51 protein-coding genes and 4 tRNA genes are annotated in these 51,687 nt (G+C 71.5%); 21 read left to right on the plus strand and 34 right to left on the minus strand.

The genetic code is table 11. The annotated features are described in order from the left end of the window. Window positions 1-132 precede the first annotated feature (132 nt). The 7 genes from DEJ17_RS13395 (at window position 133) to DEJ17_RS13425 (ending at window position 7,317) form a co-directional block, all read left to right on the plus strand. On the plus strand, window positions 133-1,809 hold the full coding sequence (locus DEJ17_RS13395) for an ABC transporter ATP-binding protein (RefSeq protein ID WP_110894645.1): 1,677 nt from the start codon (window positions 133-135) through the stop codon (window positions 1,807-1,809). Window positions 1,810-1,915: 106 nt separating this feature from the next. Next, window positions 1,916-2,599: a flavin reductase family protein gene (locus DEJ17_RS13400; protein ID WP_110894647.1), complete on the plus strand. Its 684-nt coding sequence runs from the start codon at window positions 1,916-1,918 to the stop codon at window positions 2,597-2,599. 131 nt (window positions 2,600-2,730) lie between these two features. Beyond that, window positions 2,731-4,047, plus strand: coding sequence for an NtaA/DmoA family FMN-dependent monooxygenase (locus DEJ17_RS13405; protein WP_110894649.1), 1,317 nt, complete (start codon window positions 2,731-2,733; stop codon window positions 4,045-4,047). A gap of 46 nt (window positions 4,048-4,093) precedes the next feature. Continuing rightward, window positions 4,094-5,407 (plus strand): NtaA/DmoA family FMN-dependent monooxygenase, encoded by a 1,314-nt coding sequence (locus tag DEJ17_RS13410; RefSeq protein WP_110894651.1) that lies wholly within the window; start codon window positions 4,094-4,096, stop codon window positions 5,405-5,407. 21 nt (window positions 5,408-5,428) lie between these two features. Further along, window positions 5,429-6,262 (plus strand): alpha/beta fold hydrolase, encoded by an 834-nt coding sequence (locus DEJ17_RS13415; RefSeq protein ID WP_110894653.1) that lies wholly within the window; start codon window positions 5,429-5,431, stop codon window positions 6,260-6,262. Between the two features lie 45 nt (window positions 6,263-6,307). Next, complete coding sequence (locus DEJ17_RS13420; RefSeq protein WP_110894655.1) at window positions 6,308-6,805, plus strand: flavin reductase family protein; 498 nt, start codon at window positions 6,308-6,310, stop codon at window positions 6,803-6,805. Beyond that, window positions 6,802-7,317: an NADPH-dependent FMN reductase gene (locus DEJ17_RS13425; protein ID WP_110894657.1), complete on the plus strand. Its 516-nt coding sequence runs from the start codon at window positions 6,802-6,804 to the stop codon at window positions 7,315-7,317. The genes DEJ17_RS13420 and DEJ17_RS13425 overlap by 4 nt, the downstream gene beginning before the upstream one ends. Before the next feature lie 279 nt (window positions 7,318-7,596). Here the strand turns inward: DEJ17_RS13425 and DEJ17_RS13430 are convergent. The 3 genes from DEJ17_RS13430 to DEJ17_RS13440 form a co-directional block, all read right to left on the minus strand. Next, window positions 7,597-7,671: transfer RNA gene (locus tag DEJ17_RS13430), tRNA-Val, on the minus strand. Between the two features lie 48 nt (window positions 7,672-7,719). Beyond that, window positions 7,720-7,793, minus strand: a tRNA-Cys gene (locus DEJ17_RS13435). Window positions 7,794-7,875: 82 nt separating this feature from the next. Further along, window positions 7,876-7,947, minus strand: a tRNA-Gly gene (locus tag DEJ17_RS13440). 215 nt (window positions 7,948-8,162) lie between these two features. Between DEJ17_RS13440 and DEJ17_RS13445 the strand changes: the two genes are divergently transcribed. The 5 genes from DEJ17_RS13445 (at window position 8,163) to DEJ17_RS13465 (ending at window position 14,750) form a co-directional block, all read left to right on the plus strand. After that, window positions 8,163-8,235: transfer RNA gene (locus DEJ17_RS13445), tRNA-Val, on the plus strand. A 115-nt stretch (window positions 8,236-8,350) separates the two neighbouring features. After that, on the plus strand, window positions 8,351-9,901 hold the full coding sequence (locus DEJ17_RS13450; protein ID WP_110894659.1) for a DUF3375 family protein: 1,551 nt from the start codon (window positions 8,351-8,353) through the stop codon (window positions 9,899-9,901). Continuing rightward, entirely contained in the window at window positions 9,898-10,689 is a 792-nt protein-coding gene (locus DEJ17_RS13455; protein ID WP_220033655.1) for a DUF4194 domain-containing protein, read from the plus strand. The genes DEJ17_RS13450 and DEJ17_RS13455 overlap by 4 nt, the downstream gene beginning before the upstream one ends. After that, window positions 10,686-14,054, plus strand: coding sequence for an ATP-binding protein (locus DEJ17_RS13460; protein ID WP_110894661.1), 3,369 nt, complete (start codon window positions 10,686-10,688; stop codon window positions 14,052-14,054). The genes DEJ17_RS13455 and DEJ17_RS13460 overlap by 4 nt, the downstream gene beginning before the upstream one ends. A gap of 381 nt (window positions 14,055-14,435) precedes the next feature. Continuing rightward, window positions 14,436-14,750 carry a hypothetical protein gene (locus tag DEJ17_RS13465; protein WP_051596716.1) on the plus strand — a complete coding sequence of 105 codons (315 nt, stop codon included), beginning with the start codon at window positions 14,436-14,438 and terminating at the stop codon, window positions 14,748-14,750. 166 nt (window positions 14,751-14,916) lie between these two features. Here DEJ17_RS13465 and DEJ17_RS13470 read toward each other — a convergent pair whose 3' ends face one another. Then, on the minus strand, window positions 14,917-16,383 hold the full coding sequence (locus DEJ17_RS13470; protein ID WP_181421194.1) for a peptide MFS transporter: 1,467 nt from the start codon (window positions 16,381-16,383) through the stop codon (window positions 14,917-14,919). A 198-nt stretch (window positions 16,384-16,581) separates the two neighbouring features. On the opposite strand from DEJ17_RS13470, the gene DEJ17_RS13475 reads away from it, so the two are divergent. Next, the gene (locus tag DEJ17_RS13475) at window positions 16,582-18,720 is read left to right on the plus strand and encodes an acyl-CoA dehydrogenase (RefSeq protein ID WP_110894663.1); all 2,139 of its coding nucleotides are present in this window, start codon (window positions 16,582-16,584) and stop codon (window positions 18,718-18,720) included. A gap of 90 nt (window positions 18,721-18,810) precedes the next feature. Here DEJ17_RS13475 and csrA read toward each other — a convergent pair whose 3' ends face one another. The 13 genes from csrA to DEJ17_RS13540 form a co-directional block, all read right to left on the minus strand. After that, complete coding sequence (gene csrA, locus DEJ17_RS13480; protein ID WP_110894665.1) at window positions 18,811-19,089, minus strand: carbon storage regulator CsrA; 279 nt, start codon at window positions 19,087-19,089, stop codon at window positions 18,811-18,813. A 4-nt stretch (window positions 19,090-19,093) separates the two neighbouring features. Then, window positions 19,094-20,059, minus strand: coding sequence for a hypothetical protein (locus DEJ17_RS13485; protein ID WP_110894667.1), 966 nt, complete (start codon window positions 20,057-20,059; stop codon window positions 19,094-19,096). Beyond that, complete coding sequence (locus tag DEJ17_RS13490) at window positions 20,034-22,088, minus strand: flagellar biosynthesis protein FlhA (RefSeq protein ID WP_110894669.1); 2,055 nt, start codon at window positions 22,086-22,088, stop codon at window positions 20,034-20,036. Before DEJ17_RS13490 ends, DEJ17_RS13485 begins: the two co-directional genes overlap by 26 nt. After that, a complete protein-coding gene (locus DEJ17_RS13495; RefSeq protein WP_110894671.1) occupies window positions 22,085-23,278 on the minus strand; it encodes a flagellar biosynthesis protein FlhB in 1,194 nt (397 codons plus the stop codon). Before DEJ17_RS13495 ends, DEJ17_RS13490 begins: the two co-directional genes overlap by 4 nt. A gap of 4 nt (window positions 23,279-23,282) precedes the next feature. Then, window positions 23,283-24,041 (minus strand): flagellar biosynthetic protein FliR, encoded by a 759-nt coding sequence (locus DEJ17_RS13500; protein WP_110894673.1) that lies wholly within the window; start codon window positions 24,039-24,041, stop codon window positions 23,283-23,285. Then, window positions 24,041-24,316 (minus strand): flagellar biosynthesis protein FliQ, encoded by a 276-nt coding sequence (gene fliQ, locus DEJ17_RS13505; RefSeq protein ID WP_110894675.1) that lies wholly within the window; start codon window positions 24,314-24,316, stop codon window positions 24,041-24,043. Before fliQ ends, DEJ17_RS13500 begins: the two co-directional genes overlap by 1 nt. A 9-nt stretch (window positions 24,317-24,325) precedes the next feature. After that, window positions 24,326-25,162 (minus strand): flagellar type III secretion system pore protein FliP, encoded by an 837-nt coding sequence (fliP, locus tag DEJ17_RS13510; RefSeq protein WP_071244631.1) that lies wholly within the window; start codon window positions 25,160-25,162, stop codon window positions 24,326-24,328. Next, complete coding sequence (locus DEJ17_RS13515) at window positions 25,159-25,719, minus strand: flagellar biosynthetic protein FliO (RefSeq protein ID WP_110894677.1); 561 nt, start codon at window positions 25,717-25,719, stop codon at window positions 25,159-25,161. The genes fliP and DEJ17_RS13515 overlap by 4 nt, the downstream gene beginning before the upstream one ends. Window positions 25,720-25,726: 7 nt before the next feature. After that, window positions 25,727-26,431 carry a flagellar motor switch protein FliN gene (fliN, locus tag DEJ17_RS13520; protein ID WP_110859876.1) on the minus strand — a complete coding sequence of 235 codons (705 nt, stop codon included), beginning with the start codon at window positions 26,429-26,431 and terminating at the stop codon, window positions 25,727-25,729. Next, complete coding sequence (locus DEJ17_RS13525; protein WP_110894679.1) at window positions 26,431-27,309, minus strand: flagellar motor switch protein FliM; 879 nt, start codon at window positions 27,307-27,309, stop codon at window positions 26,431-26,433. Before DEJ17_RS13525 ends, fliN begins: the two co-directional genes overlap by 1 nt. A 97-nt stretch (window positions 27,310-27,406) precedes the next feature. Beyond that, window positions 27,407-28,336: a flagellar motor protein MotB gene (locus tag DEJ17_RS13530; RefSeq protein ID WP_110894681.1), complete on the minus strand. Its 930-nt coding sequence runs from the start codon at window positions 28,334-28,336 to the stop codon at window positions 27,407-27,409. 2 nt (window positions 28,337-28,338) lie between these two features. Then, entirely contained in the window at window positions 28,339-29,160 is an 822-nt protein-coding gene (locus DEJ17_RS13535) for a motility protein A (protein WP_110894683.1), read from the minus strand. Window position 29,161: 1 nt separating this feature from the next. Continuing rightward, entirely contained in the window at window positions 29,162-29,425 is a 264-nt protein-coding gene (locus tag DEJ17_RS13540) for a flagellar FlbD family protein (protein ID WP_375342575.1), read from the minus strand. Window positions 29,426-29,706: 281 nt separating this feature from the next. On the opposite strand from DEJ17_RS13540, the gene DEJ17_RS13545 reads away from it, so the two are divergent. The 7 genes from DEJ17_RS13545 (at window position 29,707) to DEJ17_RS13575 (ending at window position 37,382) form a co-directional block, all read left to right on the plus strand. Then, a complete protein-coding gene (locus tag DEJ17_RS13545) occupies window positions 29,707-30,552 on the plus strand; it encodes a DUF4397 domain-containing protein (protein WP_110894687.1) in 846 nt (281 codons plus the stop codon). A 14-nt stretch (window positions 30,553-30,566) separates the two neighbouring features. Continuing rightward, window positions 30,567-31,199 (plus strand): class F sortase, encoded by a 633-nt coding sequence (locus DEJ17_RS13550; protein ID WP_181421196.1) that lies wholly within the window; start codon window positions 30,567-30,569, stop codon window positions 31,197-31,199. Between the two features lie 67 nt (window positions 31,200-31,266). Continuing rightward, window positions 31,267-31,812, plus strand: coding sequence for an RNA polymerase sigma factor (locus DEJ17_RS13555; protein WP_110894691.1), 546 nt, complete (start codon window positions 31,267-31,269; stop codon window positions 31,810-31,812). Then, entirely contained in the window at window positions 31,809-32,618 is an 810-nt protein-coding gene (locus tag DEJ17_RS13560) for an anti-sigma factor domain-containing protein (protein ID WP_110894693.1), read from the plus strand. The genes DEJ17_RS13555 and DEJ17_RS13560 overlap by 4 nt, the downstream gene beginning before the upstream one ends. Window positions 32,619-32,728: 110 nt before the next feature. After that, entirely contained in the window at window positions 32,729-34,297 is a 1,569-nt protein-coding gene (locus DEJ17_RS13565) for a UDP-N-acetylglucosamine 1-carboxyvinyltransferase (RefSeq protein ID WP_181421198.1), read from the plus strand. A 212-nt stretch (window positions 34,298-34,509) separates the two neighbouring features. Next, a complete protein-coding gene (locus DEJ17_RS13570; RefSeq protein ID WP_110894696.1) occupies window positions 34,510-35,643 on the plus strand; it encodes a DUF475 domain-containing protein in 1,134 nt (377 codons plus the stop codon). 137 nt (window positions 35,644-35,780) lie between these two features. After that, window positions 35,781-37,382: a Na+/H+ antiporter gene (locus DEJ17_RS13575; RefSeq protein WP_110894734.1), complete on the plus strand. Its 1,602-nt coding sequence runs from the start codon at window positions 35,781-35,783 to the stop codon at window positions 37,380-37,382. 121 nt (window positions 37,383-37,503) lie between these two features. Here DEJ17_RS13575 and DEJ17_RS13580 read toward each other — a convergent pair whose 3' ends face one another. Continuing rightward, window positions 37,504-38,451, minus strand: a complete 948-nt coding sequence (locus tag DEJ17_RS13580) for a GlxA family transcriptional regulator (protein WP_110894698.1) — start codon at window positions 38,449-38,451, stop codon at window positions 37,504-37,506. A gap of 115 nt (window positions 38,452-38,566) precedes the next feature. Here DEJ17_RS13580 and DEJ17_RS13585 point away from each other — a divergent pair, with 115 nt between their 5' ends. Beyond that, window positions 38,567-39,202 carry an isochorismatase family protein gene (locus DEJ17_RS13585; RefSeq protein WP_110894700.1) on the plus strand — a complete coding sequence of 212 codons (636 nt, stop codon included), beginning with the start codon at window positions 38,567-38,569 and terminating at the stop codon, window positions 39,200-39,202. Between the two features lie 60 nt (window positions 39,203-39,262). On the opposite strand, the gene DEJ17_RS13590 is transcribed toward DEJ17_RS13585, so the two are convergent. The 16 genes from DEJ17_RS13590 to fliS all read right to left on the minus strand — a co-directional run. After that, window positions 39,263-39,937, minus strand: coding sequence for a cation diffusion facilitator family transporter (locus DEJ17_RS13590; protein ID WP_375342576.1), 675 nt, complete (start codon window positions 39,935-39,937; stop codon window positions 39,263-39,265). Next, complete coding sequence (locus DEJ17_RS13595) at window positions 39,934-40,260, minus strand: helix-turn-helix transcriptional regulator (RefSeq protein ID WP_110894704.1); 327 nt, start codon at window positions 40,258-40,260, stop codon at window positions 39,934-39,936. The genes DEJ17_RS13590 and DEJ17_RS13595 overlap by 4 nt, the downstream gene beginning before the upstream one ends. Before the next feature lie 408 nt (window positions 40,261-40,668). Further along, window positions 40,669-41,844, minus strand: a complete 1,176-nt coding sequence (locus DEJ17_RS13600; protein ID WP_110894706.1) for a flagellar hook protein FlgE — start codon at window positions 41,842-41,844, stop codon at window positions 40,669-40,671. Between the two features lie 69 nt (window positions 41,845-41,913). Then, a complete protein-coding gene (locus DEJ17_RS13605; RefSeq protein ID WP_027465521.1) occupies window positions 41,914-42,357 on the minus strand; it encodes a flagellar hook assembly protein FlgD in 444 nt (147 codons plus the stop codon). A gap of 25 nt (window positions 42,358-42,382) precedes the next feature. Next, on the minus strand, window positions 42,383-43,798 hold the full coding sequence (locus DEJ17_RS17845) for a flagellar hook-length control protein FliK (RefSeq protein WP_181421202.1): 1,416 nt from the start codon (window positions 43,796-43,798) through the stop codon (window positions 42,383-42,385). Beyond that, complete coding sequence (locus tag DEJ17_RS13620) at window positions 43,795-44,532, minus strand: C40 family peptidase (RefSeq protein WP_110894712.1); 738 nt, start codon at window positions 44,530-44,532, stop codon at window positions 43,795-43,797. The genes DEJ17_RS17845 and DEJ17_RS13620 overlap by 4 nt, the downstream gene beginning before the upstream one ends. Continuing rightward, window positions 44,529-44,960: a flagellar FliJ family protein gene (locus DEJ17_RS13625; protein ID WP_110894714.1), complete on the minus strand. Its 432-nt coding sequence runs from the start codon at window positions 44,958-44,960 to the stop codon at window positions 44,529-44,531. Before DEJ17_RS13625 ends, DEJ17_RS13620 begins: the two co-directional genes overlap by 4 nt. Further along, window positions 44,960-46,303 (minus strand): FliI/YscN family ATPase, encoded by a 1,344-nt coding sequence (locus tag DEJ17_RS13630; protein WP_110894716.1) that lies wholly within the window; start codon window positions 46,301-46,303, stop codon window positions 44,960-44,962. Before DEJ17_RS13630 ends, DEJ17_RS13625 begins: the two co-directional genes overlap by 1 nt. Continuing rightward, window positions 46,300-46,974 (minus strand): hypothetical protein, encoded by a 675-nt coding sequence (locus DEJ17_RS13635; protein ID WP_110894718.1) that lies wholly within the window; start codon window positions 46,972-46,974, stop codon window positions 46,300-46,302. The genes DEJ17_RS13630 and DEJ17_RS13635 overlap by 4 nt, the downstream gene beginning before the upstream one ends. Continuing rightward, window positions 46,967-48,007: a flagellar motor switch protein FliG gene (gene fliG / locus DEJ17_RS13640; RefSeq protein WP_110894736.1), complete on the minus strand. Its 1,041-nt coding sequence runs from the start codon at window positions 48,005-48,007 to the stop codon at window positions 46,967-46,969. The genes DEJ17_RS13635 and fliG overlap by 8 nt, the downstream gene beginning before the upstream one ends. 8 nt (window positions 48,008-48,015) lie before the next feature. Then, window positions 48,016-49,686 carry a flagellar basal-body MS-ring/collar protein FliF gene (gene fliF / locus DEJ17_RS13645; protein ID WP_110894720.1) on the minus strand — a complete coding sequence of 557 codons (1,671 nt, stop codon included), beginning with the start codon at window positions 49,684-49,686 and terminating at the stop codon, window positions 48,016-48,018. Continuing rightward, window positions 49,686-50,027 carry a flagellar hook-basal body complex protein FliE gene (fliE, locus tag DEJ17_RS13650; protein WP_110894722.1) on the minus strand — a complete coding sequence of 114 codons (342 nt, stop codon included), beginning with the start codon at window positions 50,025-50,027 and terminating at the stop codon, window positions 49,686-49,688. Before fliE ends, fliF begins: the two co-directional genes overlap by 1 nt. Next, window positions 50,027-50,422: a flagellar basal body rod protein FlgC gene (locus DEJ17_RS13655; protein ID WP_071244596.1), complete on the minus strand. Its 396-nt coding sequence runs from the start codon at window positions 50,420-50,422 to the stop codon at window positions 50,027-50,029. The genes fliE and DEJ17_RS13655 overlap by 1 nt, the downstream gene beginning before the upstream one ends. Beyond that, a complete protein-coding gene (locus tag DEJ17_RS13660) occupies window positions 50,419-50,763 on the minus strand; it encodes a flagellar basal body protein (RefSeq protein ID WP_017886135.1) in 345 nt (114 codons plus the stop codon). The genes DEJ17_RS13655 and DEJ17_RS13660 overlap by 4 nt, the downstream gene beginning before the upstream one ends. A 241-nt stretch (window positions 50,764-51,004) precedes the next feature. Continuing rightward, on the minus strand, window positions 51,005-51,307 hold the full coding sequence (locus tag DEJ17_RS13665) for a hypothetical protein (RefSeq protein ID WP_110894724.1): 303 nt from the start codon (window positions 51,305-51,307) through the stop codon (window positions 51,005-51,007). Then, the coding region (gene fliS / locus DEJ17_RS13670) for a flagellar export chaperone FliS (protein ID WP_110894726.1) at window positions 51,297-51,687 on the minus strand (391 nt) is incomplete at its 5' end. The genes DEJ17_RS13665 and fliS, both read right to left, overlap by 11 nt.

The raw sequence follows: 51,687 nt of genomic DNA on the forward strand, positions 1-51,687 counted from the left end.
GGTACTCCTTGCGGACGTCGGTGAGCCGGACGAGCGGCTCGGCAGCCGCCACCGCGATGTCGGGGCCGGTCGATCGGCCGGCCCGTGCGCCCCTCGCCCCGCACCCTCCGCTCCCGTCCCGAAGGCAGCCCCATGACGCAGCAGCCGCTCCTGTCCGTCCGCGACCTGGCCGTGACGTTCACGACACCGTCCGGTGACTTCGAGGCGATCCGCCGGGTGTCGTTCGACCTGGCCGCCGGGGAGACCCTGGCGATCGTCGGCGAGTCCGGCTCGGGCAAGTCGACGACCGCCGCCAGCGTCAACCGCCTGCTCGCCGACAACGGCCGGATCTCGGACGGCAGCATCACCTTCGACGGCGTTCCGGTCCACGACGCCCCCGAGCGCACCATGACCGGCATCCGCGGCAAGGGCATCGGCCTGGTGCCGCAGGACCCGATGTCGAACCTCGACCCGATCCACCGCGTCGGCACCCAGATCCGCGAGGCGCTCGAGGTGCACGGCATCGCCAAGGGCGCGGCCGCACGGACCCGGGTCGTCGAGTTGCTCGAGATGGTCGGCATCCCCGAGCCGGAGCGCCGCGCCCGCCAGTACCCGCACGAGCTCTCCGGTGGCATGCGGCAGCGCGTGCTCATCGCGATGGGGCTCGCCTGCCGCCCGAAGCTCCTCATCGCCGACGAGCCGACGAGTGCCCTCGACGTCACCGTGCAGCGGACCATCCTCGACGAGCTCGACCGGTTGACGAGCGAGCTCGGCACCGCCGTGCTCCTGATCACCCACGACCTGCCGCTCGCCGCCGAACGTGCCGACACGATCCTCGTGATGTACCGCGGGGAGGTCGTCGAGCAGGGCCGTGCCGCCGGGATACTCGCACGACCGGAACACGATTACACCCAGCGGCTCCTCGCGGCCGCCCCGGACTTCGGTTCCGTGCGGCTCGTCGGCGACGGCCCCGTCACGACGGCTACACGCTCGACCGGCCCCGACATCGCGGTGGCGGCTGCCGAGCCGCTCGTCCGGCTCACCGACGTCCGCAAGGAGTACCCGATCCGCTCCGGCGGCTGGCGACGGCAGGACCCCTTCGTCGCCGTGGCCGGCTCGACCTTCGACATCGCCCGCGGCGAGACCGTCGCGGTCGTCGGCGGCTCCGGGTCCGGCAAGTCGACGACCGCGAAGATGGTCCTGGCGCTCGAACAGCAGACGAGCGGCTCGATCACGTTCGCCGGCGCCGAGGTCTCCGGGCTGCGCGGAGCGGACCTGATGCGGTTCCGCAGTCGCGTGCAGCCGGTGTTCCAAAACCCGTACGGCTCGCTCGACGCCCGTTGGACCGTCCGTCGGAGCATCGAGGAACCGATGGTCCTGCACGGCATCGGCGACGCAGCGAGCCGGAGGTCCCGCGCGCTCGACCTGCTCGACCGGGTCGCCCTGCCGGCGGCGACGGCCGACAAGCTCCCGAACGAGATGTCCGGAGGGCAGCTCCAGCGCGTCGCCATCGCCCGCGCCCTCGCACTCCAGACCGACCTCGTGGTCCTCGACGAGGCCGTCTCCGCGCTCGACGTCGTGGTGCAGGAACAGATCCTCGAGCTGCTCGTCGAACTGCAGCGGGAGCTCGGGCTGGCGTACCTGTTCATCAGTCACGACCTGGCCGTCGTCCGGATGGTGTCGCACCGTGTGCATGTCATGGACCACGGCCACGTCGTCGAGTCGGGCACACCCGACGAGATCTTCGGCGCCCCGCAACACGAGTACACGCGGACACTGCTCCGAGCGATCCCCGGAGCACGCGTGCTGGACGACGACCGCGCGGCCTGAGCCGGGCACTGTGACCGGCTGCCCCCGGGAGGCGCACCGACCCACCGGACCCACACCGAGCCTCCCGGCCGACCCGTCCCACGAACGCACCCCAGGAGGCCACCGCATGTACCTCGACACCTCGTCCGAGCACGTCGACTTCATCTGGATGATCAAGAACGCGGTCGTGCCGCGGCCGATCGCCTGGATCGGGTCGGTTGCACCCGACGGCGGGTACAACCTCGCCCCGTACAGCTACTTCCAGCTCGTCACGATGGACCCGCCGATGCTCATGGTGTCCTTCACGGGCAGCAAGGACACGCTCGACAACATCCGGCACACCGGGGACTTCGTCGTGAACCTGGTCACGGAGGGCTTCGAGGCGGACCAGACGGACACCGCCGCGCTGTTCGACGCCGACGTCGACGAAGCGGCCCTGCTCGGACTCGACACCACCCCGAGCACAGTCGTCACCCCGCAGCGCCTGGCCGGTGCGAAGGTCGCCCTGGAGTGCCGGGCGACCGAGGAGAAGGAGATGCCCGGCGCGACGCTCGTGTTCGCCGAGGTGGTCGGCGTGCACACCGACGACGGCGTCCTCGACGACCGAGGGCGGATCGACATCGAGCGCTACCGCCCCGTCGGCCGGCTCGGCGGCGCGCTCTACACGACCATCACCTCGGCCTACCGGATCCCGGTGCCGTCGGCCGAAGCGGTGCTCGCCGGACACCGCTCCGGCGTATTGGCGGGAACGGTGGCGGACCGGACCACCAGTACGCCCGAGCCGCAGGCGGAAATCCCCACCACCACCTGAAACCCCTGTTCAAGCCGCGGTACCGGCGACCGATTGCACGCGTAATCGAATCCTCACGGAGCAGTGGTCGCGGCGAAATCGCGCCCTGCTCGAATGGTCACACCACCACCTCAGTCCCCTCTGGAGCACGAATGGCAGCCGACCCCTTCCACCTCGCGTGGTTCACCCCGTTCAAGACGCCCGCGTGGAAGTCCCCCTGGGCCGCCGACACCCCGCTCACCTGGCTCAACGGTGAGTACTACATGGACATGGCCCGCTCGCTCGAGCGCGCCGGTTTCGACTTCATGATGTTCGAGGACTCCACGCTCGTCAGCGACACCTACGGCGGCAGCACCGAGAACGACCTGAAGCACGGGCTGCACTCCCCCAAGGGCGACCCGGTACCGCTCCTGCCGATGCTCGCGCAGGTCACCCAGCACATGGGGTTCATCGCGACGATGTCGACGTCGTTCTACCCGCCGTTCCTCGTCGCCCGCGTGATGGCGACCATGGACCACCTCACGAGGGGGCGAGTCGGCTGGAACGTCGTCACCAGCTCGGAGGACCTCGCCGGGCAGAACTACGGCCTCGATCACCTGCTCCCGCACGACGAGCGCTACGAGATGGCGGACGAGTTCATCACCGTGGTCAAGGAGCTCTGGGACTCCTGGGAGCCGGGCGCGATCGTCGCCGACCGCGAGACCGGGTACCTCGCCGACCACACGAAGGTCCACCCGATCCACCACGACGGGAAGTACTTCAAGGTCCGCGGACCACTCAACCTGCCGGCCGGACCGCAGGGCCACCCCGTCATCTGCCAGGCCGGCGGCTCACCCAAGGGCCGCGACTTCGCATCCCGGCACGCCAACGTGCTGCTCTCGGCCCCGAAGGGCGTCGACCAGATGCGGGAGTACCGCGACGACATCCGCGCCCGGGCCGTCGGGCACGGCCGGGACGCCGACGACGTCAAGGTGATGTTCATCGTCCAGCCCGTCCTCGGCGAGACGCAGGCGGACGCCGAGGAGATCGCTCGGCGCCGGAACGAGCTCACCCAGGACCAGATCGAGACGATCCTCGGCATCATGTCGATCACCACGGAGGTCGACTTCAAGCAGTTCGACCTCGACGCCCCGCTTCCGGACGACGTCACCACCAACGGGCACCAGTCCGGACTTGAGCAGTTCCGGAAGCGCACCAAGGGCAAGACGATCCGCGAGGCCCTGATGGGGCAGCAGACCGAAGCCGTCGAGCTCGTCGGGACGCCGGCATCGGTCGCGGCGCAGATGGACGAGGTCATGGAAGCCGTCGGCGGCGACGGGTTCCTGATCCGCGGTGAACCGGTGCGCACCCACTCCCGCCGGTACATCGACGAGATCGCGTCCGGCCTGGCGCCGGAGCTCCGCAGGCGGGGACTGATCCGGAGCGACTACCCCGAGTCCACGTTCAAGGCGAACCTCGCCGCGTTCTGATCCGGACCAGATCCGCGGACGACGTCCGCGGACGACAGGAGTATTCATGACCGCTTCACCCTTCCACCTCGGGTGGTTCTGCAACGGCACCTCGGTGCCCGCATGGGCACAACCGTTCTCCGGCTCGATCGGCGACGACTGGCAGGACGCCCAGATCTTCGTCGACCTGGCCAGGGCGATGGAGCGCGCGAAGTTCGACTACGTCCTCATCGAGGACAACACCTTCGTCGGCGACCGCTACGGCGACTCGATGGAGGTCTACTTGAAGTACGCGATGCAAGCGCCGCGGCAGGACCCGATGATCGTCGCGACGCTGCTCGCCCAGGCGACCGAACGGCTCGGGATCATCGCCACCGCCGGCACGTTCGCGTACCACCCCTACCTGCTCGCTCGCATGGCAGGCACGCTCGACCAGTTGTCAAAGGGCCGGTTCGGCGTCAACGTGGTGACCGGAACGAGCGACCGCGCGCTGCAGAACTACGGACACGACGGGATGGACGAGCACGATTCCCGGTACGACGTGGCCGAGGACTTCGTCCGGGCGATGACCGCGCTCTTCGACACGTGGGAGCCGAGAGCCGTGGTCGCGGACCGCAGGACGTCGACCTTCGCCGACCACACCAAGGTCCGGTACGCCGACCACCGTGGCTCCCACTTCTCGACCCGCGGGCCGCTGAACTCCGGGCCCTCGCCCCAGGGCCGCCCGGTCATCTCGCAGGCCGGCGGGTCGTCGCGCGGCATCGCGTTCGCCGCGCAGCACGCCGACACGATCGTCGCGATCCACTCGTCGCCGGAGAAGGCGCGCGACTACCGGGACCGCGTGCGGGACGCTGCCGCCGCCGCCGGACGGGATCCGGACGAGGTGAAGGTGCTCTTCGGCGTCTGGCCGATCGTCGGGTCGAGCGAGGCCGAGGCCAGGCAGCGCGCGGACGAGCGGGTGCGACTGGCGATGGACAACATCGACATCCCGCTCGCGACCATGTCGAAGTCCACGGACATCGACTTCTCGACCGTGCCCCTCGACACCCCGCTCGGCGAGCTCGACCTGGCCACGAACGGCACCCAGAACTTCGCGCTCTACCGGGACCGCAACGCCACGCTGACGCTCCGAGAGGCGGTCGCGAAGGAGGCCGGCGGTGCCGGTCCGTCGCTCGTCGGCTCGGTCGAGCAGGTCGCCGACCAGCTCGAGGCGTTCGCGGACGTCTCCGGTGGGGACGGCTTCCTGATCGGCACGAACGGCGTCACCCGGCGGTTCATCGCCGAGGTCTGCGACGGGCTCGTCCCCGAACTCCAGGCACGCGGGCTGACCCGCACCGAGTACGACCACGAGCACCTTCGGGACAACCTGCGGGCATTCTGACTCCTCTTGGAAGGAACCAACATGCGCGGATACATCCACACCGACTGGGGCCAAGTGCACTACCGGGCCGGGGGCCTCGCTCCCGAGGCGGCTGCGAGCGTGATCGCGATGTACCACGAGTCGCCGCGCACCTCGGCGGTCTACGACCCCGTGCTCGAGGCCTTCCCTGAGGACGTCGCCGTGCTCGCGTTCGACACCCCGGGGTTCGGGCAGTCCGACGACGCACCGGCCGACCGACCCCTCGGCGACTACGCGACCGTGCTGCTGCAGGCACTCGACGGGCTCGGTGTCGGACCGTTCCTGCCGGTCGGCATGAAGACCGGCTCGGCCCTCGTCACGGCGATGGCCGTCGCGGCCGGAGCGGACCGGGTGCCCGGGGCCGTGCTCTACGCGCAGGAGGAGCCGGACGATGCCGCGTTCGAACACTGGGCGAACGACTGGGCGCCGCCGATCGCGTTCCCGGCGGACCGGTCGACCCTGACGAAGCTCTACGCGAAGAACGTCGGCCTGTACGGCACCGACAACCCACGGGTGCTCTACGAGGCCGTCGCGGACACGATCGCGAACGCCGACCGCTACGCCTCGGTCTACCCGGCGGTGTTCCGCGGCCACCGGCAGACGTGGGAGGACATGCACGCGCTCGTCGCGGCCGGCGTGCACCTCACGGTCCTCGAACCGCCGGCCGCGCAGTTCACTCCCGACGATCCGATCGTGTTCGGCGTCGTCCCCGGCACGAACGTCGTCCCGATGCCGTCGACCGGGCAGTTCCCGGCGCTCGCCACGGATGCGTTCGTCGCTGCAGTGACCGGCGCGCTCGACCGCGCCGGTCTGCGAGCCCACGTACTGGCGGACTGAGCGCCGCACCCGACTCCCGTTCGACCCCTTCCCGAAGGAGCACCGATGTTCACCTCTCCGTCCACCGCCGACCCTGCCCTGCTCCGTCAGGCGTTTTCGGGCTTCCCGTGCGGCGTCGCCGCCCTGTCCGCGGTCGTCGATGACGAGCCGACCGTCCTCGTCGCGTCGTCCTTCACGGTCGGCGTCTCGCAGGACCCGCCACTCGTCATGTTCGCCGTGCAGCACACCTCCACGACCTGGCCGGCCCTCGCCGACGCCCCGTCGATCGGAGTCTCGATCCTCGGGGAACGGCACGAACCGGTCACCCGCCAGCTCGCGTCCAGGGACAAGTCGGTGCGCTTCATCGGCGTCGACACCATGATCTCGGACACCGGATCGGTCTTCCTCGAGGGGGCGCCGATCTGGCTCGACTGTTCCGTGGAGCACACCTACCCGGCCGGCGACCACGACATCGTCGTGCTCAGGGTCAACGGTCTGCTCTCCGACTTCACACACAGCCCGCTCGTGTGGCACCGGTCGTCGTTCGCGAAGCTCAGCGCATGAACAGCCCCACCGTGACCGTGGTCGCGGGGAACCCGAAGCCGTCCTCTCGGACGCTCGAGGCCGCTCAGCTGGTCGCGACGGCGATCACCGGGACCCCACCCACCACCGTCATCGACGTGATCGACATCGGTCCCGGTCTGCTCGGTTGGGGTGACCCTGCGGTGACCGAGGCGGTCCGGGCCGTGGCGGTGTCAGACCTCGTCGTCATCGCGTCCCCGACGTTCAAGGCCACGTACTCGGGGGTGCTCAAGCTGTTCCTCGACCAGTTCGCATCCGGCGACGGCATGGCGGGGGTGACCGCGGTGCCGCTGATGCTCGGAGCCGGACCGGCCCACCACCTCGCCCCCGAACTGCTGCTCAAGCCCGTGCTCGTCGAGCTCGGTGCGGTCGTCCCGGTGCAGGGGTTGTATCTGTCCGATCGCGGGTTCGCCGAGCCCGGCGCACTCGACCCGTGGCTCACGCGCTGGCGCCCGGCGATCACCACGATGCTGTCCAGTCGAGACCGAAGCTGATGGACCGGCTCGAGTGGTTGTTCGACGCGCAGTCATCAGTTGCCAGGCTGCGTTGCAGTGAACCATCCGTAACGCGAACGCGCGCCGTGCGCCGTCGAGGGCCCTCACGAGGGGTCGTGCTCGGTGTTCACCCCGTGGACCACGTGCGTCCTGCTCAGCAAAGCAACCGGCCCCCGTGGCCCCTCGTCGTCGACCGACGATCGGTCCGACCGGCCGTCTGACTCCCGGGACGAAGAAAGCCCCCGACCGGACCTGGTGGTCCTGCCGGGGGCTTCGTGGTGGTGGGCGATACTGGGATCGAACCAGTGACCTCTTCCGTGTCAGGGAAGCGCGCTACCGCTGCGCCAATCGCCCAAGCCCCTGCGTGGACCGGAGTCCATCAAGGTCTTTGGAGGGTGGATCTGGAGGTGGGGACGGGATTCGAACCCGCGTGGACGGCTTTGCAGGCCGCTGCCTAGCCTCTCGGCCACCCCACCATCGAGGTTCACGTCTCCGTGAGTACCCGAACGGTGGGATACCCTCTGGTGAGTCGCGGGCCTTCGAGAAGACCCACACTCGAGCGGATGACGAGATTCGAACTCGCGACCCTCACCTTGGCAAGGTGATGCGCTACCACTGCGCCACATCCGCACTTGTCGTTCCGCTGTCGCGGCGACGACGTAAACTCTATACGCACCGGGGCACTTCCGCCAAAATCCTCCCCGTTCACCGGGCGTGTCCCCCGAGTTCATGCGGATCGGGGCGGTTCGACACCCCCTCTGGGCAGCGCGCCACACCCGGGCCGCGCGATGTGTTCGATGCACCGCCGGACTTCCGCTAGTATCGACTCGCACGAACAGTGCAGGGGGCGATTGGCGCAGTTGGTAGCGCGCTTCGTTCACACCGAAGAGGTCATCAGTTCGAGTCTGGTATCGCCCACGGAGCAACACGAACACCACCGACAAGAGCCCGACGCAGCAGCGTCGGGCTCTTGTCATCTCATCAGGCCCCAGCACGCGGGCCTCACCACCAGCACGATCGGACGAAGGGGCGCATGACCGACGTCGACCTCGAGTTCGTCCGGGTCCGAGCGGTCCTCGACCGTCCGACCCTGCGGCTCATGTCCCGGCCGACCAGCGCCACGGTCCTCGCCGTGTTCCGCACCGTCTTCGACCGCGATGTGCAGTACGTCCCCGCCGACCGCATGCACCTGCAGGTCGAGGAGCACGTCGCGCGCCTGCAGGCAGCGGGCGCACGCGTGCCCGCGAGCGAGCAGCCCGTGCCGACGGCCGGCGAGCTGCCCGAGGGCGAGCAGGAGACCCGCCCGAACGGCCGCGCCCTGTGCCGCGAGTGGGTCGGCGCCCAGTGGCTCGTCCGCTCGAACTCCCCCGACGGCGACGAGCAGTACTCCCTGACGAGCCACGCCCTCGAGGCGCTGAGTCTCGTCGACGCCCTGTCGGCCGACCGCGCCCTGATCAGCGAGAGCCGCCTGGCGATGATCGTCGACGCGGTCCACCGGTGGGCGGCCCGCGCCGAGCCCGACCCCGACGTGCAGATCCGCCGGATCGACGCCCAGATCGCCGAGCTGCAGGCAGAGCGGGAGCGCCTGGAGCACGGCGACGACGTCGTGGCCGTCGACGACGACCGGATGCGCGACGGGTACACGAACATCTCCGACCTGATCCGGCAGCTGCCGAGCGACTTCAAGCGCGTGGAAGAAGCGGTCGCGACGATGCACCGCTCGATCGTCGAGGACTTCCGGCAAGAGGTCCGCCCCATCGGCGAGATCCTCGACGACTACCTGGCGCGCACGGACAACCTGATGGAAGCGACGCCCGAGGGCCGTGCCTTCGAGGGCGCCTTCGAACTGCTGCGCGACGACGCCCTGCTCCTGCGGCTCCGCGACGACATCGCGACGATCCTGGCGCACCCGTTCGCGCAGGGTCTCGGAGCGGGCGAGCGCCGGGCCTTCCGCAACACCGTGACGATCCTGCGCCAGGGCATCGAGGACGTCCTCGCCCAGCGCCGTCAGCTCACCGCCACGCTCCGCGACCAGATCGTGGCCCACGACGTGGTGCGCGACCGCGAGCTCGACGCGGTGCTCCGCTCGATCAACCGTGGCCTCGCCACCCTGATGGCCCAGGGCGGGGCGCGCGACCGGATCCCGCTGCCGCTCCTGCCGGCGGCGGCCGAGGTCGGCACGCTGCGCGAACGCTTCTACGACCCGGACGCCGAGTCCGTCCCGCCACCCATCGAGGAGCCCGACGACGACGTCTTCGAGGACCTCGACGTCGAGATGCTCCGCAAGCACGGCGGGCCGCTCCTGACCGAGCTGCGCGCGGCGCTGCGGTTCGCCGAGGCCGACTCCAGCGTCGAGGCGTTCCACGGATTGCCGCCCGAGCAGCGCCGGCCGGTCGAGCTCTTCGGTCTCGCGCACCTGCTCACGGGGCGCGAGGACTTCGAGTCGGCCGCCCACGTCGCCGAGCACCGCACGGTCCGGCCCGACGGCACCGCGATCACCTTCCACATGCCCACCGCTGCGCTCGACGACGAGCGCACTCCGGTCGGCGACGCACACCACGAGAACGCACAGGAGGCACGGTGAGCGACACGACGCCGGCACCGGTCGACGAGACGGTCCCCTACGACGACCCCGCATCGGTGATGCACGACGACGAGCGTGACGAGTCCAGCTTCGCCCTCTTCGAGGGCGACGAGGGCAGGCTCGACGAGCACCAGCGGCGCGCCCTGGCGGCGCTCCTGCGGCACTCGTACGTCAGCTCCCGTACGCACCCCGACGAGTGGCGTGCCGTGCTCGACGCCGAGTACCAGCTGCGCTCCCGGCTGAACGACCTGTTCCTCGAGCTCCACGTCGACCGTGACCGCGAGGTCGCCTGGAAGCGCCAGGCCCGGTCGGAGAGCCAGCGCCGCACGTTCCCGACCCTGCTCCGCGACCTGCCGTACACCCGCGAGGAGACGATCGTCCTCGTCTACCTGCGGATGCGCCTGCGTGCTGACACCCGACCGGGGCCCGACCAGGTGGTCGTCGACCGGTCCGAGGTCCTCGGACACGTGGCGGGCTTCCGTCCGGCGACCGCGACCGACCGAACCCGCGACGAGGGCCGGGTCGCGAAGGCGATCGAGCGCCTCGTGACCGCGCGCATCCTGATCCGCACCTCCGACCCGGACCGCTTCCGGGTGGCGAGCGTCGTCGAGGTGCTGCTCCCCCTGGAGCGCTTGCTCGAACTGGACGCCTGGTTGCGGACCACCACCGCGCAGGGTGACGCGACCGCCCCGGGTGGCGAGCCGACCGACGGGGACGACCCGGGCCTCCCGGCTGACGACGACACGGACCCCGAGACCGAAACCAACCTGGACGAGGCGAGCGCATGACCGACACGTTCGAGATCCCGGCCCTGTTCGACACGGTCGCGCAGTGGCGCGCCGAGTCGATGCAGGTCGTCAACTGGGGTGGGTTCCACGGCCACCGGCAGGTCGAGTTGTCCGGCACGGCGACGCTCATCTCCGGCGCATCGGGTACCGGCAAGTCCACGCTGATGGACGCCTACCTGGCCGTGATGATGCCGTCCGACGTGCCGTTCAACGGCGCCTCGAACGACGCCACGACCGGCCGCGCCCGCAGCGCCGACCAGCGCAACCTGCTCACGTACCTGCGCGGCAAGGTCGACACCCGGCGCGACCCGGAGACCGGCAGCCTGCGCGACGTGAACCTGCGCGGCGACGACCAGACCACCTGGGGCGCTGCGGCGGTCACGTTCCGGAACGACGACGAGCGGCGCTTCACGGTGCTGCGTGCGTACATCGTGCCGAAGCGCGCCCGCGGGGTCGGCGACATCCAGATGACCATGGCGACGGTCGACGACACCTTCGACCTGCGCCGACTCGAGGAGTTCGTGCCGTCGCGGTTCCACCACCTCGAGTTGACCGGCCGCGTGCCGGGGCTCGTCATCCGCGACACCTACCAGGAGCTCGCGTACACGCTGCAGACGCGGCTGGGCATCGGTGACTCCGGCGGCGGCAACCGGGCGATGCGCCTGCTCGCACGGATCCAGGCCGGCCAGCACCTGCCGACCGTCGACGCGCTGTACAAGTCGCTCGTGCTCGAGACCCCCGGCACCTACGAGGCGGCCGACCGGGCCCTCGCGCACTTCTCCGCCCTCGACGAGGCGTACGAGGCGATGGACACCGAGGAGCGCAAGGTCCGCATCCTCTCCCCCATCACCGACCTGCACGACGAGATCGCGCGCGCGACCGAAGCCGCAGCGGCCCTGGACGGCATCGCGACCGGCGCCGAGGTGTCGCCGTTCGCGCACTGGACGGCCTCGCGGAAGCGCGACCTGCTCGACGCCGAGGTCTCGCGCAACGCCCGCGAGCGCACGGCGTCGCGCGCCGAGGTCGCCGCGGCCGAGGCCCGGCACGCCGCCGTCGAGATCGAGCTGCGCGACGCCGAGGCCCGGCTCCGCGACCAGGGCGGCAACGCGCTCGCCCAGCTCGAGGACCGCATCGAACGGCTCACCCGTGAGCGCGACGCGGTGGTCCGTACCCGCGCCACGTTCGACGACCGCACCGCGGTGCTCGGCACGTCCGTCGAGACCGAGGCCGACTTCACCGCCGCGCAGCGCAGCTCGCACGAGTTCCTCGGGTCGTACACCGACGCGCGCACCGCCCTCGACGAGCGGCGCGACGCCCTGACCCGCGAGGAGTACCCGCTCCTCGACCGCGAACGGTCCCTGCGCCAGGAGCGCCAGTCGCTCGAGCACCGGCAGGGGGCCATGCCGCTGCCGATGCACGAGGCCCGGCTCGCGATGGCCCGCGCCGCCGGCATCGACCCGGCCGAACTGCCCTTCGTGGCGGAACTGCTCGACGTGCTGCCCGGCGAGGAGCGCTGGCGCACGGCCATCGAGTCCGTCCTTGCGCCCGTCGCCCGCACGCTGCTCGTCGACCAGGACCGTCTCGGCGACTTCAGCGAGGCGATCGACGCGCTGCGCCTGCCGGTCCGCGTGCAGTTCGAGGGTGTGCCGACCGGCCCGCACCTGGACCTCGACGGCGACCCGGCGATGGTGTCAGGCAAGCTCGCCATCAAGCCGTCGCCGTTCAGCACCTGGGTGCGCGAACGGATCGAGTCCGACCGCACGGACGCCCGCTGCGTGGCCTCGGCATCGGACCTCGGCGGTGGTGGCCGTCGCGTCACCGAGTCCGGGCAGCTGCGGGACGGCCGTCGTGGCGCGCACGGTGACCGCCGCCAGTCGAACGTCATCGGCTTCACGAACGAGGCCCGCGTCGCCGCGGTCGAGCAGGAGCTCGCCTCGATCGCGCAGGACCTCGCGACGCTCGAGGCCCGCCGCACGGACGTCGCGCAGGACCTCACCGCGCTCGACGTGCTGCGCGCCGCACACCAGCACGTGGTGGACGTCACGTGGGCCGCGATCGACGTCGACGGGCTCGGCGCCTCCCTCGCCCGGCTCGACGAGGAGCGGCAGGCACTGCTCGCCGCCGACGACGGACTCCGGACGCTCCGGGCCTCGGTCGCGCGACTGCGGAAGTCCCTGGACGAGGCGGCCGACCGTCGCTCGGCCGCACGGCTGTCCGTCCAGCGGCTCGAGGAGCGCCACGCGGTGCTCGTCGACGGCCAGGACGCCGCCGCCGAGATCCTCGAGCGCTTCGAGTCGTCGCCCGGCTCGCTGCCCGACGACCAGCAGGCCCGCCTGCTCGAGGAGACCTTCGAGGAGATCGGTGCCCCGGACGGCGTCGACGGGTTCGACGACGCCACACGACGGCTCAAGCGGCGGCTCGAGGAGCGGCTCTCGCAGGCCCTCGACGGTGCCGCGGCGGCGTCGACCTCGTTGACGCTGACGTTCCAGCGGTACCAGGACGCCTGGCCGGACCCGAACCTCGGCACCGGGGTCGCGTCCTACCCCGATTACCACGCGATCCTCGACCAGATCGTGGCGACCGGCCTGCACGCCCGTCGCAGCGAGTGGCGTCGGCGGCTGTCGCAGTGGAGCGGTGAGGACCTCGTCCCGCTCGCCGGCGCCTTCGACCGCGCCGTCGTCGAGATCGAGGAACGTCTCGAGCCGGTGAACGAGATCCTGCGCGAGCTGCCCTTCGGCGCGAACCGCGACCGCCTGAAGATCCAGATCCGCCGGGTCACCCGCGAGGACGTCACCGCCTTCCGCCGCGAGCTCCGCGCCCTGTCGGCCTCGGTCGACACCGAACTGACCGACGACGTGCTCGAGACGCGGTTCCGACGGCTCCGGCGCTTCATGGCGGTCATCCGGCCCGACCCGGACGCAGCCCGGGGCCGCACCACCCAGCGTGACGCCGTGCTCGACGTCCGGCGGCACATGGAGATCACAGCCGTCCGGTACGACACCGACGGCAACGACCTCGGCGTGTACTCGTCTCTCGGCGACAAGTCCGGTGGTGAGACGCAGGAGCTCGTGGCGTTCATCGTCGGCGCCGCGCTGCGCTACCAGCTCGGTGACGAGACCCGTCCCCGGCCCCGGTTCGCGCCGGTGTTCCTCGACGAGGCGTTCATCAAGGCGGACTCGGAGTTCGCCGGCCGTGCGGTCACGGCGTGGCTCCGGCTCGGGTTCCAGCTCGTCGTGAGTGCGCCGCTCGACAAGGTCACGGCGCTCGAACCGTCGATGGAGCGGCTCCTCTCGATGCGCAAGCACCCCGAGACGGGCCACTCGTCCATCACCGAGATCGCCCGGCTGGAGCCGGCCGCCGTCTGACGCGGGCGGGGTGGCGGTCGCGGGGTGGTCGCAACACCCCGCTCAGGTTCGCCGAGCGGTCACGAACCGTCGGATGGAGGCGGCGCAGCCGACAGTTCGTGACCACTCGACGCGCTGCAGGCGGGGTGTCCTGACCACCCGGCGGGTGCCCCGGACGCTACCGACAGCGGCCTGGAGGCGCGGTGCGGGTCCGCCACGAGCCTCCCGGCCGTCGTCCCACCGGTCGCAACACCCCGCTCACCTTCGCGCGCTGGTCACGACGCGTCGCCTGGCGCCGCCGCCGCCGACGGTCTGCGACCGCTCGGCGCCCGCCCGCCGGGGTGTCCCGACCACCCGGCGGCCCGGCCGTCAGCATGTCGACAGGTGCCGCACAGACGTTCCATGACCACTCGCCGCTACGGTGATGGCGTGTTCGGACGCCGCCGCTCCCCCAGTCCCCGCCCCGACGACGCTCCCGGTCTCGGCATCGGTGCCCTCGTGCAGGTCATCGACACCGATCGGGGTGGCGAGCAGTGGGCCGACGAGCCGATCGGGGTGATCGTGGCTCCCGGCGGGAGTCAGATCGGCGGGACACAGCGCACGTGGACCGTCGCGTTCGAGGAGCCCGTGTACACGAAGGACGGCCGCGGCCCCTTCGAGCGCGCAACCGTCCTGAGTCGTCAGCTGGTGCCGGTCACGACCGACAGCGGCGAGTAGTCCGGGTCAGGGACTCAGTACTCCTCGGAGCCGCTCTTCATCATGGCCGCGACGGCCATGCAGCACCCGACGCCACCGAGGACGCCGACGCCGATGATGATCCCTGCGATGAGTTCGAGCATGGGTGGTGACTCCTTGGTTGCGTCGGCGTGTGGCTCCGCTCAGGTTACCGGATGCCGCGCATGAGCCGCAGCACCGGCTTGGCCAGGAGCAGCAGGACCACACCCACCACGACGGCGACCAGGCCGAGGATCGTGAAGTACGGGGCCTCGTCCGCCGGGTCGTAGTAGCGGGACAGCACCCCGGTGACGGCGGTGCCGAGCGACACCGACAGGAAGAACAGCGCGACCATCTGCGTCTGGAACTTCGGCGGCGCGAGCTTCGTGGCGACGGACTGGCCGACCGGCGAGAGCAGCAGCTCGGCGAGCGTGAACACCAGCAGGATGCCGACGAGCGCGAGCAGCGGCGTGCCGTTCTCGCCCGAGCCGGTGAACGGCAGGAAGAGCAGGAACGCGAGCCCCATGATCCCGGTGCCGAGCGCGAACTTCGTCGGGGTGGGCGGCTGGCGGTCTCCGAGCTTGGTCCACAGCGCCGCGAAGACGCCCGACAGCACGATGATGAAGACCGGGTTGATCGACTGCACCCACGACACCGGCATCTCCCAACCGAACAGCGAGCGGTCGAGGCGCTCGTCGGAGTAGACCGTCACGACGGTGAACTGCTGCTGGTAGAGCGACCAGAACACGGCGCTGCCGATGAACAGCGGGATGAACGCGAAGACGCGCGACCGCTCGTCACGGGTGAGACCGCTCGACAGGATGACGACGAAGTACCCGATGGTGGCCAGCACGACGACCACCACGACCACGGTGGGCAGGTTGCCGACGTTGAGCACGCCGGTCAGTACGGCGACGACGATGAGGACCAGCGCGACGACGACACCGGCACCGATGAGCGGCAGGCGACGACGGTCGACGGGGTTCGCCACGTGGCGGACGACCTCGGGCAGCTTCCCCCGACGGATCGCGTACTGCACCAGGCCCGCTGCCATGCCGACGGCGGCCAGCCCGAAGCCCCAGTGGAAGCCGAGCGAGCTCTGCAGCAGCCCGGTGAGCAGCGGCCCGAAGAACGCCCCGAGGTTCACGCCGAGGTAGTAGAGCGAGAAGCCGGCGTCGCGACGCGGGTCCTCACGGCTGTAGAGGCCGCCGACGATCGTGGTGGCCGTGGCCTTGAGCCCGCCGGAGCCGAGCGCGATGAGCACGAGGCCGACCCCGACCCCGGCCACCCCGGGGATGAGCGCGAGGGCGATGTGTCCGAGCATCACGACGATCGCGCTGCCGAACAGGGTCCGGTCCGCGCCGATCAGCCGGTCCGCGATCCACGCCCCGATGATCGTGAACAGGTAGACCGCGCCGCCGTAGGCACCCATGATGCCGGTGGCGATGCCCTTGTCGATCGCCAGGCCGCCCTGCGTGACCGTGTAGTACATGTAGATGAGGACGATGCCCTGCATCCCGTAGAACGAGAACCGCTCCCAGAGCTCCACGGCGAACGGTGTCGAGAGCTCGAACGGTTGCCCGAAGAAGGTGCGTCCGGGACGGCCTTCGCGGTCCGCGGGGGTGGTACGTGACATGGCGGCCAGTCTGCCCCTGGCCGGGTGGGCACGCCCAATCGTCGAACACCGCTCATGTCTTTGGAGGGTTCCCACGACCTCGTGACGGCATCGACGACACGGTGTTGTGCGGCCCGCACGGCGTTCCCGCCGCTGTCGGTACCGGTGTCTAGCGTGGACGGTGCAACACGGACATCGCAGTTCAGGAGGACTCCGCCCATGGTCGACACCGCACCCGCCCAGCGCACCACCCCCGCCAGCGGCAGCGACACCGCGCCGGACGTCGATGCGCAGCACGCCGCGCCGAACGCCGACGCCGCCGGCGACCCGGCAGCGGGCACCCCGACCGCCGGCACGGACACCGACGTCCGCATCGACGTCGAGCTGGTGCAGGAGCTCCTGCTCGGACGCTGGGCCGAGGACCGCCGGATCTCCCGGCGGCTCGCGCTCGACCCCGCGATGCAGAAGATCGAGGGCCAGCCGATCCCCGAGCACCGGGCACGCGTGCTCGAGCAGCTCCGGACCCTGGTCGACGCCGGGGCGATCCAGCGCCCCTACCCCGCCGAGTTCGGCGGCCAGAGCAACCACGGCGGCAACCTGGCGGCGTTCGAGGAGCTCGTCACCGCCGATCCGTCGATGCAGATCAAGGCCGGGGTGCAGTGGGGACTGTTCGGGTCCGCCGTGCACCACCTGGGCACCGAGGCGAACCACCGCGAGTTCCTGCCGGGCATCGTCTCGTTCGAGGTCCCCGGCTGCTTCGCGATGACCGAGACCGGCCACGGCTCGGACGTGCAGAGCATCGCCACGACGGCCACGTACGACCCCGCGACCGAGGAGTTCGAGATCCACACGCCGTTCCGCGGTGCGTGGAAGGACTACATCGGCAACGCGGCCCTGCACGGTCACGCCGCCGTCGTGTTCGCGAAGCTCGTGACCGCGGGTGTCGACCACGGCGTGCACGCGTTCTACGTCCCGCTCCGCGACGCCGAGGGGGCGTTCCTGCCCGGCGTGAGCGGTGAGGACGACGGACCGAAGGGCGGCCTGAACGGCATCGACAACGGCCGGCTCGCGTTCGACCACGTCCGGGTCCCCGGCACGAACCTGCTGAACCGCTACGGCGACGTCGCCGCGGACGGCACGTACTCGTCACCGATCGCCTCGCCAGGCCGCCGCTTCTTCACGATGCTCGGCACCCTGGTGCAGGGGCGCGTGTCGCTCGACGGCGCTGCGGTCGTCGCGCAGAAGATCGCCCTGCAGATCGCCCTGACCTACGCGATGCAGCGTCGCCAGTTCCCCACCGGCGACGGCACCGAGGGCGTGCTGCTCGACTACGGCCGGCACCAGCGCCGTCTGATCCCGCGCCTGGCGACGGTGTTCGCACAGTCGTTCGCGCACGAGAAGCTCCTGCGCACCTTCGACGACGTGTTCAGCGGGCGCGAGGACACCCCGGAGCGCCGAGAGGACCTGGAGACCCAGGCCGCGGCCTTCAAGTCGATGTCGACCTGGTCGGCGCTCGACACCCTGCAGGAAGCCCGCGAAGCCTGCGGCGGTGCCGGGTTCCTCGCCGAGAACCGTCTGACCGGGCTCCGCGCCGACCTCGACGTGTACGTGACGTTCGAGGGCGACAACACCGTGCTGCTGCAGCTCGTCGGCAAGCGCCTGCTCACCGAGTTCCGCGCGAAGGCCCCGAAGGACCCGGCGTCGACCGCGAAGTTCGTGGCGGCCGTGGCGGCATCGAAGCTGGCCGACGCGTCCGGCATCCGTCGCCTCGGCCAGACCGTTGCCGACCGCGGCTCCCTGGCCGCCAGCGTCGCCGACCTGCAGGACCCGCGGACGCAGCGCGAACTGCTCGCCGGTCGGGTCGACACCATGGTCGCCGAGATCGGCATGCGTCTGGCGTCGGCCGGCAAGGACCGCGCCCGCGCCGCCCGACTGCTGAACCGTTCGCAGCACGAGCTCATCGAGGCGTCGAAGGCGCACGCGGAGCTCATGCAGTGGGACGCCTTCACCGAGGCGCTCGACGAGGTGACCGAGGGCGACACCCGCCGCGTGCTGGTGTGGCTGCGCGACCTGTTCGCGCTCGGCCTGCTCGAGCAGCACCTGGACTGGTACCTGCTGCACGGCCGACTGTCGGCGCAGCGTGCCCGTGCGGTGTCGGCGTACATCGACCGGCTCGTCGCCCGGGTCCGGCCCATCGTGCCGCAGCTGATCGAGACGTTCGGCTACGAGCCCGGTCACGTCCGGGCGCCGATCGCGCTCGGTGCCGAACAGGCCCGACAGGACGAGGCACGTGCCTGGTTCGCCGCCGAGGCCGCCGCCGGCCGCCTGCCCGAGCAGGAGAAGAAGCCCCGTCCGTGACGGACGTGCAGCCCCGGCCGTGACGGACGTGCAGCGCCGTCCGTGATCGACACGCGGCCGCGCCCGTGACGGGCGTGGCCGCGGCGGGAGCTAGGAGTCGGTCGGTTCCCGCGGAGTCGTGCCGCCCGCGGCAGCCCCGCCGCGTGCCCCGAGCGCCGCGCGCAGCTGCGCCTCGGCGTCGTCTCCGGCGGCAGCGGCCTCGGCGTTCGCCTCGGCGACCGCACGCACGACCTCTTCGCGCTGTATCTTCACGCCGCGCGGGGCGTCGATGCCGATCCGGACGCCGTCGCCCCGGGAGTCGAGCACCGTGATGACGATGTCGTCGCCGACGAGGATCCGCTCGCCGACCTTCCGCGTGAGTACCAGCACCCGTTCAGCCTAGCGACACGACGGGGAGCCCCAGCAGGTCCACCGACCCGGGCGTGGCGGTCTCCCCCGCACCGATCGCCACGACACCGACCACGGGCAGCCTCGAGGCCACCGCGGACAGCATCGCGGCCGAGTCCTCCGGCTTCCGCCCGACGTCGACCACGACCCACACCTGGTCGGCCTGCAGCGCGTCGCCGGTCGCCCGGTCGTCCCAGGCGGCGACGGCGAGCACGGCGTGGCCGTCACGGACGCCGTCCGCCCGCGCCAGGATCGCCGCTCGTCGGTCGGCGGCGTCCGTCGGCCGGAGCGCGTGCCGCACAGCGAAGAGTCCGGCGGCCGCGTCCACGTCGTTCGGCCGCCCGACCAGGAGCACCAGATCGCCGTCCGCGGAGCGCACGGCCGGGGCGGTGGGCCGGGCCACCGCTGCCGGCGAGGGCGCGTCGAGGACGCGGGACGGGCCTCCCGACCGGGTCTCGACGACCGGCTGCGCGACGGCCACCGTCTGCGTGTCGACCACCGACTGCGCGTCGACGGCGGCCTGGAGGCGCGGGTCGACCCCCGCGGGCACGTCCGCCTCGCCCGGCGCGCGCGTCGGGCGCGGGGCGCTCGGCGTGATCCCGTCCGCCTGGAACCCGTCGAGCACCGACGCGAAGGCGTCGGCCCGCGTCGTCGCGGTGCCGTCGGTGCCGGCGATGCGTGCCTCGGCTGCCTCGGCGTCGGCGAGCAGCGCGGCGATGCCGACGCGCTGCACGGGCGAGTCGGCGATGACCACCCGGGCGGTGGGCTGGTCCCCCGGTTCCGGCACCTCGACGGTGGCCTCGACGTGCGCCTTGCGGAACAGCCCGCCGAAGCCCGGCGTGGTCACGCGTTCGGCCGCGACGATCCGCGCACCCGCGCCGAACTCGGTCCGGACCGCATCGCGGACCGACTCGAGCGTGGCGCCGCTACGCTGCAATCGGGTCGGCGGCACGGACCACTCCCACGGTCTCGATGGTGGAGCCCGCGGCGGTGGCCTCCTGGTACGACAGCACCGGGAGCCCGTTCGACTGGGCGGCGACCATGCGGTGCACGGCCGGGCGGAGCTGCGGGGCGCAGACCAGGACGGCGGAGAGCCCCTGGTCCTCCACGGAGCGCACGGCGTCGCGGACGGAGCCCAGGACCTGCTCGATGCGGTGCGCGTCGAGCACGATCTGGCTGCCCTGCTCGGACGGCCGGAGCCCCTCGAGCATCGACTGTTCGAGCATCGGGTCGATCATGATGACGCGCAGGGTGCCGGCGTCGGTGTGCCGTGCGGCGAGGGCCGGGCCGAGGGCCGCACGGGCGGACTCGACGAGCCCCTCGGGGTCGGTCGACACCTTCGCGCGGAGCGTGAGGGCCTCGCAGATCCGACCGAGGTCGTTGATCGGCACGCGCTCGGCGAGCAAGCCCTGCAGCACCCGCTGCAGTTCGGCCATCGAGAGCATGCCGGGGACGAGTTCCTCGACCGCGGCGGGGTTGACCTGCTTCACGCCCTCGGTCAGGACCTTGACGTCCTCGCGGGTGAGCAGGCGCGCCGCGTTGTCGCCGATGACCGCCTGCAGGTGGGTGACGAGCACGGAGACCCGGTCGATCACGGTCGCGCCGGTCATCTCGGCGGCGTGCCGGAGCTCGGCGGGCACCCACTTGCCGGTCAGGCCGAACACCGGCTCGACGGTCGAGGTGCCGGGCAGGCCGTCCAGGTGGTCGCCGAGCGCCAGGACGCTGCGCGCAGGCGCGGTGCCACGCCCGGCCTCGACGCCGGCGATCCGGATGGCGTACGTCGACGGCGGCAGGTCGATCGAGTCGCGGGTGCGGACCGGCGGGACGACGATCCCCATGTCGATGGCGATCTTGCGGCGGAGGGCGCGCACCCGGCCGAGCAGGTCGTCGGAGGCGCCGGACACCATGTCGACCAGGTCGGGGGCGAGCAGGATCTCGAGGGCGTGCACGCGCATCTGCTCGAGCAGGTCCTCCGGGGTGTCGCCGGTCGGCACCGCCGCCGCGAGTGCCTGCTGCTGGGCGGCGTCGGCCTCGGCCCGGGCGGCGTTCCGGCCGATCCGCCAGCCCGTGAACAGCAGGGTCGCGCCGACGAGCAGGAAGGGCAGGATCGGCATGCCGGGGATGAACCCCATCGCGATGGCCGCGACACCGGCGATCATCAGGGCGTTCCGCGACTGCGACAGCTGGGTCGCGGCCGAGGAACCCATCTCGGACTCCGCGCCGGACCGCGTGACGATCATGCCCGTGGACACCGCCATCAGCAGCGCGGGGATCTGCGTGACCAGGCCGTCACCGATCGTCAGGATGCCGTACTTCGACAGGGCGTCGGTGACGGACAGGCCGTTCTGCAGCATGCCGATCGCGATGCCGCCGATCAGGTTGATGATGATGATCAGGATGCCGGCGATCGCGTCGCCCTTGACGAACTTCGACGCACCGTCCATCGCGCCGTAGAAGTCGGCCTCGGCGGAGACCGCGGCACGGCGGTCCTTCGCTTCCTGGTCGGTGATCAGCCCGGCGTTCAGGTCGGCGTCGATCGCCATCTGCTTGCCCGGCATCGCGTCGAGGGTGAAGCGTGCCCCGACCTCGGCGACGCGCTCGGCACCCTTCGTCACCACGACGAACTGGATGACGATGAGGATCAGGAAGATGACCGCGCCGATGATGATCGACCCGGAGACGGCGACGTGGCCGAACGCCTGGATGACGTCACCGGCGAAGCCCTCGCCGAGCACCAGCCGGGTGGACGCGACGTTCAGGCCGAGCCGGAACAACGTCGCGACGAGCAGCAGGGACGGGAACACCGAGAAGTCGAGCGGCTTCTTCACGAACAGCGTCGTGAGCAGGATCACCAGCGCCAGCAGGATGTTGATGATGATCAGGAAGTCGAGCAGGAACGACGGCACCGGCAGGATCAGCAGCAGGATGATGCCGACGATGAACACCGGGACGACGAGCTTCGGCAGGTCCTTGCGGTTCATGCGGGGAGTCCTTCGGTCTGGTTCTCTGCGATGCGCGGTGTGCGGAGCTTGCGGGGGCGGAGGTCCCCGGTCAGGGTGGCGGGGTCGATGACGCTCGCGACCTCGTCCGGGGTGGTCGGCCGCGGCGGCGCGTGCGTGCCGGCCGCGGTGCCGCGGGCCTTGAGCGCCATCACGAAGGACAGGACGCGGGCCACCGGGGTGTACAGGTCGACCGGGATCTCGTGCCCGAGCTCGCACGCGGCGTGCAGCGCCCGGGTGAGCGGGACGTCACGGACGATCGGCACCCGCTCTTCTTCGGCACGCGCACGGATGACGTCGGCGACCGGTCCGGCCCCCTTCGCGACCACCCGGGGCGCGGACTTTCCCGGCTCGTACTTGATCGCGACCGCGTAGTGGGTCGGGTTCGTCATCACGACGTCCGCGGTGCCGATGGCCTGGATCATCCGGTTGCGGCTCATCGCGAGCTGACGGGAGCGTCGCTGCGACTTCACCAGCGGGTCGCCGTCGCTCCGCTTGCTCTCGTCCTTGACCTCGCGCTTGGTCATCATCGTGCGCTTCCGGTTGCGGCGGATCACCACGAACACGTCGAGGGCTGCGAGGACGAGCCCGGCGACGATCGCGGCGCGCAGCAGGGTGCCCGACCCGGCGGCGGCGGCCTCGAGCACGGCCGACAGCGGCAGCGAGCCGCTCGTCATCAGCACCGGCATGAGTCCCTGCACCGCGAACCACAGGACGAGCCCGACGACGGCGGTCTTCAGCAGCGCCTTTGCCCCGTTCCAGAGCGCCTGGGTGCCGAACACGCGCTTCAGTCCGGCGACGGGATCGAAGTGGTCGGGCTGCGGCGTCATCTTGCGGAAGTGCACCCCGCCCTGGGTGACGGCGGCGGCGAGCACCGCGACCGCGACGACCGCGAGCATCGGGCCGAGGGCCGCACCCATCGAGCCGAGGGCGTCGGCGAGCAGGGCCTGCACGGCACCGAGCTCGGGGTCCTCGATGACCCGCTGCACGGCGAGCAGCTGGTCCTGCCCGGCGGCCGCGGCGTTGCCGATCGCCGCCGGGATCATGAGCGCCGCGACGGCGATCCCGATCCACGCGCCGAGGTCCTGCGAGCGGCCGATCTGACCCTTCTCGTGGACCTCGCGCATCCGCTGCTGGGTTGCCTGTTCGGAACGTTCTCCGCTGTCGGACACGTCGTCACCCCCGTCCCGTGATCGCCTCGACGGCGTCGCCCGTCAGCGACGACACCACCGAGGGCAGGGCCATGAAGAGCGCACCGGCGAACAGGACCGTCAGGCCGATCTTGATCGGGAAGCCCATCTGGAACGCGTTGAGGGCCGGCGCCACGCGGGTCAGCAGCCCGAGGCCGACGTCGGCCAGGAACAGCACGACGACGAGCGGACCGGCGATCTGCAGGGTGGCGAGGAACATCTGCGACATCGCGGTCACGAGCATCGACGCGAGCCCGTCCACCGCGAAGGTGCCGGTGAGCGGCACGGCGTCGAACGACCGCACCAGACCGCCGACGATGAGTTGGTACCCGCCGGAGGTGAAGAGCAGCGCGAGCGCGGTCATCTGGAACAGGCGGGTGAACTGGGCGCCGTTGACCTGGGACTGCGGGTCGAACGCCTGCGCGAGCGTGAACCCGCCGAACAGGTCGATGAGCGCACCCGCCGACTGCACGGCGGCGAACACCAGGAACACCAGGAAGCCGAGGGACAGCCCGACGACGAGCTGGGTGAGCAGGGCGAGCAAGAACGGCCCCGTCTCGAGCGACTCGTAGCCGACGGCGACGCGCGGGGCGACGCCGATGGCGAGCCCCAGCCCGAGGATCACCTTGACCGTGCCGGGGAACGCCCGGTACGAGAACGGCGGCGCGATGACGAAGAACGCGACGAGCCGGACGCCGGCGAGCATGGTCGCCTCCAGACGGTCGGCGTCGATGCTGAGCTCCATCAACCGGCCCCGAGCAGCTTCGGGATCATGTCGAAGGCGACGTGCGTGAACGCGATCATCTCCGAGATCATCCAGTTGCCGCAGACCACCAGGGCGATCGCGACGGCGACGGCCTTCGGCACGAACGAGAGCGTGACCTCCTGGATCTGCGTCACGGACTGGAACAGCGAGATCGCGAAGCCGACGACGAGCGAGGTCACGAGGACCGGGGCGGCGAGCTTTCCGGCCACCAGGAGCGCCTGGAGCACGAGGTCGATGACGGCCTGCTGGTTCATGCGTGCCCCCTAGACAACGTGGTAGCTCTCGATGAGCGACGTGATGATGAGGCCCCAGCCGTCGACCAGCACGAAGAGCAGGATCTTGAACGGCAGCGAGATCATGACCGGCGGGAGCATCATCATGCCCATCGACATCAGGGCCGCGGAGACGACGAGGTCGATCACCAGGAACGGGATGAAGATGACGAACCCGATGATGAACGCGCTGCGGAGCTCCGAGATGATGAACGCCGGGATCACGGTCGTCATCGGCACGTCCGCCATCGACTTCGGGTTGTCGAGCCCGGCGGCGCGGGTGATCAGGGCGACGTCCTCGTCGCGGGTCTGGTGGAGCATGAAGGTCCGCAGGGGTTTCGTGCCGATCTCGACGGCCTGGTTGAAGTCGAGGTGCCCGGCCAGGTAGGGCTGCAGGGCGTCGTCGTTGATGTGTCCGAGCACCGGTGCCATCACGAACAGCGACAGGAACAGTGCCAGTCCGGCGATCACCTGGTTCGGCGGGATCGACTGCAGCCCGAGGGCGTTCCGGGTCATCGCGAGCACGACGAAGATCTTCGTGAACGACGTCATCATGAGCATCAGCGCGGGTGCGACGCTCAGCAACGTGATGCCGATGAGCGTCACCACGGCCGACGACGGCGTGCCGTCCGGGCCGTTCACGCTGACGCTGAAGTCACCGGTCGCGGGGGCGGTCGGGGTCGCCGGGGCGGTGGGTTCGACGACACCGGCGGCGTGCGCACCGGTCGTCGTGAGCATCAGGAACCCGGCCACGACCGCCAGGCCGAGCAGGACGAGGGCGACGAGTCGACCCGACCGTGCCAGCCGGTGCGGCCCTGCCGCCCTCACCCGGCCCGCCGGTTCCGCAGCGCGGCCGCGGCCTGGCGCCAGGTGTCGACCGACAGGATCGAGCCCTGCAGCTGCTGCGCGCTCGGCACCGCGCGCTGCGGACGACGGTTGCGCGGGCGCATCGGCAGCGGCGCGACGGCGCTGGTCGCGTCGATCGCCCGGGTCACGTCGTCGGTGCCTGCCGGGAGGCCCGGGGTGGCGTCCGACTGCTGCGCCAGTTCTCGACCGAACGCGTCGGCCGACGGGGCGGGACGCACCGGCAGCGCCACCGGGCCGGTGACGATGGTGAGTTCCGGCGCGGGTGCCTGCCCGCTGGTGAGCAGGTTGACCCCGTGCTCGGACACGCCGAGGACGAGCCGCTCCCCCTCGACGTCGACCACCACGACGCTCGCCTTGCCGCCGATGCCCTGCCGACCGACGACCTCGACGGTCGCCGCACGACGACCCGACGGCTTGCCCGAGAAGCGCTTGCGGCTCGCGCGGTGCAGCACCCACATGAGGGCGAGCACGACGCCGAGCGAGAGCGCGACGCGGAGGGTGACGACGAGGGTGTCCACGTGCGGGTCAGACCGTTTCGGCGACGTCGAGGATGCGGGTGATCCGGACCGCGTAGTCCTGGTCGACGACGACGACCTCGCCGTGCGCGATGAGCCGGCCGTTCAGCAGGACGTCTGCGGGGGCACCGGCACTGCGGTCGAGCTCGACGACGGCGCCGGGCTCCATGCCGAGCACGTCGCGGACCGACATGCGGGTGCGGCCGATCTCGACCGTCAGGGTCATCTCGACGTTGTTGATCCGGCCGAGGTTGCCGGCCGGCAGGTTCGCCACGACGGGCGCGGACACCGTGCCGTTCTCGCGGATCCGGATGCCGAACCACCCGGCGGGCAGACCACCGGCGGTCAGTTCGAACACGACGGTGTCCGGGTCGGCCAGCAGTGACGCGGCCGACTCGCGGTTCGCCTCGCCGAGCACCCCGACGCCGAGGACCCCCGCCGCGGCCTCGAGCGACGGGCGCAGCACGTCGGTGACCGCCACGATGCCGTGGTCGGTGCCTCCGGCGGCCGTGATCGCCTCGAGGTCGGTGAGCACGAGCGCCAGGTCGGCCGACAGGCCGCCGACGAACGACGCGACCACGGCGTCCGTCGCCGCGTCGAGCACGACCGGTGTCGCGCCTCCAGGCAGGAGCAGTGCGCTCAGCGGAGCGGCCGTCGGGAGCTGCGCCGCGAGCGACTCGGCCGCTGCGGTGTGGAGGGTGGTCGTTTCGGTCATCAGTGCTGCTCCGTGCTCGTGGTGGTGACGACGATGCCGGCGAGGCGCGAGCCGTTCGCGCCGACCGCGGCGGTGCCGACGGGTTCGCCGTCGACCGCGATGGTGAGGGGCCGGTGCTGCGGGTGCGGCAGCGGCAGGACGTCGCCGACGGCGAGCCGCAGGACCTGCGTCGGCAGGACCGCGGCCGGGGCGAAGCGCAGGCTGACGCCCACGGGCACGCTCTCGAGCTGCGCGTCGAGCAGGGCGCGCGCGTCGGCGGGCGACACGTGCGCGGCGGCCTCGCCGAGTTGCGGCAGGACGGCCTCGGCCGGCAGGGCCAGCGTGCCGGGGGCGATGCGGTCGCCGACCCGGATCGAGAACGAGGCGACGATCATCAGGTCGCCCTTCTGCGCGGCCTGGGCGAACTGGCTGTTGAACTGGAACCCGCCGACCGTGACGTCCTGCGCGAGCAGCCCGCCGAACGAGTAGCGGAGGTCGTCGAGGGCGTCCTCGACGATCTTCCGGACCAGGGCCTGCTCGATGGGCGTGAAGGTACGATCCGGGGTCGGCAGCGGCTTCGAGGCACCGAGTGCGTGCGACACCCACGTCAGCGCGGCGTCGAGCGGGACCTGCAGCACGCCCTTGGGGGTCAACCCCGTGATCGGCAGCAGCACCATGCCGGTGAGCGCGGGCAGCGATGCGGCGTACTCGTCGTACGTCGTCATCTGCACCTGCTCGCAGGTGACCTGGCTGACCGCTCGGACCTTCGCCGTCAGCTGCGTGCCCCACTGGCGCGCGAACGTCTCGAAGGCGAGCTCGAGGACCCGGGCGTGCTCACGGGCCAGCGTCGACGGGCGCGCGAAGTCGTACACCTCGGGCGCTGGCAGGGTCTCGGTCACGGGTGCGTCTATCGGTCACCTGTGGGGCACCCGTCAGTGCTGTACCCCGTAGTGGGGCGGTGGCGTCAGCGCTGTTGCGCTCGGCCCGCTGCGTGTCTCAGCCTTGCTGCGCTCCGTCCTGTGCCTTCGCCAGCGCCGGCATGAGGGCGCTGACGTCCTGGTCGGCGTTCGACAGGACCACGATGTCGACCCGCCGGTTCAGGGCGAGGTCCCGGTCCGTGCCGCCCTTCGCCAGTGGCCGGCTCGACCCGAAGCCGACGCTCTGCACGTGGTCGCCGGGCATCCCGCCCCGCTCGACCAGGTCACGCAGGACCCCGGTCGCCCGCGCCGCGCTGAGCTCCCAGTTGGTGGCGTACGGCGCGGTCGAGTTCCGCTGGTCGGCGTGCCCCTCGACGCTGACGTCGTGGTGACTCGTCCTCAGCACCGGCGCGATGGCGTCCATGATCGACCGCGCCTGGTCGGACAGGTCCGCGCTGTTCGTGCCGAAGTACGTCTCGCTGCCGACCAACCGGACGATCAGGCCGCGGGCGTCCAAGGTGAACTGGACGTTCTCCGTCTGGCCCGCCTTCGCCAGGTTGCGCTGGATCGCGCGCTCGAGCTTCGTCAGGTCGTCGAGTTCACGCTTCGCCTCCGCGAGGTCCTGCTTCGTCGCCGTCGTCGGCACCACGGTCGACGCGGGGTCGACGTTGGTGTCCTTCGTGCCCGACGACGCCGTCGAGTGGTCGGCCTGGGACTTGTCCGTCGAGTAGCCCGAGCCGTCCTCGACCTGGTCCTTCGTGACGACGGTGCCGCTCGCGGTGTCGATCTTCTGCGAGTCGACCTCGCCGAAGCCGGTTGCGAGCGACTGCTTGAGCTGGATGTACTTCTCCTGGTCGACGGTGGACATCGCGAAGAGCACGAGGAACATGCACATCAGCACCGTGATCATGTCCATGTACGAGGCCATCCAGCGCTCGTCGGGGTGCTCGGCCTCGTCGTGGGACTTCTTCGCGCGACCGCGGCCGCGGCCCCGGGGGTTGGCGCTCACGGTCAGGCCGCCAGCTGCTGGTCGTCGGCCGCGTCGGCCTTCTTGCCGGCCTTGCCCTTGGCCGAGGTGTCGGCGCGGGCTGCGGGCGGGACCATGGCCTTCAGCCGCTCACCGAGCAGACGGGGCTGGCTGCCGGCCTGCACCGCGAGCAGTCCCTCCATCAGGAGCGTCTGGCGGTCCGACTCGAGCTGGGCGAGCTTGCGGAGCTTGCCGCCGATCGGCAGCCACATGAAGTTCGCGGTCAGCAGGCCCCACAGGGTGGCGACGAACGCGCTCGCGATCAGCGGTCCGAGCTCGTCGGGCTTGCCGAGGTTCGCGAGCACGTGGGTCAGCGAGACCACGGTGCCGATGATGCCGACGGTCGGGGCGAACCCGCCGAGGCCCATGAAGAACGCGCTCGCGCTCCGGGTCGGGGCCGCATTCGACTCGATCTCGTCCTCGAGCAGGATCCGCAGCTCGTCGCCGTCGGTGCCGTCCGCGATGTTCTGCAGCGCCTTCTTCATGAACGGGTCGTCGTGCTTGTCGGCCTCCTGCTCGAGGGCGAGCAGGCCGTTGGCGCGGGCGGTCTCGGCGAGTCCGACGACGTCGTCGATGACCGACGCCGGCGGGGTGACCTTGCCGGTGAACGCCTTCGGGACCGCCTTGAAGCTGGCGATCGCGTCCTTCAACGTGGTGCTCGCGATGCCGCAGCCGATGGTGGCGCCGAACACGAGCAGCATCGGGGCGGGAAGGAAGAGTCCACCGAGCTCGACGTGCTCCATCTGGACCATGCCGAACAGGGCGCCGAAGGCGAGCAGGATGCCGACGATCGTTGCGATGTCCACGTCAGCGACCCCCGTCCAGCGCGCGGCCGTGCTGCGTGGAGTGGAGAGCGGCGACCGGGGCGAGCGCGGGCTGCGGGCCGGTGTTCGTACTCGAGCGGAGGGCCTGGTCGGTGCCGTAGGCCATCCCGACGATCCGTGCGCGGTACGCAGCGATCAGGTCGATGACGTCGGCCATCGACTCCCGCACGATGTACTTCGCGCCGTCGACCATGATGAGCGTCGTGTCCGGCGTCTCCTGGATGCGCTCCACGAGATCGGGGTTCACAGCGAATCCGCTGCCGTTCAGTCGTGTGACGACGATCATGGCCCGTCCTGGTTCTCGATCGTCCCGCCGCCGTCCGTGGGGCGGGATGCGGGCCCGTCCGTGGGCCTGCACGAAAGGACTATCGGCGGGCGGGGCGGGTGCGTTAGCGACGCTGTCTGGCCGTCTCAGCTGATCCCCAGCAACTCGCTGCATCCGATCGGGGTCCTCGGCCGGTAGTGGGGGTACGACGTCGAGGACGACGTCGTCCGCACCGGCCCGGACAGGCCCGAAGGAGACACGTCATGCGCAAGACACTCGCCACCGGCCTCAGCGCCGGTGTCCTGTTCGCCGCCGCCGCGGTCGTACTGCCCGCGACCGCTGCGACCGCCGCAACCGGCGAGGCGACGCTCTCGGTCCTCCACGCCGTCCCGGACGTCACCGTCGACGTCTACCTCGACGGTGAACGTGCCATCGACGACTTCACCCCGGGCACCCTCGCCGGCCCGATGATGGTGCCGGCCGGTGCGCACCAGCTCGCGATCACCGCGTCGGACGCCACCGACGCGTCGAAGCCGATCATCGGCCCGGCGGACGTCTCGTTCGACGCGGGTGGCGACTACACAGCCGTCGCACACGACGCCACGGACGGGTCACCGACCGCCACGGTGTTCACCAACGACACCTCGGCCGTCGCCGCCGGGCAGGGACGCCTCGTCGTCCGGCACGTCGCCGCAGCGCCCGCGGTCGACGTCCTCGCCGGCGGGAAGGCAGTCGTCTCGAACCTGTCGAACCCCGACGAGCAGGCACTCGAGCTGCCCGCCGGCACCGTCTCGGCGAGCGTTGCAGCGACCGGTATCACGGACCCCGTGATCGGCCCGGCGGACGTCGCGGTCACCGCGGGTTCGTCGACCATCGTCTACGCCTGGGGCAGCCTGGACGACGACGACCTCGCCCTCGCCCTCGCCACGCAGACCATCGCTGACCTCGGCGGCACCCCCAACGGTGTCCCGGCCGGGAACGCCGGTCTCGTGGCCACGAACGACCAGGACCCCCTGCCCCTGGTCGGCGCAGCGGCGGCCGCACTGGCCGCCGCTGCCGCGATCGGGGCCGTGGTGCTCCGCCGCCGGCACGCAGCGACCCGCCGCTGAACGTGCCACGCCCCGTGCGGTCCGCCACGGTGACGCTCGTCGTCGCCGTGGCGGCCGCCGCCCTGACCGGGTGCTCGTCGGCCGGGACCACCCCCGGCGGGCAGCCGTCCGTCCTGCCGCCCACCACCCCCACACCGGTCCCGTCGGCGTTCTCGACCGAGGTGCCGCAGCAGGCCGCCACGATCCCCCCGGCCCGGAACACCCCCGCCCCGACCACCATCACCGTCGACCACGCCCGCATCAGCGCGCCGATCCGCCCCGAGGGGGTGGACGAGGACGGTGCGATGGCGCTCCCGCCCGACCCGGCGACCGCGGGCTGGTACCGGTTCGGTGCCGCCCCGTCGTCCACCGGGGGCACCGTCGTCATCGCGGCCCACGTCGACGCGGTCGGCTACGGCACCGGCCCGTTCTCACGCCTCGGCGACGCCCCCTCCGGCACCCGGATCACCCTGACGGACGCGGACGGTGCCGAGACCGCGTGGCGGATCGACTCCGTCAGCATGCTCGAGAAGCAGGGACTCCCCTGGGGCGAGGTGTTCCGTGACGACGGACCACGACGGCTCGTCCTGGTGACCTGTGGCGGCACGTTCGACGCAGCGACCGGACACTACGAGAGCAACCTCGTCGTCACCGCGGTCCCCGCCTGACCTTGGCGACGATCCGCCCCTACGATCGGATCGTGGTCGACGACGACTGCGGCAGCGACAGGAAGACGTGACGACCATCCTCCCGGACGACAGCGAGCTCTCGGACGCGTTCCGCGCCGGGGGCGAGCACGCCCTGCGAGCCGTCTACGAACGGTGGTCGTCGCTCGTGTACTCGCTGGCCCTGCGCGCCCTGGCCGACCCGGCCGCCGCCGAGGACGTCACGCAGCAGGTCTTCGTGAAGGCCTGGCAGCGCAGCACGAGCTACGACCCGACGCGTGCCCCGCTCGGCGCGTGGCTGGTCGGCATCACCCGGAACTGCATCGCCGACGCGCAGAACGAGCGTCGACGGCACGCCAGCGCCGCCGACCCGGACGTGGTCGAGGAGACGACCCCGGCGCCGGAACCGGCCTTCGACCTGGCCGAGCGCGCACTCGTTGCCGGCGAACTCGAGCGGCTCGACGAGGTCCCACGACGCGTGATGCGACTGGCGTTCTACGACGACCTCAGCCATCGTGAGATCGCCGAACGGCTCGAACTGCCGCTGGGCACCGTCAAGAGCCACATCCACCGAAGTCTGGCTCGGCTCCGAACACGACTGGAGGTGATCGAATGAAGCACGTCGACGACGAGACCCTGGCGATGCTCGCGGTCTCCGACCAGGTGGCGGACGACGACGTCGCCGAGCACCTGGCGTCCTGCGACCGGTGCCGCGACGAGGTGGCCGCGTTGCAGCGGGTCGCCGCGGTGACCCGGGCGTCCGAGGACGTCACCCTGGCTGCACCCCCGGAGCACGTGTGGGAGCGGATCGCGGCCGAGATCGCCCGGACGCCACAGCAGACTGCGGCACCGGCGACCGAACCCGAACGAGCGGCCGAACGCGCATCCGAAGGGGCGCCCGCCGGCACCCGGTCCGACGCGCAGCGCCACGCCGTGGCCCGCCGGCCCCGATCCCGTCCCCGTCGTCGCCGAGCCCTCGCCATCGCGATCGCGGGCGTCGGTGTCCTCGCCGTCGTCCTCGGCATCGGTGTGGCGTCGGGGGTCGTCCCCGGACTCCCCCGCGGCGACACCGAGACCGTCCTGGCGAACACCGAGCTCGCACCACTGCCCGGTTGGTCGGGGACGACCGGCCGCGCCGAACTCGAACGTGACCGGGACGGCCGGGTGACCCTCGTCGTCGACCTGCACGGTGAGCGCGGTCGCTCCGGCACCGGTCCGCTGCGCGAGGTCTGGATGATGCGGTCCGACCTCGGCGGACTGGTGAGCGTCGGCTACCTCGACGGCGACCAGGGTCGCTTCACGGTGCCCGACGGCGTCGACACCGCGGAGTTCCCGGTCGTCGACGTCTCCGCCGAGGCCGACGACGGCGATCCGGCGCACTCGGGCGACTCGATCGTCCGCGGCACCCTGACCGATCCCTGAGCAGTTTCGTCCCCCGAAATTCCCAACTGTGACGTATCCGAGACCTCGGAACGCGCAATTGGTGCCGATCTTCCAACGGTTTATCTCATGAGCGTGTTAGCGTGGCGCGCATGACCGACACCACCACCGTCGTCTCGCCGGCATCTCCGGCGACCGCAGCACCCCTCCGTGAGGTCGGCGCCCTGATCCGGGGCGCCCGCAAGGGCCGCAGCATGACGCAGGCCCAGCTCGCCGAACGCGTCGGCACCAGCCAGAGCGCGATCAACCGCATCGAGCAGGGCGGGCAGAACCTGTCCCTCGAGATGCTGACCCGCATCAGCGACGCCCTCGACCAGCAGATCGTCTCGATCGGCGGCGCCCCGCAGCGGGCCCACCTGCGCGTGCAGGGCGGCCGGAAGCTCAGCGGCTCCATCGCGGTGAACTCGAGCAAGAACGCCGCCGTGGCACTGCTCTGCGCCTCGCTGCTCAACCGCGGCGTGACCCGGCTGCACAAGGTCGCCCGGATCGTCGAGGTCGACCGCATCATCGACGTGCTCCGCAGCCTCGGCGCGAGCGTCACCTGGTCGGAGGACGGCGAGACCCTCGAGATCGTCGCCCCCGACGACCTGCGCCTCGACGCGATCGACGCCGACGCCGCCCGCCGCACCCGCAGCGTGCTCATGTTCCTCGGCCCGCTCAGCGGCCGGTACGAGTCGTTCCGCCTGCCCTACGCCGGCGGCTGCGACCTCGGCACCCGCACGGTCGAGCCACACCTCATCGCGCTGCGTCCGTTCGGCGTGGACGTCGAGGCGACCTCCGGTTGGTACGAGGTCGACGTCGCGAACCAGGCCGTCCCCACCAAGTCGGTCGTCCTCACCGAGCGCGGCGACACCGTGACCGAGAACGCGATCCTGGCCGCCGCGGCCCGCGATGGCGAGACCGTCATCCGGAACGCCAGCCCCAACTACATGGTGCAGGACCTCTGCTTCTTCCTCGAGCTGCTCGGGGTGCAGATCGAGGGCATCGGCACCACCACGCTCCGGATCACCGGCAAGAGCCGCATCGACGAGGTCGTGGACTACTGGCCGAGCGAGGACCCGGTCGAGGCGATGAGCCTACTGACCGCCGGCATCGTCACCGCGTCGACCCTGACCGTGACCCGAGCGCCGATCGAGTTCCTCGAGATCGAGCTCGCGACCCTGGCGGAGATGGGCCTGCGCTTCGACGTCAGCGAGGAGTACGCCGCCGCCAACGGCCGCACCCGCCTCGTCGACATCACGGTGCACCCGTCCGAGCTGCACGCGCCGATCGACAAGATCCACGCGATGCCGTTCCCCGGCCTGAACATCGACAACCTGCCGTTCTTCGTCGTGATCGCGGCGACGGCCTCGGGCACCACGCTCGTGCACGACTGGGTCTACGAGGGCCGGGCGATCCACCTGCTCGACCTCACCCGTCTCGGCGCCAGCGTCACCCTGCGTGACCCGCACCGCCTGGACGTCACCGGCCCGACGCACTTCTCGGGCGCCGAGATCAGCTGCCCGCCGGCACTGCGGCCCGCCGTCGTCATCCTGCTGGCGATGCTCGCGGCGAAGGGCGAGAGCGTCCTGCGCAACGTCGGCATCATCGCCCGTGGCTACGAGCAGCTGCAGGAGCGCCTCAACTCGCTCGGCGCGTCCATCGAGACGTTCCACGACTGACGCTGGCCCCCGCAAGACACCGGTGTTCGCCGGTTGAACACGTGCAGACCGCGGTTCAACACGCGAACACCGGTGTCTTGGGTTCCCCGACCGGCCCGTCCCCGCAAGTGGGGACGGGCCGTCACCCGAGTGACGCCGGTCCCCACGGGCCTCCAGGCCGATCCCCAGGAGCGCTCCATGCGCCGCCCAGCCCGACCGTGCTGGATGGGCAGATGGCCACGAGATCACTCCTGACCGTCCCCCTGCTCATCACCGTCGCGGCCGCCGCGGCGGCCTGGCTGGTGCTCGGCCCGGCGGCGGCGCTCGCCTTCGTCGCCCTCGCGTTCCTCGAGATCGCGATGGCCGCGGACTCGTCGGTGCCGATGGCCGGCATCGCCGGGCGCCTCCACTCCCCCGCCCGCCGGCTGTTCCTGTCCCTCGGCATCGTCGCGGGCGTGCTCGCGATGCGTCTGCTGCTGCCGCCCGCAGCGGTCGCGGTCGGTGACGCGACCGACCCGGCGAGCTCGGTGGAGGAGGCCGTCTTCGCGCCCGGCTCGTTCTCCGCGCACCTGGCCGAGGTGCGTCCCGCCCTCGCCGCCTTCGGCGCCGCGTTCATCTGGCAGGTCTTCGCCGAGTACCTGTTCAACACCGACCGCGCGTCTCGCAGGTCCTGGCTGGGCAGCCTGGAGGCGCGACTCGCCTCCGTCGCGCGACCACGCGTCTGGTCGCTCGTCACCGCGCTGACCGGCGTCGTCGTCACGTCCGTCCTCGTCGCGTCGCGTTCCGGCTGGGTCGCCGGTGCGCTGCTGCCGGTTGCGCTCGGCGGGGTGGCCGGCATCGCCGCGTACCTCGTGTCGAAGCGGACCGCGGCGTGGGCGCTGCACCCCGGCTCCGGGGGCGGTGCCTCGGACACGGCTTCGATCGGGGCGGGCCGCGGAGCCTGGCGCATCCACCTCTACGCGTCGACGGTCGTGTTCGAGCGGGGGCTCGTGGTGTTCATGCTCTTCGAGATCCTCGACGGCGTGTACAGCCTGTCGGGGTCCGGGCCGCTCGGGTCGGACGGGCTCGGGGCGCTCGAGCAGGCCGCCGTCGCCATCGGGGCGATCGGGGTGGGCGCGGTGTTCCTGGCCCGGCTGACCTCGCGGGTCGACCAGGCCGCGGGACTCAAGCGGCTGCGGTACCTGAAGGCCGGAGCGGCGTACGTCCTCGGGGTGCTGTCGGTGCTGCTGTGGGCGAGTCTGCTCGTGCCGATCCCGGGTGTCGTCGTGGGGTGGTTCGGGACCGTCGTGATCGGGTCGGCGCTGGTGAGCTCCCTGCCGTGGCGCGCGTGGTGGCGACGGGTGGTGCGGCGGCCGCGGGCAGTGTGACGCGGCCGTTCGTGACGCGTCGTGCGGTGTTGTGCGGGGCATCGTTCGGGTGTGGTGCGGCGCGTCGTTCGGCTGTCCTGGAAGGATCGACCGTGGATCGGCGTTGACTGGCGGGTCGGACGACGATCGGAGTGCACGTGCTGGGACCGGAACTGGTGGTCGTGCTCGGCCTCGCCATCGCACTGACGGCGGCCGTGGCCGACCGGATCCGGATCGCACCACCCGTGCTGCTCCTGGTCTTCGGCGCGCTGCTGGCGTTCGTGCCCCAGTTCGCGGACGTCGAACTCCCCGCCGAGGCGGTGTTGCTGCTGTTCCTGCCGGCGCTGCTCTACTGGGAGAGCCTGACGACGTCGTTGCGTGAGATCCGGAAGAACCTGCGCGGCATCGTCCTGATGGGCACACTGCTCGTCGTGGTCACCGCGGGCGCCGTCGCGTTCCTGCTCCACCTGCTCGGCCTGCCGTGGGGGCCGGCGTGGGTGCTCGGCGCCGCGGTCGCCCCCACCGACGCGACCGCCGTCGGTGTGCTCACGAAGATGCTGCCGCGGCGGAACGTCACGGTGCTCCGTGCCGAGAGCCTGGTGAACGACGGCACCACCCTCGTCGTCTACGGCATCGCGGTGGCCGTCACCGTCGGCACACAGGAGCTCACCTTCTGGAACGTGTCGGGCATGCTCCTCCTGTCGTACATCGGCGGGGTCGCCGCCGGGCTCGCAGCCGCCTGGATCGGGACGATGGTGCTGCGGCGCGTCGACACCGTGGTGCTCGAGAACCTCGTCACCCTGCTCGTGCCCTTCGCAGCCTTCCTGGCCGCCGAGGCGATCGGCGCCTCCGGCGTGCTCGCCGTCGTGGCTGCGGGCATCGTCGTCAGCCAGGTCGGACCCAAGCTCGACCGCGCCGAGACCCGCCAGCAGGTGCGCGCGTTCTGGTCGTTCCTGACCTTCCTGCTCAACGGCGCACTCTTCGTCCTGGTCGGCATCGAGGCGATGGTCGCCGCACGCGCACTCGACCCCGCCGACCTGCTGCGCGGGACCGGGATCGTCTTCGCGGTCGCGGTGCTGCTCGTCATCGTGCGGTTCGCGTTCCTGAACGCCGCGGGCGGGACCATCTGGCTCGTCACCCGACGGACCGGCGGGGAACCGCGCGAGGGGCACCGCGACCGGCTCGTCAGTGGGTTCGCGGGGTTCCGGGGCGCGGTGTCGCTCGCCATGGCCGTCGCCGTGCCGCGCACCCTCGAGTCGGGCGGCGACTTCCCCGAGCGCGACCTCATCGTCTTCGTGACCGCCGGCGTGGTCATCGTCACGATCGTCGGGCAGGCCCTCGTGCTGCCGGCCGTCCTGCGTCGCGCCGCACTGCCCGAGGACGAGTCCGTCAGCGAGGAACGCCGCTACGCCGAGCGCACCGCGATCGAGGAGGCCCTCGACGCGCTCCCCCGTCTCGCCCGCTCGACGGGAGCCGACCGTGCCACCGTCGATCGCCTGCGGAAGGACTACGAGGCGCACCTCGACGTGATCGATGCCCGCGAGGGGGACGATGACGACCACCCCGCGCTCCAGCGGCACGACAACGCGGTCGCCCTCGAGCTGGCGCTCGTCCAGCACAAGGCGAACACGCTGTTGCGCCTGCGCGACGCCGACGAGATCGACGACCTGGTGCTGCGTCAGGTCCGCGCCGGGTACGACGCGGAAGAGGCGCGGCTGGACGGCATGGAGTCGGTGGCGTCACCGCCCACGTCGTCGTAGGGCGACTCCGGGCACACCTGGTCGAATCGGGCGTACCCGGTCTGTCGTTCTGACCAGGGACGCCCGTTTCCCGTTCCCATTGCAGCCGTTATGGGAGGAACGCTCTCGCTCGGCCGACCCGTCAGGGCCGCGCGTCGAACCGTCGGCGGTAGCTCGAGGGTGTGCTGCCGAAGGCCACGGCGAAGTTCTGCCGCAGTGTGACCGGGTTGCCGAACCCGCACGCTGCGGCGATCCGGTCGACGGGCAGGTCGGTGGTCTCGAGCAGCCGACGGGCCTCGTCCAGACGGCGACTCCGTACCCAGGCCGCCGGGGTCGTGCCGGTCGACACCTTGAAGGCCCGGACGAAGCTGCGTCGGCTCATGTGGGCCGCCGCAGCGAGTCGGTCGACGCCGAGCTCCTCGTCCAGGTGCTCCACCGCCCAGGCCGATGCCGTCGCCACCGGATCGTCGCCCCGACGCTGCACGACCGGCCGCTCGATGTACTGGGCCTGGCCGCCTTCGCGGTGCGGCGCGACGACCAGGCTCCGCGCGACCCGGTTCGCCGTCTCGGCGCCCAGCCGCGTCCGCACGACGTGCAGGCACGCGTCCAGCCCGGACGCCGTGCCCGCCGAGGTCAGCACGTCACCGTGGTCGACGTAGAGCACGTCGGCGTCCACGGTGACGTCGGGGTGCGCGGCGGCGAGCCGGTCGACCTCGCGCCAGTGCGTCACGGCGCTGCGTCCGGCGAGGAGCCCGGCGCCGGCGACCGCGATCGACCCGAGGCACAGACCGACCACGACCGATCCACGCGCGTGCGCTTCGAGGACCACCCGCTCGGTCGGTGTCGGCAGGCGGGTGCCGTCGTCGGTCCAGGACGGCACCACGACCAGGTCGGCGTCCGCCGCGGCGGCGAGCCCCTGAACCGGACCGAGCGTCAGCCCCTCGGCGGTCCGGACCGAACCGGGCCGGTCGGAGAAGACGACCGTCTCCCAGTCGGCGAGCCCGAGCCGGGTGACCTCGTCGAACACCATCTGCGGGACCGACAGGTGGAACATCGTGATGCCGTCGAAGGCGTAGATGGCGATCCGCACGCGGGACTCCTCCGGTTTGGCCTGGATCCATCGTACCGATGCACGCGTGCCAATCGCGCCGAGGGCATCGACGGACGAAGATCGTCGAGTAGACCCACCGATCCAAGGAGCTCCCGTGTCCGATCCCCAGCGCGCCCTCGTCCTCGTCGACATCCAGCTGGAGTACTTCAGCGGTCCACTCGAGGTCCGGTTCCCGCCCGTCCACGACGCGCTCGCGCAGATCACGACCGCGATCGACGCCGCGACGGCTGCCGACATGCCGATCGTCGTCGTCCAGCACACCGCCGGCGACGCTGCGCCGGTGTTCAACCCGACGACGGAGGCGTTCGCCCTGCACCCCGAGATCGAGCGGCGACGGACGCCCGAGTGGCATCAGGTCACGAAGCAGTTCAGCTCCGTCTTCGCCCACACGGACCTGCTCGCCTGGCTGCAGGAGCGGTCGATCGACACGGTCACTCTCGTCGGCTTCATGACGAACAACTGCATCATCGCCTCAGCTGCCGAGGCGGAGGCCCTCGACGTCTCGGTCGAGGTGCTGTCCGACGCGACCGGAGCGATCAACATCGTCAACGCCGGCGGGGCCGTGTCCGCAGAGACGGTGCACCGCACGCTGATGGCGTTGTTGCAGTCGAACCTCGCCGCCGTCGCACCGACCGCGGAGTGGACGTCGGCACTCACCGCCGGAGTCGCGATCCCCAAGGACGCACTGCCGACCTCGGCGACCGCGGGGACCCAGCGGTTCCCGGGCTGACATCGGTTCTCATCGACAAATGTCCGAAGCCGGCTGATCATCGGCTGCGCCTGACACGGGTCAGCAGCAGTCGCAACCCTCGCGCTCGCGCTCCCCCGTCAGCGCCGACACCGGCTGCTTGCAGGCATCACCGCGCCAGGCTTCGAGTCCCTCGCGCACGGCGAACACGACCACGACGAGTCCGGCGAGCGGATCGGCCCACCACCAGCCGAACAGGCTGTTCGCCAGCAGGCCGAGCAGCACCGCCGCCGACAGGTAGCTGCAGATCAGCGTCTGCTTCGAGTCGGCGATCGCCGACGCCGAACCGAGTTCGCGTCCGGTCCGCCGTTCGACGAGACTCAGGAACGGCATGACCGCCAGGCTCACCGCGGCCAGGACGATGCCGACCGGAGAGTGCTCCGGCGACCGGACACCCGTGAAGGTCAGGACGGCATCGACACTGACCACGACGGCGAGCCCGAAGAACGAGACCGCGATCACCCGCAGCGCCGTTCGTTCCCGGACCTCCGGGTCACGTCCGGCGAACTGCCACGCGACCGCCGCCGCCGACAGGACCTCGACGATCGAGTCGAGTCCGAAGCCGATCAGCGCGGTGGACGACGCCACCGAACCGGCCGCGATCGCCACGACGGCCTCGATCACGTTGTAGGCGATGGTGGCCGCGACGATCCACCTGATCCGTCGCCGGAGCACGCCGACGCGGACCGGTGCGAGCGACACCGCAGGCGTGGTCACCGCTCGACCTCGCATCCGTCGTCGTCGGCGACGTCCACCGCCAGCACCACGTTGACGAGGGACTCGAGCGCGCGGGTGAGGTTGCGGTCCGCGATCTCGTACCGGGTCCGACGCCCCTCGGGCACGGCGACGACGATCCCGCAGCCGCGCAGGCACGACAGGTGGTTCGACACGTTCGTCCGCGTCAGCTCGAGTTCCTCGGCGAGCCGCGCGGGGTAGCCGGGGTCGTCGAGCAGCCGGAGCAGGATCCGCGCACGCGTCGGGTCGGAGAGCGCCCGCCCGAGGCGGTTCAACACTGCGTGCCGCGAGGCAATGGTCAGCATGTGCTGACCATACCCGAGCCGTACCCTGGCCGCCACCGCTCCGTACGACGCGTGACGCACCCGGACAGCGCCCTGGCTCACACGTCCGAGAGCCGCCGCCCGGTCAGCGCGTCGTTCCAGCTCGTGCGGCCGCCGGGACCACGCGACTCGTGCACGCCGTCGTGGCCGCGTGGTCGATCACACCGCCAGCGGTCGAAGACGCTGCAGCAGCGGTGGTCGGACTGGTGGTCGGTGTCGTGGTTCTCGCGCATCGCACCGATGAGACGTCACGACAGGTCGTTTCGTCACGACCCGTCGCCGAACTCCCTGCGCCACGAACGATGGTGAGCAGGAACGGTCGAGTCCCCCTTCAGCACCCGACCGTTCCTGCTCACCAAGCGCCCGACGACGCGAGCGCAGCTCCCGCCGCTAGCGCTTCAGGTTCGTGAGCTCCTGCAGCACCTCGTCCGAGGTGGTGATGATGCGGGCGTTCGCCTGGAACCCGCGCTGCGCCACGATCAGGTTCGTGAACTCCTGCGACAGGTCGACGTTCGACATCTCGAGCGTCCCCGCCGCGAGCGAACCGACGCCCGCCGAGCCGGGACCGCCGACCGTCGCGCCGCCCGAGTTCGCGGTGGCGCGGTAGCCCGACGCCCCGGTCTTCTCGAGGCCGGCCGGGTTGGCGAACGTGGCGAGGGCGATGCGGCCGAGCGCGAGCGACGCGCCGTTCGAGAACGTGCCGGTGACGGTGCCGTCCTTCGAGATCGAGTAGCCCTGCAGTGCGCCGGCCTCGCGGCCGTTCTGTGAACCGATCGCCGCGGTGTTGAGCGAGGCGAACCCGGTCAGGTCGCCCATGTCGACCCGGATGCCACCGACGGCGAGGGTCCCGCCGGCGGTCAGCTTGCCGTCGGTGCCGAAGGTCAACGAGGTCGTCGCCGTGGTGCCCTGGCCGTTGCGCCCGGTGACGTCCCAGCCGTCGGCGGTGCGCGTGTAGGCGAGCGACATCGTGTGCTTGGCTCCCGAGGCGTCGTACACGGTGGCCTCGCGGGTGATGGTCTGGCCGACGGCGGTCTCGGACGGCAGGTTGCCGGCGACCGTGGCGGCGGTGGTGCGGACCGCCGGGGCCGCGGCGTCGAGCGGCAGCGTGATGTCGGACAGCTGGCCGTTCTCGTTGACGACGCCGTTCGTGGCCGGGTAGCCCTGCACGATCTTTCCGTCGGCGGTGACCAGGCGGCCGTTGGCGTCGAAGTCGAACGCACCGGCGCGGGTGTAGACGGTGTCGTTGCCCAGGCGGGTGACGAAGAACCCGTCGCCCGAGATCATCAGGTCGGTGGCCTTGCCGGTGGCCTGCGCCGAGCCCTGCGAGAAGTTCGTGGAGACCCCGGCGACCTGCACGCCCAGGCCGATCTGGGCCGGGTTCGTGCCACCGATGCCGGTCTGCGGTCCGCCGGCACCCTGGGTCATCTGCGACAGGGTGTCCTGGAACACGGTGGTCGACGACTTGAAGCCGACGGTGTTGACGTTGGCGATGTTGTTGCCGGTGACGTCGAGCATCTGCTGGTGGGAGCGGAGGCCGGAGATCCCGGAGTAGAGCGAGCGGAGCATGGTGCGTCCTTTCGGAGAGGCAGGAAGAGCGAGGAAGAGCGAGGAAGAACGAGGAAGGTGGAGCGGGCGTCAGGACGCCGGAGCGGTGGTGGTGATGCCGGAGATCACGTCGAGAGCGACCTCCTTCCCGTTCACGGTGACCGTGGGTACGCTGTTCGCGTACGACACGGCCGAGGCGGTCCCGGTGACGGACTTGCCCGAGTCGGCGTCGGTGTAGCTGACCTGCTTGCCGACGAGGTTCGCTGCGGCGATGCGCATCTGGAGCGAGAAGTTCTCGTTCCCCGTCGTGGTCTGGTTGGTGATCTGCTCCATCATCGCGAGCTGCGTCTGCTGGCTGATCATCTGGTTGGTGTCCATCGGCGAGGACGGGTCCTGGTTGCGCAACTGCGTGACGAGCAGCTTCATGAAGACCTCGGAGTCCATCGTCTGGGACTTCTGGGCCGTCGAGTTGGCGGCCAGGGCCGCCGCCTGCGCGGTCGGGTCCACGCTGCCGGTGATGCCGTCGATGGGCATGGTGAGTTCCTGTTCGTGAGCCGGATCAGGCGAGGACGTCGAGTCCCGCGGTGCGGATGGAGGGCGTGTGGGCGGCGGGCTGCGTACGCGGGGTGACCCGCGCCTCCAGGCCGGGGTCGCCAGGCAGCGCACGCGCGGCCGGACGCTCGTCGCGACCCGGCGCGTCGTGCGGCTGGTTCTGCGACGACAGGTCGAGCGTGGTGCTCACACCGGTGCCGGCCGCGTCGCGTCGCAGGTCCGGCAGGACCTGGCGGACGGCCTCGCGGCCGGCGTCCGACGCGGCGAACAACTCGACGTGCATGCCGTGCGCGGTGACGTGCGCACGGACCGTGACCGGGCCGAGGCTGTCCGGCACGACCTGCACGGTGACGACGTGCTCGCCGGGCCCGGCCTGGGCGAGCGAGAACACCGGTCGCGCCAGCTGCTGGGCGAGCGGTGCCGGGGCCGGCGCGGTCGCCGCGGTGGACGCGGTGCTCGTCGTCGTCGACACCACGAAGGGCGTCTCGCCACCGCGGGTGGGCGTGACCGCCGGGAGGCCCGGATCACCCGGCGTCGACGCCTGCTGTTCCGTCCCGTGGCCGGCTCGGGAGCCGGTGCCGGCTGCCGGCGCGGCCGTGACGACCGGCACCTGGGCCGGGGTCACGGTGGCGGTGTCGCCGTCGGCGGTGCGGGTGGCGGCGGGGGCCGCGATCGCGGCAGCGGCCGTCGGGGCGGTGGTCACCGGATCGGTCGCGGCCGTGGTCGTCGAGGCAGCGGTCGTCGCGGGGATGGCGCCTGCGACGGTCGTCGCGGCAGCGGCCGGAGACGCGGTGCCAGCGGTCTTCACGGCGGCGGTCGCCGCGGCGGTGGTCGCCGTGCCCGTCGTCGCTGCGGCAGGGGTCTGCCGTGCCGCGCCCGACGCCGGTGCCTGCTGCGGGGTCGCGGTGGCGGAGGCGGTGGTCGGTGCCGGGGTCGACGGCACCGGCGTCGAGGTGTCCCCCTCCACCGACGCCGGTGTCGTCGTCGTTCCGGCGATCACCCCCGTGGCCACGACGAGATGCTGCTCGCCGGCGGGCGTCTCGGCGGGGCTGCTGGCCGACTGGTCCCCCGTGTCGCTGGCGAGGCCCGCCGGAGCGATCGGCGCGGCCACGAGTCCGGCGGCGAGCAGCGCCTGCGCGTCGACCGACGGGGAACCGGTCGCGGGCACCGACTGGTCCGACGTGGACGTGGACGGGGACGCAGACGGCGTGGTGGCGGTGCTCGGCGTCGCAGCTGACCCGTCCGCCGTGCGGCCGTCGGCGTCGTCCCGCCCGGCGGCACCGTCTCCGGGGCGTCGCTCGGTCGCGACGGCGGCGGTCAATGCGGCACCGAAGGACCCGGCGGCCGCTGGATCGGACGCCGCACTCCGGCTGGGGCCCGGTGCGGCGGGCACGGACGGCTGGGTGGCGATGGTCAGGCTCATGCGGCGCTCCCGGACTGCATCATGGACAGCAGCGCGGCGGTCTGCAGGTCGGTCGCGGAACGCGCTGCCGAGGCGGTCGGCGCGGCGACGGTCGCCGGGGCCGCCTGTGCGGGGACGATCCGGCGGATGGTCGCGATGTCGGCGTCGGAGTACCAGTTGTCGACGATCCGGACGTCCTTGCCGGGGCGCGGCGCGTGCAGCACCTTGCCGTCGCCGACGTAGATGACGACGTGGCCCTCGCCCTTGGGGATGATCAGGTCGCCGGGCTGCGCGTCCTTCAGGGAGCCGACCTCGACGCCCATCTTCGCCTGGTCCGGCACGACCCGGGGCATCGTGACCCCGAGGTCCTTGAAGACCGTCTGCACCAGGCCCGAGCAGTCCATGCCCGCGGTCGTCTCCCCGCCGAACACGTACGGGACGCCGAGGTACTTCTTCGCGTCGGCCACCACGTCGGCCCCGGTGGCACCGCTGCCGGTGGCGAGGGTGCCGGCCCCGGCGTCGACCGAGGTCGCCGGGGCACGGGTGGCCGTCGCGGTCGCTGCGGCGGTCGCACCGGCAGCGCTCGCGGCGCCGGTCGTGCCGTCGGCGGTGGCGAGGGCATCGGCGAAGGCGGACGACCCCGCGGCACCGCTGGTGGCGGAGGCGCTCGGGGCAGCCGTGGCCGTCCCGCCGCGCAGCGTGTCGATCTGGGACCGGATCTCCGAGATCCGGGAGAGCACCGCTTCGACGCTCATCGGGCACCACCTTCCGTGCGGCGTCGTGCCGCGATCTCGTCGAGGGCGTTCTGTTCCGTCCGGAGTTCCTCGGCCGCCTGCTGCTCGGTGTGCTTGCCCTCGAGCTTCTCGAGGCCGACGGCGGCGCGACGGGCAGCGGTGTAGTCCAGCTGCGCCCGGTCGGCGTCGGCACGGCGGTTCTGCACTACGGCGTCGAGCTCCTCGAGCATCCCGCGGGTCGCGGCACGTGCTGCGGCGACGGCGCTCAGGGTGGCGGCGTCCTGGATCGGCTGGGCGTCCTCACTGTCCGCGAGGCTCCGGCGTGCGGCGATCCGGGCGTCGGCCGCGTCCCGGACGCGCTCGTTCGCGGTGGCCAGCGTGGCGGCGGCACGGTCCTGTTCGGTGTGGCGCAGGCGCAGGAGTCCGGCGAGCGGGAAACGGCGGGCCATCACGACACCCCCAGCTGCTGCACGAGGCCACCGAGGCGCTGCCAGGACGCGTCGGCGGTCGCTCGCTCGTCCATGCCCTGGCGCAGGAACGCGTCGATCGATCCCTGGTGGTCGACGGCGGCGTCGACCAGCGGGTTCGACCCGCGCTGGTACGCGCCGACGTCGAGCAGGTCCTGCGCACCGGCCCGGGCGGCCATCACCTTCCGCAGCACGGTGGCGGCGGCACGCTGCTCGAGTCGGGTGACCTTCGAGGCGACGCGGGACACCGAGCCGAGGGCGTCGACCGACGGGAAGTGCCCGGTGATCGCGAGCTTGCGGTCGAGCACGACGTGGCCGTCGAGGATACTGCGGGCCGCGTCGGCGATCGGCTCGTTGTGGTCGTCGCCGTCGACCAGCACGGTGTACATGCCGGTGATGCTGCCGACCCGGTCGGTCCCGGCGCGCTCGAGCAGTCCGGCGAGCACCGAGAACGTCGACGGGGGGTAGCCCCGAGTGGCCGGCGGCTCCCCCACCGACAGGCCGATCTCACGCTGCGCCATCGCGACGCGGGTGAGCGAGTCCATCATGAGCACGACGTCCTGGCCGGCGTCGCGGAACGACTCGGCGATGCGGGTGGCCACGAACGCGGCGCGCAGGCGCATGAGCGCTGGTTCGTCGGAGGTCGACACGACGACGATCGAGCGGGCGAGCCCCTCGGGTCCCAGGTCGTCCTCCAGGAACTCGCGCACCTCACGGCCGCGCTCCCCCACCAGGGCGATGACGTTGACGGCCGCGTCGCTCCCGCGCGCGATCATCGACAGCAGCGAGGACTTGCCCACGCCGGACCCGGCGAACAGGCCCATGCGCTGCCCGCGGCCGACGGTGGTCAGGGTGTCGAGTACGCGGACGCCGAGCTGCATCGGGGTGTCGATGCGGGTCCGGGCCATCGCGCTCGGGGTGTCGTGGTCGAGCGGTACCCAGGTGACCGGTTCGTCGCCGGGGCCCTCGAGCGGACCGCGGTCGTCGATCGGTCGGCCGAGCCCGTCGAGCACGCGGCCGAACAGACCGGATCCGGTCGGCACGAGCACCGGGCGGCCGGTCGGGCGCGCCGGGGTGCCCGCGGTCACGCCGGTCAGGCGGCCGAGCGGCATGCAGCGGACGCCCGAGGCATCGGTGGCGACGACCTCGACCGCGGTCTGTTCGCCGTCCTCGGCGCCGACCGTGACCACCTCGCCGACGCGGGCGTCGAGCCCGGCGATCGTCAGCCCCAGGCCGACGGCGCTCGTGACGACACCGACCCGCTGGGGTGCGGCCCGCAGCAGCGCCTCGTCGAGACCGCGGGGACGGAGCAGCGTGGCGGTCACCGGTCGGCTCCCGTCGCGTCGACACCCAGAGCGGTGCGGGCGCGGTCGAGCGCCGTGGCGATGCGCGCGTCGAGCATGCCGTCCGGCAGGTCGACGACGGCGTCGCCGTCGCGAAGGGCGCCGTCGGCGACGACCGGCACCGGCAGGTCGAGGCCGGCGACGCGCGCGGCGTCCGCCGGGCTCAGCCGGACGGCCACCGGGACCGTGGGGTCGGCGGACGCGAGCGCCCGCCGGACGGTGGCCTCGGCGCCGGACGCGATCCGGGCCTCCCGGCTGCCCTGTCCGTCCGGACCGTCGACGACGGTCGCGTCGTGTGCGGGCCTGGAGGCGCGGACCACGTTCCCGACGATCGCCTCGGCCAGGTCGACCGCCGCGCTCGCGACCGACGCCTCGGCGTCCGCCAGGACGGGTGCGACCGTGGAGAGCATGGCGTTCGTGGCGGCGTCGAGGACCGCGATCCGGCGTGCCGTCTCGGCCTGCAGGGCGGTGATCCGCGCGGCGTGCTCGGCCTCGAGCCGGGCGCGCAGGGCGTCGGTCTCGGCCTGCGCGGCCCGCAGGCCGGCGGTGTACCCGGCCGCGTGCCCGCGGACGTCCGCGCTCGACGCACGCTCGCGGCCGGCGGGGTCGGCGAGCACCGGGAAGGCGACGCGGTGCACGACGGTGTCAGTCAACGAGCTCGTCCTCCTCGGCCCGGTGCACCGTGACGACGCCCTGGGCCTCGAGCTCGCGCACGGAGCGGACGACCTCGGCGCGGGCTTCCTCGACCTGCGAGACGCGGACCGGGCCCATGGCCTGCAGTTCGTCGTCGAGCAGTTCGCGGTTGCGCTCGGACACGTTGGCGCGGATGGTCTCGACGACCGGTCCGGCTGCGCCCTTCATGGCGGTCGCGAGGATCTTCGAGTCGATGCCGCGCAGCACCTGCTGGATGTCGCGGGACTCGAGCTTCACGATGTCCTCGAACGTGAGCATGCGGGAGCGGATGTCCTCGGCGAGCTCCGGGTCGCGGGCCTCGAGTCCCTCGAGCACGGCCTTCTCGGTCGCGACGTCCGAGCGGTTGATGATGTCGACCAGGGGCGCGATGCCACCGACGACCTCGACGCTCTCGCGCGGCGACACGACGGCCCCGGCGCGCTGGCGCAGCACACCGGCGACGATGCCGACGGCCTCGGGGGTCGCGCTGCCCATGGTGGCGAAGGCCTGGGCGACGTCGGTGCGGACACGCTCGTCGATCCCGGCGAGCACGGCACTGGCCTGCCCGGGGCCCAGGTGGGCGAGCACGAGGGCGATCGTCTGCGGCAGCTCACCCTCGAGCAGGGAGATGACCTGGCCGGGTTCGGCGTCGTCGAGGAAGTCGAACGACTGGCCGGCGAGGTTCGAGGCCAGACGGTCCATCACGCCGGCGGCGCGCTCGGCGCCGAACGACGCCTCGAGCAGCCCGAGGGCGGTCTCCTTGCCGCCGCGCTTCTGCAGCCGGCCGCTCATCGTGATCCGGTGGAACTCCGACAGCGTCTGGTCGACGACGGTGTCCTCGACGCGGCGCATCCGGACGATCTCGGCGGAGATCTCCTCGGCCTCCATCTCGGTGAACTGCTTCATCACCTCGGCGGCGCGGTGGGTCTCCATCTGCATGAGGATGAGCGCGACCTTCTGCGCGCCGGTCAGGGCACGGTCGCTCGGACCGGAACCGCCGCCGGGGCTCGGCATCAGCGCGCTCACACCGGTGCCCGGTCGTCCAGGAGCCCGCGCAGGAGCTCGGCGGTGCGCTTCGGGTCGCGCTCGGCCAGGGCGGAGATGTCCTGACGGCGGCGCTCGGCGGTGATCTCCTCGGTCGTCAGCACCTCGGTGGGGGCGTCGCCGCCGGGCATCGCCGACAGCACGGCGGTCGGGGCGTCACCGGCACCGAGCGTCGCCCGGTCGTCCGCGCCGTCCATCGCGAGGGGCAGCTGGAACGTCTCACCGGCGAAGGCGTCGAGCTCGCCGAGGTCGACGGCCTCGCGCTCCTGCTTCCGGTTGCGACGGGCGACGAAGAACATGATCGCGATGACGGCGAGGACGATGCCGATCACGATGCCGGCGGTGCGGATCGACGACCACAGTGCTTCCTGCTGGTCGGCCTTCTGCTGCGCCTCGAGGGCCTTGGCGGCCTGGTCGGACGCGCTCGTGTCGAAGTCCATCATCGCGACCTTGACCTGGTCGCCACGGTCCTGGTCGACACCCGCGGCGGCGGACACCAGGTCGTTGATGCTCTGCAGGTTCGCGTTCTGCACGGCGTCGGCCTTGGAGTTCAGCGCGACCGAGATGGTCTGCCGGTCGAGCCCGCCCGAGGGGATCTGCGTGGTCTCGGTGGTGTGGTCGACGGCGTTGTTCTTCGTCGCCGACTCGTTCTTGTACCCGTCGTCGCCGGTGCCGCTCGTCGCGGTGCCGTTGGGGACGGCGATGTTGTCCGGGCCGAGGACCCCCGTCGCGCCGCTCCCGGCGCCGGAGCCCGCGCCGTACTCTTCGGTGGTGCTGGACTCGTTCAGTGCGACCGGGCCCGACGTGGGAGACGTGTAGCTCTCGGACGTCCGGGTGCCGGACTCCTGGTTCATCGTCCCGGAGACCACGACGGTCGCGTTGCCGACGCCGAGCGTCGTGTCGAGCAGGTCCTGGATCTTCTTGCTCGTCGCCGCGTCGTAGTCGGCGGCCTGGTCCGCGCCGCTGCCGGTCGCACCGGTGCCGACGGCGGACAGGGTCTGGCCCTTCGCGTCGACGACGGAGACGTCGGTGGGCTGCATGCCCTCGACCGAGGCGCTCGTCAGGTGCACGATGGCCTGTACCTGGTCGGTGCTCAGCTGGGTGCCGTTGTCGGTCGCGATGAACACCGACGCGGTCGGGTCCTTCTCCTCTGAGACGAACACCGACTTCTCCGGGATCGCGAGCTGCACGGTGGCGGTCTGCACGCCGTCCATCGCGCCGATGGTCTTGGCGAGCTCGCCCTCCATCGCGCGCTTGTAGGTGACGTCCTGCTGGAACTCCGAACTCGTCACGCCCATGTCGTCGAGCAGCGAGTAGCCGCCCTCGTTCGACGACGGCAGGCCGTTCGACGCCGCCTTGAGCCGCTCCGAGTACACCTGCGCCTGCGGTACGAGGATCGTCGCGCCGCCGTCGGTGAGCTGGAACGGCACGCCGTCGGTCTGCAGCTGGTCCGTGATGGAGCTCGCGTCGGCCGCGGCGAGCCCGGTGAAGAGCGGGGCGTAGGACGCCTTGCCGAGCCAGGACGCGAGGGCGATCCCGCCGAGCACGAGCGCCGCGATCGCCAGGATCGCGATGGTGCGCTGGGCGGCGGAGAAGCCCTTCACGTACGCGCTGAGGCGCGCGAAGACGTTCTTGACGGCGACGGGCATCAGGCCTGCATCCTCATGATCTCGTTGAAGGCGTCGACGCCCTTGTTGCGGACGGCGGAGACGAGCTCGAGCGTGACCTGCGCGCGGGTGGCGGCGATCGTGGCGTCGTGGATGTCGTCGAGGTTGCCGGTCACGGCCTTGAGCGCGAGGGTCTTCGAGTCGCTCTGCAGCGACTGCAGCCCGTCGACGGCGTTGCCGAGGCTCGCGGCGAACCCGCTGCCGTCGGTGCTCGCGCCGGCGGCTGCGGTCGCGTTCGTGCTGTCGCTGGACGTCCCCGACACACTCGTCAGGGCGTTCGTCATCGCGTTGGTGGTCACACCGTTCACGGCGTCGATGGGCATCAGTTCTTCCCGATCTGCAGTGCCGCCTCGTAGGCGGTCTTGGCACGGTCGACCACGGCGGCGTTCGCCTGGTAGCCGCGCTGGGCCATGATGAGGTCCGCCATCTGCGTGCCGAGGTCGATGTCGGGCATGCGGACGTAGCCCTCCTCGTTCGCGAGCGGGTTGTCCGGGTCGTAGGTCACACGGCCGGCGGCGCTGCCGAACGCTGCGCCCTTGACGTAGGCGCCGGAGACGCCGTTGCCCTCCTGCACCTCGACGTAGCGCGCCTGGAACGCGGTGTCGTCCATCGACTTCACGGTGTTCGCGTTGGCGATGTTGTCCGAGACGGCGTCGAGCCACTTCCGGTGCACGGTCAGGCCGGTGCTCGCGATGCCGATCGCGTCGAAGGTCGTCACGAGTTCGTCCGCATCGCCGCACGGACGCTGGTGAGCTCGGAGTTCATCGCCTGCGTGGCGAACTGGTACCGCAGCACGGTGTCGATGTTCGACAGCGTCTCCTCGTCGAGGTTGACGTTGTTGCCGTTCGTGTTCGTCGGCTCGAGGCTGCGCGCCATCGTCGGCGTGGTGGCACCGTCGCCGTCCACGATCGACTTCGCCAGGGCGTCCTCGAACTGGACCTTCTCGGCGTGGTAGTTCGTCGTGTTGATGTTCGCGATGTTGTTCGCGATCACCTTCTGGCGCATCGACAGACCGTCGAGTGCGCTCTGCAGCGCGACGCTCGTCACGGAATCGAACACGGAGGGTCCCCTCGTCAAGGCGCATCGTCGTGGTGACGACGTCGCCGTGCGGTGGTGGCCGATCCCTGGCCGAACTGGTGAGCGATCCGTGCTCGAGTGGCGCTATCGGAGGCCGTCGTCCGCCGCGTTAGGCGTCGCCCCGAACGGGGGGCGGGGCGCGGGTGCGGGTCGCACCCGGAACGCGACAGAGCACCCGTCGATCGACGGGTGCTCTGTCGCAGAACCGGTGCTGGGGCGCGGGTCAGGCGGAAGCGTCGAGGTACACGGAGCCGCGGGGCTCGCGCGTGGCGTCGACGGCGCGCAGGGCACCGAGGTGCTCCAGCGTCGAGCGGCGGTCCGCCTCGAGCACCGTCATGCGGTCCCGCTGCGCCGCGAGCAGCCGGGAGGCCCGTCCCACCAGGTCACGCGGCAGCGGTCCCAGCCCGGCCGGCTCCGACCACCCGGCCACGGTCGTGGAGTCGGCCGCCTGCCCGGCGGCGTCGTGCTCCAGGGACGTGAGCAGGGCCTCCCATGCGGCTCGACCGTCCGGCTGCTCAGGCGACACCGAGGGCTCCCCCGGTCGGCGCTTGCGTGGCGGGCATCGCGGGCAGCGACGCCGCCGCCTCGTGCCACGACTGACGCAGCGGCTCGAGGATCCGGATGCAGTCGCGGGTGGCCTGCACGTCGCGGTGCACGTTCGCCGTGATGAGCGACGTGGAGGCGTAGTTGTAGACGGCGAGCAGGCCCTCGCCGCCGTCCCAGACGTCGATCCGGAGGGTGCTCGAGAGCTCCCCGACGATCGCCTGAGCGTGCAGGAGCTGCTCGCGGGCTGACTCCCAGTCGGCGGCGACCTGCGCGGCCTCCGCACGGTGCAGGTCGAGCAGCAGCCGATCGTAGAGCATCGTCACGAGCTGGGCCGGCGTCGCCGACAGCACGGCCTCGTTC

This window comes from Curtobacterium sp. MCSS17_011 (assembly GCF_003224275.1).
GTDB lineage: Bacteria > Actinomycetota > Actinomycetes > Actinomycetales > Microbacteriaceae > Curtobacterium.

Bases quoted from the DNA above. Each gene is read 5' to 3' on its own strand.
- DEJ17_RS13395 (WP_110894645.1), top strand. From the start codon at position 133: ATGACGCAGCAGCCGCTCCTGTCCGTCCGCGACCTGGCCGTGACGTTC.
- DEJ17_RS13400 (WP_110894647.1), top strand. From the start codon at position 1,916: ATGTACCTCGACACCTCGTCCGAGCACGTCGACTTCATCTGGATGATC.
- DEJ17_RS13405 (WP_110894649.1), top strand. From the start codon at position 2,731: ATGGCAGCCGACCCCTTCCACCTCGCGTGGTTCACCCCGTTCAAGACG.
- DEJ17_RS13410 (WP_110894651.1), top strand. From the start codon at position 4,094: ATGACCGCTTCACCCTTCCACCTCGGGTGGTTCTGCAACGGCACCTCG.
- DEJ17_RS13415 (WP_110894653.1), top strand. From the start codon at position 5,429: ATGCGCGGATACATCCACACCGACTGGGGCCAAGTGCACTACCGGGCC.
- DEJ17_RS13420 (WP_110894655.1), top strand. From the start codon at position 6,308: ATGTTCACCTCTCCGTCCACCGCCGACCCTGCCCTGCTCCGTCAGGCG.
- DEJ17_RS13425 (WP_110894657.1), top strand. From the start codon at position 6,802: ATGAACAGCCCCACCGTGACCGTGGTCGCGGGGAACCCGAAGCCGTCC.
- DEJ17_RS13450 (WP_110894659.1), top strand. From the start codon at position 8,351: ATGACCGACGTCGACCTCGAGTTCGTCCGGGTCCGAGCGGTCCTCGAC.
- DEJ17_RS13460 (WP_110894661.1), top strand. From the start codon at position 10,686: ATGACCGACACGTTCGAGATCCCGGCCCTGTTCGACACGGTCGCGCAG.
- DEJ17_RS13465 (WP_051596716.1), top strand. From the start codon at position 14,436: ATGACCACTCGCCGCTACGGTGATGGCGTGTTCGGACGCCGCCGCTCC.
- DEJ17_RS13470 (WP_181421194.1), bottom strand. From the start codon at position 16,383: ATGTCACGTACCACCCCCGCGGACCGCGAAGGCCGTCCCGGACGCACC.
- DEJ17_RS13475 (WP_110894663.1), top strand. From the start codon at position 16,582: ATGGTCGACACCGCACCCGCCCAGCGCACCACCCCCGCCAGCGGCAGC.
- DEJ17_RS13490 (WP_110894669.1), bottom strand. From the start codon at position 22,088: ATGAACCGCAAGGACCTGCCGAAGCTCGTCGTCCCGGTGTTCATCGTC.
- DEJ17_RS13500 (WP_110894673.1), bottom strand. From the start codon at position 24,041: ATGGAGCTCAGCATCGACGCCGACCGTCTGGAGGCGACCATGCTCGCC.
- fliQ (WP_110894675.1), bottom strand. From the start codon at position 24,316: ATGAACCAGCAGGCCGTCATCGACCTCGTGCTCCAGGCGCTCCTGGTG.
- fliN (WP_110859876.1), bottom strand. From the start codon at position 26,431: ATGACCGAAACGACCACCCTCCACACCGCAGCGGCCGAGTCGCTCGCG.
- DEJ17_RS13545 (WP_110894687.1), top strand. From the start codon at position 29,707: ATGCGCAAGACACTCGCCACCGGCCTCAGCGCCGGTGTCCTGTTCGCC.
- DEJ17_RS13560 (WP_110894693.1), top strand. From the start codon at position 31,809: ATGAAGCACGTCGACGACGAGACCCTGGCGATGCTCGCGGTCTCCGAC.
- DEJ17_RS13565 (WP_181421198.1), top strand. From the start codon at position 32,729: ATGACCGACACCACCACCGTCGTCTCGCCGGCATCTCCGGCGACCGCA.
- DEJ17_RS13570 (WP_110894696.1), top strand. From the start codon at position 34,510: ATGGCCACGAGATCACTCCTGACCGTCCCCCTGCTCATCACCGTCGCG.
- DEJ17_RS13595 (WP_110894704.1), bottom strand. From the start codon at position 40,260: ATGCTGACCATTGCCTCGCGGCACGCAGTGTTGAACCGCCTCGGGCGG.
- DEJ17_RS13600 (WP_110894706.1), bottom strand. From the start codon at position 41,844: ATGCTCCGCTCGCTCTACTCCGGGATCTCCGGCCTCCGCTCCCACCAG.
- DEJ17_RS13605 (WP_027465521.1), bottom strand. From the start codon at position 42,357: ATGCCCATCGACGGCATCACCGGCAGCGTGGACCCGACCGCGCAGGCG.
- DEJ17_RS17845 (WP_181421202.1), bottom strand. From the start codon at position 43,798: ATGAGCCTGACCATCGCCACCCAGCCGTCCGTGCCCGCCGCACCGGGC.
- DEJ17_RS13620 (WP_110894712.1), bottom strand. From the start codon at position 44,532: ATGAGCGTCGAAGCGGTGCTCTCCCGGATCTCGGAGATCCGGTCCCAG.
- DEJ17_RS13625 (WP_110894714.1), bottom strand. From the start codon at position 44,960: ATGGCCCGCCGTTTCCCGCTCGCCGGACTCCTGCGCCTGCGCCACACC.
- fliG (WP_110894736.1), bottom strand. From the start codon at position 48,007: ATGCCGAGCCCCGGCGGCGGTTCCGGTCCGAGCGACCGTGCCCTGACC.
- fliF (WP_110894720.1), bottom strand. From the start codon at position 49,686: ATGCCCGTCGCCGTCAAGAACGTCTTCGCGCGCCTCAGCGCGTACGTG.
- fliE (WP_110894722.1), bottom strand. From the start codon at position 50,027: ATGCCCATCGACGCCGTGAACGGTGTGACCACCAACGCGATGACGAAC.